General features: G+C 71.0%; 54 protein-coding genes. 23 read left to right on the top strand and 31 right to left on the bottom strand.

All coding sequences use genetic code 11. The features are described 5' to 3' along the window. The first annotated feature begins 97 nt into the window (after positions 1 to 97). The gene (locus tag N1031_RS13465) at positions 98 to 904 is read left to right on the top strand and encodes a DUF1206 domain-containing protein (protein WP_259480211.1); all 807 of its coding nucleotides are present in this window, start codon (positions 98 to 100) and stop codon (positions 902 to 904) included. Between the two features lie 58 nt (positions 905 to 962). Then, positions 963 to 2300 (top strand): HNH endonuclease signature motif containing protein, encoded by a 1338-nt coding sequence (locus N1031_RS13460; RefSeq protein WP_259480210.1) that lies wholly within the window; start codon positions 963 to 965, stop codon positions 2298 to 2300. 36 nt (positions 2301 to 2336) lie between these two features. Here the strand turns inward: N1031_RS13460 and N1031_RS13455 are convergent, their stop codons facing one another. After that, entirely contained in the window at positions 2337 to 3914 is a 1578-nt protein-coding gene (locus tag N1031_RS13455) for a transporter (protein ID WP_259480209.1), read from the bottom strand. Beyond that, the gene (locus tag N1031_RS13450) at positions 3896 to 4663 is read right to left on the bottom strand and encodes an ABC transporter ATP-binding protein (RefSeq protein WP_259480208.1); all 768 of its coding nucleotides are present in this window, start codon (positions 4661 to 4663) and stop codon (positions 3896 to 3898) included. The genes N1031_RS13455 and N1031_RS13450 overlap by 19 nt, the downstream gene beginning before the upstream one ends. A gap of 156 nt (positions 4664 to 4819) precedes the next feature. On the opposite strand from N1031_RS13450, the gene N1031_RS13445 reads away from it, so the two are divergent. Both N1031_RS13445 and N1031_RS13440 read left to right on the top strand, forming a co-directional pair. After that, positions 4820 to 5200 carry a hypothetical protein gene (locus tag N1031_RS13445; RefSeq protein WP_259480207.1) on the top strand — a complete coding sequence of 127 codons (381 nt, stop codon included), beginning with the start codon at positions 4820 to 4822 and terminating at the stop codon, positions 5198 to 5200. 155 nt (positions 5201 to 5355) lie between these two features. Further along, entirely contained in the window at positions 5356 to 6822 is a 1467-nt protein-coding gene (locus N1031_RS13440; protein ID WP_259480206.1) for an MFS transporter, read from the top strand. 51 nt (positions 6823 to 6873) lie between these two features. On the opposite strand, the gene N1031_RS13435 is transcribed toward N1031_RS13440, so the two are convergent. Together N1031_RS13435 and N1031_RS13430 are read right to left on the bottom strand one after the other, a co-directional pair. Continuing rightward, a complete protein-coding gene (locus tag N1031_RS13435) occupies positions 6874 to 7917 on the bottom strand; it encodes a hemolysin family protein (protein WP_259480205.1) in 1044 nt (347 codons plus the stop codon). After that, positions 7914 to 9284, bottom strand: coding sequence for a hemolysin family protein (locus N1031_RS13430; protein WP_259480204.1), 1371 nt, complete (start codon positions 9282 to 9284; stop codon positions 7914 to 7916). The genes N1031_RS13435 and N1031_RS13430 overlap by 4 nt, the downstream gene beginning before the upstream one ends. 248 nt (positions 9285 to 9532) lie before the next feature. Here N1031_RS13430 and N1031_RS13425 point away from each other — a divergent pair, with 248 nt between their 5' ends. Then, complete coding sequence (locus N1031_RS13425) at positions 9533 to 10264, top strand: SAM-dependent methyltransferase (protein ID WP_259480203.1); 732 nt, start codon at positions 9533 to 9535, stop codon at positions 10262 to 10264. 21 nt (positions 10265 to 10285) lie between these two features. Here the strand turns inward: N1031_RS13425 and N1031_RS13420 are convergent, their stop codons facing one another. Beyond that, positions 10286 to 10537 carry a hypothetical protein gene (locus N1031_RS13420; RefSeq protein ID WP_259480202.1) on the bottom strand — a complete coding sequence of 84 codons (252 nt, stop codon included), beginning with the start codon at positions 10535 to 10537 and terminating at the stop codon, positions 10286 to 10288. Between the two features lie 21 nt (positions 10538 to 10558). Here N1031_RS13420 and N1031_RS13415 point away from each other — a divergent pair, with 21 nt between their 5' ends. Continuing rightward, a complete protein-coding gene (locus N1031_RS13415; RefSeq protein ID WP_259480201.1) occupies positions 10559 to 11038 on the top strand; it encodes a MarR family winged helix-turn-helix transcriptional regulator in 480 nt (159 codons plus the stop codon). Here the strand turns inward: N1031_RS13415 and N1031_RS13410 are convergent. Beyond that, entirely contained in the window at positions 10998 to 13391 is a 2394-nt protein-coding gene (locus N1031_RS13410; RefSeq protein WP_259480200.1) for a S8 family serine peptidase, read from the bottom strand. The genes N1031_RS13415 and N1031_RS13410 overlap by 41 nt on opposite strands. Before the next feature lie 158 nt (positions 13392 to 13549). On the opposite strand from N1031_RS13410, the gene N1031_RS13405 reads away from it, so the two are divergent. Further along, complete coding sequence (locus tag N1031_RS13405) at positions 13550 to 14098, top strand: ECF transporter S component (protein ID WP_259480199.1); 549 nt, start codon at positions 13550 to 13552, stop codon at positions 14096 to 14098. Between the two features lie 4 nt (positions 14099 to 14102). Here N1031_RS13405 and N1031_RS13400 read toward each other — a convergent pair whose 3' ends face one another. The 3 genes from N1031_RS13400 to N1031_RS13390 form a co-directional block, all read right to left on the bottom strand. Further along, positions 14103 to 15041, bottom strand: a complete 939-nt coding sequence (locus N1031_RS13400; protein ID WP_259480198.1) for a 5'-3' exonuclease — start codon at positions 15039 to 15041, stop codon at positions 14103 to 14105. A 63-nt stretch (positions 15042 to 15104) separates the two neighbouring features. Then, entirely contained in the window at positions 15105 to 15362 is a 258-nt protein-coding gene (locus tag N1031_RS13395; protein WP_259480197.1) for a hypothetical protein, read from the bottom strand. A gap of 54 nt (positions 15363 to 15416) precedes the next feature. Beyond that, the gene (locus tag N1031_RS13390; RefSeq protein ID WP_259480196.1) at positions 15417 to 15542 is read right to left on the bottom strand and encodes a hypothetical protein; all 126 of its coding nucleotides are present in this window, start codon (positions 15540 to 15542) and stop codon (positions 15417 to 15419) included. 170 nt (positions 15543 to 15712) lie between these two features. Here N1031_RS13390 and N1031_RS13385 point away from each other — a divergent pair, with 170 nt between their 5' ends. Both N1031_RS13385 and N1031_RS13380 read left to right on the top strand, forming a co-directional pair. Next, positions 15713 to 16246, top strand: a complete 534-nt coding sequence (locus N1031_RS13385) for a helix-turn-helix transcriptional regulator (protein WP_259480195.1) — start codon at positions 15713 to 15715, stop codon at positions 16244 to 16246. 10 nt (positions 16247 to 16256) lie between these two features. Continuing rightward, positions 16257 to 16661 carry a VOC family protein gene (locus tag N1031_RS13380; RefSeq protein WP_259480194.1) on the top strand — a complete coding sequence of 135 codons (405 nt, stop codon included), beginning with the start codon at positions 16257 to 16259 and terminating at the stop codon, positions 16659 to 16661. A 22-nt stretch (positions 16662 to 16683) separates the two neighbouring features. On the opposite strand, the gene N1031_RS13375 is transcribed toward N1031_RS13380, so the two are convergent. From N1031_RS13375 to N1031_RS13365, 3 genes are all read right to left on the bottom strand, one after another. Further along, positions 16684 to 17160 (bottom strand): type II toxin-antitoxin system VapC family toxin, encoded by a 477-nt coding sequence (locus N1031_RS13375; protein ID WP_259480193.1) that lies wholly within the window; start codon positions 17158 to 17160, stop codon positions 16684 to 16686. Positions 17161 to 17212: 52 nt separating this feature from the next. Continuing rightward, the gene (locus N1031_RS13370; protein ID WP_259480192.1) at positions 17213 to 17449 is read right to left on the bottom strand and encodes a type II toxin-antitoxin system Phd/YefM family antitoxin; all 237 of its coding nucleotides are present in this window, start codon (positions 17447 to 17449) and stop codon (positions 17213 to 17215) included. Positions 17450 to 17590: 141 nt separating this feature from the next. Then, positions 17591 to 18364, bottom strand: a complete 774-nt coding sequence (locus N1031_RS13365; protein WP_310795699.1) for a hypothetical protein — start codon at positions 18362 to 18364, stop codon at positions 17591 to 17593. A 132-nt stretch (positions 18365 to 18496) separates the two neighbouring features. Between N1031_RS13365 and N1031_RS13360 the strand changes: the two genes are divergently transcribed. Beyond that, positions 18497 to 20590: a DUF262 domain-containing protein gene (locus N1031_RS13360; RefSeq protein WP_259480190.1), complete on the top strand. Its 2094-nt coding sequence runs from the start codon at positions 18497 to 18499 to the stop codon at positions 20588 to 20590. Further along, a complete protein-coding gene (locus tag N1031_RS13355; RefSeq protein ID WP_259480189.1) occupies positions 20587 to 21435 on the top strand; it encodes a dienelactone hydrolase family protein in 849 nt (282 codons plus the stop codon). The genes N1031_RS13360 and N1031_RS13355 overlap by 4 nt, the downstream gene beginning before the upstream one ends. Positions 21436 to 21713: 278 nt before the next feature. On the opposite strand, the gene N1031_RS13350 is transcribed toward N1031_RS13355, so the two are convergent. Next, entirely contained in the window at positions 21714 to 22520 is an 807-nt protein-coding gene (locus N1031_RS13350) for an alpha/beta fold hydrolase (RefSeq protein WP_310795695.1), read from the bottom strand. A gap of 40 nt (positions 22521 to 22560) precedes the next feature. Then, a complete protein-coding gene (locus N1031_RS20455) occupies positions 22561 to 24246 on the bottom strand; it encodes an HD domain-containing protein (RefSeq protein ID WP_310795694.1) in 1686 nt (561 codons plus the stop codon). Positions 24247 to 24298: 52 nt separating this feature from the next. Here N1031_RS20455 and N1031_RS13340 point away from each other — a divergent pair, with 52 nt between their 5' ends. Continuing rightward, on the top strand, positions 24299 to 24790 hold the full coding sequence (locus tag N1031_RS13340) for a nucleoside deaminase (RefSeq protein WP_259480188.1): 492 nt from the start codon (positions 24299 to 24301) through the stop codon (positions 24788 to 24790). Positions 24791 to 24809: 19 nt separating this feature from the next. Here the strand turns inward: N1031_RS13340 and manD are convergent, their stop codons facing one another. Both manD and N1031_RS13330 read right to left on the bottom strand, forming a co-directional pair. Further along, on the bottom strand, positions 24810 to 26060 hold the full coding sequence (gene manD / locus N1031_RS13335) for a D-mannonate dehydratase ManD (protein WP_259480187.1): 1251 nt from the start codon (positions 26058 to 26060) through the stop codon (positions 24810 to 24812). Positions 26061 to 26093: 33 nt separating this feature from the next. Then, positions 26094 to 29285 (bottom strand): glycoside hydrolase family 2 TIM barrel-domain containing protein, encoded by a 3192-nt coding sequence (locus N1031_RS13330; RefSeq protein WP_259480186.1) that lies wholly within the window; start codon positions 29283 to 29285, stop codon positions 26094 to 26096. Positions 29286 to 29428: 143 nt separating this feature from the next. Here N1031_RS13330 and arfA point away from each other — a divergent pair, with 143 nt between their 5' ends. Then, positions 29429 to 30937, top strand: coding sequence for an arabinosylfuranosidase ArfA (gene arfA / locus N1031_RS13325; protein WP_259480185.1), 1509 nt, complete (start codon positions 29429 to 29431; stop codon positions 30935 to 30937). Between the two features lie 135 nt (positions 30938 to 31072). Here the strand turns inward: arfA and N1031_RS13320 are convergent, their stop codons facing one another. The 3 genes from N1031_RS13320 to N1031_RS13310 all read right to left on the bottom strand — a co-directional run bounded on the left by N1031_RS13320 (position 31073) and on the right by N1031_RS13310 (position 34120). Beyond that, complete coding sequence (locus N1031_RS13320) at positions 31073 to 32383, bottom strand: ABC transporter substrate-binding protein (protein WP_259480184.1); 1311 nt, start codon at positions 32381 to 32383, stop codon at positions 31073 to 31075. A 68-nt stretch (positions 32384 to 32451) separates the two neighbouring features. Next, positions 32452 to 33249: a carbohydrate ABC transporter permease gene (locus N1031_RS13315; protein WP_259480183.1), complete on the bottom strand. Its 798-nt coding sequence runs from the start codon at positions 33247 to 33249 to the stop codon at positions 32452 to 32454. A gap of 1 nt (position 33250) precedes the next feature. Next, positions 33251 to 34120, bottom strand: a complete 870-nt coding sequence (locus N1031_RS13310) for a carbohydrate ABC transporter permease (protein WP_259480182.1) — start codon at positions 34118 to 34120, stop codon at positions 33251 to 33253. Positions 34121 to 34237: 117 nt separating this feature from the next. Between N1031_RS13310 and N1031_RS13305 the strand changes: the two genes are divergently transcribed. Beyond that, positions 34238 to 35230 carry a LacI family DNA-binding transcriptional regulator gene (locus N1031_RS13305; RefSeq protein WP_259480181.1) on the top strand — a complete coding sequence of 331 codons (993 nt, stop codon included), beginning with the start codon at positions 34238 to 34240 and terminating at the stop codon, positions 35228 to 35230. Between the two features lie 39 nt (positions 35231 to 35269). Here N1031_RS13305 and N1031_RS13300 read toward each other — a convergent pair whose 3' ends face one another. Beyond that, complete coding sequence (locus N1031_RS13300; protein ID WP_259480180.1) at positions 35270 to 35530, bottom strand: hypothetical protein; 261 nt, start codon at positions 35528 to 35530, stop codon at positions 35270 to 35272. A 42-nt stretch (positions 35531 to 35572) separates the two neighbouring features. After that, complete coding sequence (locus tag N1031_RS13295; RefSeq protein ID WP_259480179.1) at positions 35573 to 36448, bottom strand: LysR family transcriptional regulator; 876 nt, start codon at positions 36446 to 36448, stop codon at positions 35573 to 35575. 81 nt (positions 36449 to 36529) lie between these two features. Between N1031_RS13295 and N1031_RS13290 the strand changes: the two genes are divergently transcribed. Both N1031_RS13290 and N1031_RS13285 read left to right on the top strand, forming a co-directional pair. Next, positions 36530 to 37849 (top strand): MFS transporter, encoded by a 1320-nt coding sequence (locus N1031_RS13290; protein ID WP_259480178.1) that lies wholly within the window; start codon positions 36530 to 36532, stop codon positions 37847 to 37849. Between the two features lie 67 nt (positions 37850 to 37916). Then, positions 37917 to 38930 carry an aldo/keto reductase gene (locus tag N1031_RS13285; protein WP_259480177.1) on the top strand — a complete coding sequence of 338 codons (1014 nt, stop codon included), beginning with the start codon at positions 37917 to 37919 and terminating at the stop codon, positions 38928 to 38930. Between the two features lie 117 nt (positions 38931 to 39047). Here N1031_RS13285 and N1031_RS13280 read toward each other — a convergent pair whose 3' ends face one another. Continuing rightward, complete coding sequence (locus N1031_RS13280; RefSeq protein ID WP_259480176.1) at positions 39048 to 40340, bottom strand: MFS transporter; 1293 nt, start codon at positions 40338 to 40340, stop codon at positions 39048 to 39050. 95 nt (positions 40341 to 40435) lie between these two features. Here N1031_RS13280 and N1031_RS13275 point away from each other — a divergent pair, with 95 nt between their 5' ends. Together N1031_RS13275 and N1031_RS13270 are read left to right on the top strand one after the other, a co-directional pair. Further along, positions 40436 to 42142: a cellulase family glycosylhydrolase gene (locus N1031_RS13275; protein ID WP_259480175.1), complete on the top strand. Its 1707-nt coding sequence runs from the start codon at positions 40436 to 40438 to the stop codon at positions 42140 to 42142. A 65-nt stretch (positions 42143 to 42207) separates the two neighbouring features. Next, a complete protein-coding gene (locus N1031_RS13270) occupies positions 42208 to 42996 on the top strand; it encodes a siderophore-interacting protein (RefSeq protein ID WP_259480174.1) in 789 nt (262 codons plus the stop codon). 10 nt (positions 42997 to 43006) lie between these two features. On the opposite strand, the gene N1031_RS13265 is transcribed toward N1031_RS13270, so the two are convergent. The 5 genes from N1031_RS13265 to N1031_RS13245 form a co-directional block, all read right to left on the bottom strand. Then, a complete protein-coding gene (locus N1031_RS13265; protein ID WP_259480173.1) occupies positions 43007 to 43240 on the bottom strand; it encodes a hypothetical protein in 234 nt (77 codons plus the stop codon). Between the two features lie 5 nt (positions 43241 to 43245). Continuing rightward, positions 43246 to 43578, bottom strand: a complete 333-nt coding sequence (locus tag N1031_RS13260) for a DUF7882 family protein (protein WP_259480172.1) — start codon at positions 43576 to 43578, stop codon at positions 43246 to 43248. A 79-nt stretch (positions 43579 to 43657) separates the two neighbouring features. Further along, positions 43658 to 44575 (bottom strand): hypothetical protein, encoded by a 918-nt coding sequence (locus N1031_RS13255; protein ID WP_259480171.1) that lies wholly within the window; start codon positions 44573 to 44575, stop codon positions 43658 to 43660. Then, positions 44572 to 45573, bottom strand: coding sequence for a TerC family protein (locus N1031_RS13250; protein ID WP_259480170.1), 1002 nt, complete (start codon positions 45571 to 45573; stop codon positions 44572 to 44574). The genes N1031_RS13255 and N1031_RS13250 overlap by 4 nt, the downstream gene beginning before the upstream one ends. A 144-nt stretch (positions 45574 to 45717) precedes the next feature. Continuing rightward, a complete protein-coding gene (locus N1031_RS13245; RefSeq protein WP_259480169.1) occupies positions 45718 to 46293 on the bottom strand; it encodes a TetR/AcrR family transcriptional regulator in 576 nt (191 codons plus the stop codon). Between the two features lie 56 nt (positions 46294 to 46349). Between N1031_RS13245 and N1031_RS13240 the strand changes: the two genes are divergently transcribed. Further along, positions 46350 to 47453 carry an SDR family NAD(P)-dependent oxidoreductase gene (locus tag N1031_RS13240; RefSeq protein ID WP_259480168.1) on the top strand — a complete coding sequence of 368 codons (1104 nt, stop codon included), beginning with the start codon at positions 46350 to 46352 and terminating at the stop codon, positions 47451 to 47453. A gap of 15 nt (positions 47454 to 47468) precedes the next feature. Here N1031_RS13240 and N1031_RS13235 read toward each other — a convergent pair whose 3' ends face one another. Next, complete coding sequence (locus N1031_RS13235; RefSeq protein WP_259480167.1) at positions 47469 to 47822, bottom strand: protein-L-isoaspartate carboxylmethyltransferase; 354 nt, start codon at positions 47820 to 47822, stop codon at positions 47469 to 47471. Between the two features lie 153 nt (positions 47823 to 47975). Between N1031_RS13235 and N1031_RS13230 the strand changes: the two genes are divergently transcribed. After that, positions 47976 to 48659, top strand: a complete 684-nt coding sequence (locus N1031_RS13230) for a 3'-5' exonuclease (protein ID WP_259480166.1) — start codon at positions 47976 to 47978, stop codon at positions 48657 to 48659. Here N1031_RS13230 and N1031_RS13225 read toward each other — a convergent pair. Beyond that, positions 48623 to 50149 carry a cation:dicarboxylate symporter family transporter gene (locus N1031_RS13225; protein WP_259480165.1) on the bottom strand — a complete coding sequence of 509 codons (1527 nt, stop codon included), beginning with the start codon at positions 50147 to 50149 and terminating at the stop codon, positions 48623 to 48625. The genes N1031_RS13230 and N1031_RS13225 overlap by 37 nt on opposite strands. A 172-nt stretch (positions 50150 to 50321) precedes the next feature. Between N1031_RS13225 and N1031_RS13220 the strand changes: the two genes are divergently transcribed. Continuing rightward, entirely contained in the window at positions 50322 to 51980 is a 1659-nt protein-coding gene (locus N1031_RS13220; RefSeq protein WP_259480164.1) for a sensor histidine kinase, read from the top strand. Then, entirely contained in the window at positions 51977 to 52672 is a 696-nt protein-coding gene (locus N1031_RS13215) for a response regulator (protein ID WP_259480163.1), read from the top strand. The genes N1031_RS13220 and N1031_RS13215 overlap by 4 nt, the downstream gene beginning before the upstream one ends. A gap of 41 nt (positions 52673 to 52713) precedes the next feature. Here N1031_RS13215 and N1031_RS13210 read toward each other — a convergent pair whose 3' ends face one another. After that, positions 52714 to 54222 carry an MDR family MFS transporter gene (locus N1031_RS13210; protein ID WP_259480162.1) on the bottom strand — a complete coding sequence of 503 codons (1509 nt, stop codon included), beginning with the start codon at positions 54220 to 54222 and terminating at the stop codon, positions 52714 to 52716. 149 nt (positions 54223 to 54371) lie between these two features. After that, on the bottom strand, positions 54372 to 55583 hold the full coding sequence (locus N1031_RS13205) for an MFS transporter (protein WP_259480161.1): 1212 nt from the start codon (positions 55581 to 55583) through the stop codon (positions 54372 to 54374). An 81-nt stretch (positions 55584 to 55664) separates the two neighbouring features. Here N1031_RS13205 and N1031_RS13200 point away from each other — a divergent pair, with 81 nt between their 5' ends. After that, on the top strand, positions 55665 to 56087 hold the full coding sequence (locus N1031_RS13200; RefSeq protein ID WP_259480160.1) for a MarR family winged helix-turn-helix transcriptional regulator: 423 nt from the start codon (positions 55665 to 55667) through the stop codon (positions 56085 to 56087). The last annotated feature ends 131 nt before the right edge of the window (positions 56088 to 56218 follow it).

Below are 56218 nucleotides of genomic sequence, written 5' to 3'. Positions count from 1 at the left end.
CGCCAATTCTATGGGGGCGTCGGTTCCTGGGCGGGCTGAGTAGCGGCTACTTGTGGAGGGGAATGCGGGTTGTGCACAGCAGTGGCACGCTGAAGGAATGCCCGATCCGAAAAGTGCAGCGCGAGACGTGAGCGACAGCCGCGTCTTCCACGCGCTCGCACGCAGCGGATTCGCCGTGAACGGTCTCCTCCACATCCTCATCGGCGGCATCGCGATCGGCATCGCCGTGGCCGGTGGTCGCGGCGGCGAGGCCGATCAGTCGGGCGCACTGAAGCAGATCGCGGCGACCCCCGGTGGGCTGGTGGTCATCTGGGCCGCCGTCGTCGGGCTCGTCGCGCTGGGCCTCTGGCAGGTGGTGACGGCCGTGCTCGTGAGCGATCCGGATGCAAAGAAGAAGTGGGGCAGGCGCGCTGCAGAACTGGGCCGCGCGATCGTGTACTTCGCGCTGGGCGGCACCGCGCTGGTGTTCGCGCTCGGCGGCTCCACGAGTTCGTCGGACTCGAGTCGCACCCTCAGCGCCCGCCTCCTCGAGACGCCTGGAGGAGTGTTCCTGCTCGTCGCGATTGGGCTCGGTGTCACGGGCGCCGGTGTCGGCTTCGTGGTGATCGGGGTGCGGCGGGGATTCCGCAAGCGCATCCGGGTACCGTCAGGCGCCGCCGGACGAGCGGTCGTCGCACTCGGCGTGGTCGGGTACGCAGCCAAGGGTGTCGCCCTCGTGGCGGTGGGCATCCTCTTCGTGGTGGCGGCGGTCACCTACGACGCCGAGCAAGCTGCGGGTCTCGACGGCGCCCTCAAGGCGCTCGCCGCGCTGCCGTTCGGCATCGTCGTGCTCTGCGGTGTGGGCGTAGGCCTCATCGCCTACGGCCTCTTCCTGGGCGCGCGGGCGAGGCTCGAGAAGCTCTGAAACCGGCTTCCGCCCCGTCATTCCGCGAATGTCGGTGGCATGGTGTTGAGTTGTGCTCATGAATGCAGTCGCCCTCGACGAACCAGCGCGCAGGTTGGATGCGATCCTCGACGAGCTCGTCGAGGTCGCCTCGGTCATCGCCGCCGCGACGGCGAGGCGCGCCCGACTGCTGGCCGAGGCGACGGCTCTGCGTCTCCAGCAGGCAGGCACAGGCGCATCCGGCGTCGCCATGCGCTCGCTGGTCGCCGAGATCGGATGCGCGACGAAGACCTCCGAAGGCACGGTGCTGAGGCTCGTGAACGATGCTGAGACCCTCGTGTCCCATCTCCCGGCAACGCTCGCCGCGTTGTCGTCGGGAACCATCGACTACCGGCACGCGCAGTCGATGGTGGAGCATGCCGTCTCCCTGCCTCAGGATGCGCGCGCGACGTTCGAGAGTCGGGTGCTACCGGTCGCCGAGAGCACCACTCCGGCCAAGTTCGACAAGCACGCGCGGCGAGAACGAGAGGCCCTGCATCCGGAGTCCATCGAGATCCGTGCCGCGCAGGCGGCCGAAGGCCGATCGGTGTGCCTCGAGTCGGCAGTCGACGGGATGGCCTGGCTGGTCTGCCATCTGCCCGCCGTCGAGGCGGTCGCCATCGATGATCGGCTCGATCGCATCGCGCGTTCCCGTCGGTCGGCCGGAGAGTCGCGCACCCACGCCCAGCTGAGAGCGGACGCCCTCGCCGCGCTCCTGCTGCGCAGATCACCTTCGGCGGTGAACAGAGCACCACAGCCTGCCGGCGATGTGGGTGGTCTGGGCGATCCAGGCGATCCGGGCGAGAGCGAACTCCTCGAGGCGGCTGATTCGGTCGTTCCGACCGTCGTGCTCACCGTGCCGGTGTTGAGTATGCTCGGCCACGACGGGGGCCCGGCAGAACTCGCTGGTCATGGCCCCATCGATCTCCCCACCGCCCGCAGGCTCGCGGCACGTGCGCCGAGCTTCGTGCGCATCCTCACCGATCCCGACACGGGCGAGACGTTGTCGGTGGGTCGCACGCGCTATCGCCCCACCACCGACATGAGACTCGCACTGCGCCTGGCCGACGAGACCTGCCGATTCCCGAATTGCACACGAGCGGCGGCACGGTGTGAACTCGACCACACCACCGATTGGGCGCACGGGGGCGGAACCGATCGGGGGAATCTACATCACCTGTGCTCCAAACACCACCACCTCAAGCACGACGGTTCCGGATGGTCGGTGCGCTCTCGCACGGCACGTTCGCTCGAGTGGTCGTCACCCACGGGCCGGCGCTACACGACGGCTCCGCCAGGTCGGCGCCAGGAAGCCACTCGGCGTCCGGTCTTCAGAGCAGAGAGCGACGAGCCTGTTCCAGGCGACCCTGTCCCATAGGCTCGAGCAGGCGTCACCGAGGGCGAGGCCCGCAGGTCACGCTCCCTTGAACGCCTTGAGCTGCGAGAGGATCGCGGGCCCGCGCTGATCGAGCAAGCGCCCGCCGATGCGGATTCCGAGGACGAACACCACCGCACCGAGCACGAATCCGACCGCGAGGGTGATCCACCCGAGTAGGGCGGAGTCGAACACCAGACTGAGGACTCCCAGCACCACGGCCGGGACGAGCAGCGCGAGCGCCACTCCCCACACCGCGAAGCCGAGGAGCGCCGTGGTGAACCCTGCACCCGGCGCGGACTTGAACGGGTTGTCCCCCGCCTGCGGCACCGGCATCACCACGAGCGCCGACGACACGCTCGACACGCCGAACCCCGTCAGCAGGCACGCGGCCACGAGCCCGACCAGCATCGGGAGCCAGCTCCACGAGCCCGTGATCGCCACGGGAACCACGACCGCGAGCAGCGACAACGGCAGGGCGATCACGGCGAGCGCCGCCACCCGGCCGAGTCTGTCGTCTCGTCCGCGCACGCCGTCGGCGAGGTGCGTCGCGAAGGCGGTTCCGTCGTACGACAGGTCGGCGTAGACCGCCAGCGACAGGAAGAACGCGATGACCGCCCCGCTGAAGTTCACCAGCTCGGCGAACCCGGTGTTGTTCGAATAGAACCACAGCAGCACCGGCACCACCGGCACGATGATGATCTGCCGCGCGTAGCGGGGGTCACGCCTCCAATAGGTGAGGCAGCGCGCGGCGACCGCGCCGGCGGGGTTGGCGGGGAAGACACCGAAGAGTCCTGTCTTGCCACGCGCCACCCGTCTCGCCGCCGAGGCCGGAGGGGTCACCAGCGCCACCGCGAGAGCACGCCGCCAGATGACCACCAGGATGACGAGCGTCGCCAGCGTGATGCCCAGCTTGGCCGCCGCGGGTCCGTAGTCCCCGATCGCCAGATCGGCCGGCACCGCCCACGGCGCACCGAGTGGCGACCACCCGAGGGCGCGGGCGAACGACGGGAGCGCATCCGCCGACCCCGCCACACCCTGCGCGAGCCACGCGATGATCGGGCCCAGCAGGATGAGCGGGATGAACACGAGCACCCCTCCCAGCTCGCGGAAGCGCCGGTTGGACTGGAGGCTCGTCGACAGCGCGGCGACCGTGCGGGAACCGATCACACAGATCAGCACTCCGAGGAGCGCGGTCACCACGGCCGCGACTGCGGCGAGCGGACTCCGGAGCCACGCGAGCCCCGTGGCGAGGGCGGCGATGGTGGTGACGATCCCGGGGATTCCCAAGACCCCCGCCACCGTGATGCCCACGAGCAACTGCCGCAGAGACAGCGGGAACACCACGAGCCGCGCCGGCTCGAGGGTCTGCTCCACGCCGAACGCCACGAGCGGCACGACGATCCACCCGAGAATCACGGCCGAACCCGCCAGCACCACCACCGTCGCCACGATCTCCTGATCGGCGAACCCCAGCGCGAACAGCCCCACCACCGCACCGAACAGGATGCCGAGCCCGTACAGTCCGCCCACGATCACGGCGATCAGCTGCCACACGCTCCTCTTCAGCGTGTTCCGCAGGACGAGGAAGCGCAGCCTTACGAGCGTCGCAACCATTCCGGCCCCTCCGTGTGGGTGCGCCCGCCGACGAGCTCGACGAAGCGGTCCTCGAGCGTCGATCCGCCACGCACCTCGTCGACCGTCCCCGCCACGAGCACCTTCCCGTGCGCGACGACGGCCACGTGGTCGCACATCCGCTGCACCAGGTCCATTACGTGACTCGACACGATCACCGTGCCCCCGTTCTGCACGTACCCGGTGAGGATGTCCCGGATGTTCGCCGCCGACACCGGGTCGACCGACTCGAACGGCTCGTCGAGCACGAGCAGCCGAGGCGCGTGCACGAGCGCACAGGCCAGCGCGATCTTCTTCGTCATGCCGGCCGAATAGTCGACGACGAGCGTGCCGGCCGCGGACTCGAGATCGAGCAGTTTCAGCAGATCTCCCACGCGCTCGGCCACTTCGGCCCGGTCGAGGCCGAAGAGCAATCCGTTGTAGGTGACCAGCTGTTCGCCGGTGAGCCGGTCGAACAACTTCACGCCGTCGGAGAGGTTGCCGACGAGAGCCTTGGCCGCGAGCGGTTCCCGCCACATGTCGACGCCGTGGATGAGCGACTGCCCGGCATCGGGCCGCAGCAGCCCCGTGGCCATGGAGAGCGTGGTGGTCTTGCCCGCCCCGTTCGGGCCCACCAGGCCGTAGAACGAACCGGTGGGCACGGTGAGACTCACGTCGTCGACCGCTACCTTCCCCCCGAACGTCTTGCGCAGCCCGGTGAGCTGCATCGCCGGAACGGCAGGATCTGACATGCGTGTCCCCTCCACGTGGTGTCGTGTCTCACGTACCACTCTGGCAACATCCGTGCCGAGCGACAAGTCGGCACGAGGCGAGTCGGTGCGAGTCGGTAAGCTGGTGGTCGCAACCGCGTGCCCTCCGGCACGCACCCCGATGAAGGAGCGTTCGACGTGACGACTGTGCTGTGGCCCGAGGCGCCCGTGAGAGAACTGCCGAAGAAGCTCGCCGGCGCGCTGTTCGTGCTGTTCTGGGCCGCAGCTCTCGCGCTGTGGATCATCGCTCCGAACATCGTCGACCCCCGGCTCGGCGCCTTCCTCATCGACACGGGGATCGTGCTCGCGTCGGTCGGTTTCGCGGGCACCCAGATGAGCTCGCTCAAGGCCTTCCGCAACGCCCTCATCGCCTCCGTCGTCGCGATCGCCCTTTTCGCGCTCGGCGACTTCGGCGAGATCCTCGCCCTCAGCTACTTCCTGCGGGTGTTCGTGCCCTTCATCGCCCTGCTCTCCTCGATCTACGCGGTCGTCGGCAGGGTGAAGGTCTGGTACAACTAGCACCCCGCGGCTCGACCCCGATCGGGTAGTCTGGTCTCCTGACCAACCCCCGGTTGGTGTGGTCGACCGGATGCGCTCCTTGCGCGGCGCGCGGTCGTTCCGAGGCTGAAAACCTCCGGCATCCCGCACACGCACCGAAGCCCGGAGGCATCACCATGTCCGGATCCACTCCCGCCGCATCCGCTCCCACGACGACTCAGTCCAGCCGCTGGTGGGCCCTCGTAGTACTGGCCCTCACCCAGCTCGTGGTCGTGCTCGACGGCACCATCGTCAACATCGCCCTCCCCCAGGCGCAGGAGCAGCTCGGCCTCACCGACGGTCAGCGCCAGTGGGTGGTGACCGCCTACGCCCTCGCGTTCGGAGCCCTGCTGCTGCTCGGCGGCCGCATCGCCGACTACTGGGGCCGCAAGCGCAGCTACCTCGTGGGCATGCTCGGCTTCGGCGCGGCGTCGGCGTTCGGGGGGCTCGCACAGAGCGGCGTCGAGCTCATCATCGCCCGCGGCCTGCAGGGTGCCTTCGCCGCGCTCCTGGCCCCCGCCGCCCTGGCGCTGCTCACCGTCACCTTCCCGTCGGGCCGCGAGCGCAACACCGCCTTCGCCGTGTTCGGCACGGTCGCCGGAGCGGGTGCCGCCGTGGGCCTCGTGCTCGGCGGCGTGCTCACCGAGTTCGCCGACTGGCGCTGGTGCCTGCTGGTCAACCTGTTCTTCGTCGCGATCGGCATCGTCGGGGGTCTGATCCTCGTCGCCGAGTCGAAGGCGGATGGCCGCAACCGCTACGACCTGGTCGGTGCCGTCACGGTCACGCTCGGCCTGGGCTCGCTGGTGTACGGTTTCAGCCTGGCGGAGGGCGGCTGGGCGCGCCTTGACACCATCGGCTTCCTCGCTCTCGGGGTCGCCCTGCTCGTGGTGTTCGTGCTCGTGGAGCGCCGGGTCGCCCAGCCGCTGCTGCCACTGCGCATCGTCACCAACCGCGTGCGTGCGGGAGCCTTCCTCGTGCAGGCCGTCATCGGCAGCGTCATGATCGGCGCGATGCTCTACCTCTCGTTCCACCTGCAGATCGTGCTCGGCCTCGATCCGCTCCCCGCCGGACTCGCCAGCCTTCCCATGACCGTGGTGATCATGATCGTGGCGCCGATCGCCACGAAGCTGCTGCCTCGGGTCGGCCCGCGCCCGTTCATGATCGTCGGCCCGCTCATCGCCGCGGCCGGTCTCGTGTACCTGAGCCGTATCACTGCCGACGGCGAGTACGTCGTGCAGGTGCTGCCCGCGCTCATCGTGCTCGGCGTCGGGCTGGCCTTCGTGTTCGTGCCGCTGCAGAACCTCGCGCTCACCGGTGTGGCACCGCACGACGCCGGTGCCGCGTCGGCCACCGCCAACTCCGCGATGCAGATCGGCGGATCGATCGGCCTGTCTGTGTTCACCGCCATCTACGCGGCGGCCGTCTCAGGGCAGACCTCGTCGGGCGCAGGTCAGCTCGAGTCCTTCACGGCAGGCTACTCGGCGGCGTTCCTCGCAGCCGCGATCGGCCTCGTCGTCGCGTCGATCATCTCGGCGGTGCTCATCCGCGGCAAGGCGTCAGACCTGCTCCCCCAGGGCGACACTCCGGCCGTCGTGCACGCGTAGCCGAAGCGCCCGGGGGCTGGCCGAGGAACGCCCGGCCAGTCCCCGCCGCGCTCACACCACGCTCGTGGCGTCGTCCACCTCGCCCACCAGCTCCTCGATGATGTCCTCGAGGAACAGCACGCCCGTCACCGCACCCTCCGCGGTCATCGCCCGCGCCACGTGCGAGCCCGAACGGCGCATCGCCGCGAGCGCGTCCTCGAGCTCCGCATCCTGAGCCACCGAACCCAGACGACGGATGCGCTTGGACGGCACGGGGAGGTCGAACGCCTCGGGCGAGGTGAGGTCGAGCACGTCCTTGAGGTGCAGGTACCCGGTGGGCTCACCCTCTCCATCGGTGAGGATGTACCGCGAGTACCCGTGTGACGCCACGGCGGCCTGGATGTCGCGCGGCGACGACCCCGCGGGTAGCAGCACCATCTCGTCGATCGGCACCTCGACGTCGCTCACCCTCTTCGTCGTGAACTCGAACGCCGCCGAGAGCGTGCCCGACGCATCCGTCAGCACCCCCTCGCGGGTGGACTGCCGCGCGATGGTCGCCACCTCGTCGAGCGTGTAGCTGCTCGTCGCCTCGTCTTTCGGCTCCACACGGAACAGCCTCAGGATGAGGTTGGCGAGCCCGTTGAGGCTCCAGATGACGGGGCGCACGATCTTCGACACCATCACGAGCGGCGGCGCCAGCAGCAGCGCGGCCCGGTCGGGCACCGAGAAGGAGAGGTTCTTCGGCACCATCTCACCGAACACCACGTGCAGGAAGGTCACGAGGAGCAGGGCGATGACAAAGGCCACCACCCCCACCATCTCGGGCGTGAGCGGCGTCAGCGCCAGCGGGTACTCCAGCAAGTGATGGATGGCCGGCTCGGAGACATTCAGGATGACCAGCGAGCACACGGTGATACCGAGCTGACTGGTGGCCAGCATGAGAGTGGCGTGCTCCATCGCCCAGAGCGTGGTCTTGGCGGCCTTGCTGCCGGCCTCGGCGCGCGGTTCGATCTGCGAGCGCCTCGCGGAGATCACGGCGAACTCGGCCCCCACGAAGAAGGCGTTCACGACCAGCAGCACCACCAGCCAGACGATGCCGGGCACGATGTCGCTCATCGGGTGTACTCCTCGTTCGCGGTTCGGCGGTCGGTGTGCGTCGGAGCCTCGGCTTCGCCCGGGACCCGAGGCACGAAGCGCAGCCGGTCCAGGCGCACTCCGTCGACCCGCTCCACCCGGAGCGTGCCGCCGTCGACCGTCACCTCGTCGCCGAGTTCGGGCAGCCGGTCGAGCTCGTCGATCACCCAGCCGGCCACCGTCTCGTGCTCGCCGTCGTCGGGGATGCGGATCCCGGTGCGCTCGAGCAGCTCGTCGTGCCGGAGACCCGCGTCGAAGGTGACCGACCGCCCCGCCATCACCACGCCGGTGTGCGCGCGGTCGTGCTCGTCCTCCAGCTCGCCCACGAGTTCTTCGACCAGGTCTTCGAGCGTCACGATCCCCGCCGTGCCGCCGTACTCGTCGGCCAGCACCGCGATCTGGAAGCCGGTGCCCCGCAGCAGCCCCAGCAGCGTGTCGATCTGCATCGACTCCGGGATGCGCAGGGGCGCGACCATGAGGTCGGCCGCGGTGGTCTCCCCCTGACCGTCGAGCGGCACCGCGAAGGCGTGCTTCACGTGCACCACTCCGACGATGTCGTCGACGCTGTCACCCGTCACCGGAAAGCGCGAGAAGCCGGTGCGCAGCGCCAGCGCGACGATGTCGGCCGCGGTCGACGCCGGCGTGACCGACACCATCCGCACCCGCGGGGTCATCACCTCGGCGGCCTCGCGGGCGGCGAAACGGAGGGTGCGGTCGAGCAGCGTCGCGTGATCGGAGTCGAGCATGCCCTCGGTGGCCGAGCGGCGCACCAGCGAGCTCAGCTCCTCGGCCGTGCGTGCCCCCGAGAGCTCTTCCTTGGGCTCGATGCCCAGCGATCGGATGACGGCGTTGGCCGTGTTGTTGAACAGCATGATCACGGGCTTGAACACGGTGGTGAACGCGGTCTGGAACGGCACGACCACCTTCGCGGTGGCCAGCGGCAGCGCGAGCGCGAAGTTCTTCGGCACGAGCTCGCCGATCACCATCGAGAAGAGCGTTGCCAGCACGATGCCCGTCACCGCGCCCACACCGGGCACCACCGACTCGGGCAGGCCGAGCGAGAGCAGCGGCTCCCGCAGCATCGACGAGATCGCGGGTTCGAAGGTGTAACCGGTGAGCAGAGTGGTGAGCGTGATGCCGAGCTGCGCACCGGAGAGATGGGTCGACGTGATGCGCAACGCCTTGATGGTGGGCGCGAGACGCTTCTCGCCGCGCGCCTGGCGCTGCTCGAGCTCGGCACGGTCGAGGTTGACCAGCGAGAACTCGCTCGCCACGAAGAAGCCGGTGCCGACGGTGAGCACGAGACCGATGCCCACCAGGAACCACTCGGATGCGAGGACGTCAGCCACGGACACCTCCCGCAGTGTGGGCCGTCAGGCTGCGAGCCCCGTCGAAGGGCAGCCCCTTGACGCTCGCACGATCGTGATTCAGAACACGATACGGATCGACAAGGGGCGTGGGACTGTGATGGGGAGGGTCATCCATGGTCACGACAGCCTAGGGAGTGCGGCTGGGAGAACGCCTGGGCGCGTCTCACTTCCGTGCTGATTCGGCACGGCGATTCGCGACGTCCACCGACTGCCAGCAGAGTTGAGTCATGACCGATTCCCGCACCGCAGCCGAGCATCCGCCCACCGCGTTCTGGGAGGAGCTCTACGGTGCGCGCGACCGCATCTGGAGCGGGCGCGCCAACGCCGCTCTGATCGACGAGGCGGGCGCACTCGTCCCGGGACGGGCGCTCGACCTCGGCAGTGGCGAGGGCGGCGACTCGATCTGGCTCGCCGAGCGGGGCTGGACCGTCACCGGGATGGAACTCTCCCCCACCGCCCTCGCCCGCGCGAGTACCGAGGCGGCCTCCCGAGGACTCGCCGATCGTATCCGCTGGGTGCAGCAGGACCTCGCGGTCTGGCAGCCCCCGGCCGGGGAGGAGTACGAGCTCGTGTCGGCGTGCTTCCTGCACGCTCCCGCTGAGCTCGAGTTCCCTCGCGAGGAGGTGCTGCGCCGCGCGGCCGGCACCGTGGCACCGGGAGGGCACCTCCTGGTGGTGGGTCACGCGGAGTTCCCGAGGTGGACGGAACGCCGTGACGAGCACGACCACGAGCAGGAGCACGACCACGAGCAGAACGCGAGCGACGACACCCGCCACGCCCACCACGACGACGTCGAGCTCCCCACGGCGGAGCAGGTGGCCGAGTTCCTGGCGCTGCCCGCATCCGAGTGGACCACCGTCGTCAGCGAAGCCCGCACCCGTCACGCCGTCGGGCCCGACGGTCAGGAGGCCGACCTCGTCGACGCCGTGCTGCTCCTGCGTCGGTCTCCCGTCCTCTAGACCATCGACTGACGGGAGGCCTCAGCTGCCGGCCGTCGGGCAGTGCAGTTGCGTCCGCTCGCCCGAGCGGTCGATGTCGTGTCGCGCCATCGACTCGCCGCACAGCGGACACCGTGGGTCGGCCGGGGGCACGTAGGGCGCCTCCGCCCGGCCGATGCCCACCTGGGCAGGCCCGGCGTAGCGGTACACCACGCGGTTGATGCGGTTCACCAGGCCCGGCCTGCCGTCGAACGGGTTCATCGGGTCGGGCACCCTCGGTTTCTTTCGTGCCATAACCATTAGTATACTAACTAAATGACCACGGATGCCCCACTCGGCGACGAGCCCGACCTCGACGAGCCCGACCTCCTGGCTCTCGAACGCCAGCTCTGCTTCGCCCTCGCCGTGGCGTCGCGCTCGGTGATCGCGGCCTACCGTCCGGTGCTGGAGCCGATGGGCCTCACGCATCCGCAGTACCTCGTGATGCTCGCACTGTGGGAACGCGAGCCGCGCTCGCTCTCCGAGATCGCGTCGCTGTTGCGACTCGAGCCCGCGACCGTGTCCCCTCTGGTCAAGCGTCTGGAGGCCGCGGGACTGGTGACGCGCCAGCGATCGGCTCACGACGAGAGACAGCTCGCGCTCGCCCTCACCGACGAGGGCCGGGCCCTCCGCGACCGCGCCGAGCTCGTGCCGGCCGCGGTCGTCGAGGCGCTCGGCGTCGACCTGGCCGAGCTCGTCGACCTGCAGGCCCGGCTCAGCTCGCTCGTCGCCCGGATCGCACCCCTGCCCGCCTGACCCGGCGAGCCGCCGTCACCAGCGCGAGGCCACCCAGCGCGCTCACGGCGACGGCCGCCAGCGCGATCGGCGCTGCCGACCCCGACTCGAAGCCGGTCGCGGCCAACTGCCCGCCCGAGGCCGTGTCGGCGCCGGCGGTCGGAGTGGGAGTCGGTGCGGGATCGGGACCCGGCGAAGGCGCCGGAGTCGGCGTCGGCGTGGGCCCCGGCTCCGCCAGAGCCTCCACGAATGCCGCCGCATCGATGAGCCCCGCGCCCACCTTCTCCGAGTCCACCACGTGCACCGAACCACTCGAAGCGGTCCTCCCCGTGCCCGTGAGCGCATCCCGCAGATCTTCCACGGTGGCCGTCGGCGCGATCTGCCTGCCGAGCGCCACCACCGCCGCGGCCGACGGCGCCGCCGCCGAGGTGCCCCAGAACGAGTGCACCCCCGGCCGGTCGGGCACCGGGCGGCTCGGGCTGAAGAAGTCGGTGAGGATGCGGTCGACCCCGGCCACGTCGGGTTTCGACACGACAAGCTGCTCGGGCAACGGCTCCACCCCTTCCGCCTCGCCGGCGGTCACCGCGAACAGCTGCCGAGCCGGACCGATCGAACTGAAGTCCTCCGCCACGGGCACGCCACCGGCGTTCGAGGTGGTCTCCCAGTCGGAGGGGATCGCCGCCACCGAGATGGCCTCCTCGAGCCCGCCGTGCCCGGTGATGGTCGCCCCCACGCGGTCGTGCCCGTGCACGCCGTAGTACTCGGCCGCCGCGATCTCGCCGCGGAAGCTCCACACCCAGGTGAACGCGGGCTCGATCGCCGCCTCGGGACCGCCCTCGCCCGATGCGCCCGCGAGATCGCGCACGATGGTGAAGTCGTACGACCCGGTGCTGAACGGCCGCAGCGTTCCGCCGATGCCCGGGAACCCCTTCTGGTCGGGGTCGAACACGCTCGTGTCCCCCTCCGGGTCGGTAAGCGCTAGCAAGAACCTCGCCTTCGCCTTCCCCCAGGGCTCGGCCCATTGCAGGGCATAGCTGCGGTCGACCTCCAGCGCGGGCAGCAACAGTGACGCGGTCGCATCCGGACTCCCGCTCGGGGCGAAGACACCGGGCTGCGAGAAGTCCATGCAGTCGTAATCGCCGGGCGCGAGCTTCCCGAGCACGGCTTCGGGGCAGGCCGTCGGGCGGTAGCGGTCAGTCTGCCAGCCGTTCACCGAGTAGCCGGCGCTCGCCGGGCCGTCGACGCCGACGTTGGTGTAGTTGCCGGCGCTGGTGAGGTACGGGATGCCCTCGGCCACCACCTGCTGCACCGCGAGCCCCACGAGACTCGGCTCGAAGAACGACTGGTCGAAGAGGTACACGTCGTCGACGATCACGTCGGCCCCGGCCGCGGCGAGCGCGAGCACCGAGTCGCGGAAGGTGAGGTCGTCGATGCCCACCGCCGAGAACATCAGCCGCGCTCCCGGGGCGATGCTGTGCACGACCTGCGCCATCCCGCGCCCCTCGTCGATGGTGGAGCCGGTGTCGTCGTCGCGCAGCACGGTGACCGGCTGCTCGTGTCCGCACGGGTTGCCCGGCCCGGGCAGCAGGCCCGCCGCCACGTCCTGCGCCGGGGTGCTCGCCGCCGTGCTGCTGCCGCCGAACGAGTCGGAGATGATGCCGACCGTCACGCCGGTGCCGTCGACACCGTGGAGGGCGGCGGCCACGTCGGCCCGGAGGGCAGGCAGTGCCACCGCCTCGATGGTGCGGCACGCGGATGCGGCAGAGAGCGCCGAGACGGCGGCTTCGTCGTCGTCGGCCGCGACCTCGGCCGTGACCTCGGCCGCGACCTCCGCGGGTGTTCCGGTCGCGGGCCGAAGGGCCTCCGTCACCGAGGCCACCCGGGGAAGGGCCGCGACCTCGTCGAGCCGGTCGCGGGGCACCCACGCGCTGGCGCGCGCGTCGTCCACCGACGTCGCCACCACCTCGGCGAGCGCCGCCAAGGCGTCGAAGTCGGCCGGGTCCGGCGTGGCCGAGTACCGGATCGACACCGCCACCGAGTCATCCTTCAGCTGCAGCCCGCCCTCGCCCTCGATGGCGACACCGAGCTCCGCGCCGAGCTGGTCGGCGCGCTCCGGGCTCAGAGCCGAGAGGTCGTCGCCGGGCGGCAGCTGCGCCAGCGTCTCGAGCCTGCCCGAGAGCCCCACCGTGTCGGTGAACCCACCGGCTGCCCCGTCGCCCCGGAGCACGCCGTCGTCCGCGGCGACCGCGATCGCCGGGGCACCCATGAGCGCCCCCACCACGACAGCTGTCACCGCGAGCGCCCCGAGACGCCGCCTCGTTCGCGGTGTGCTCCAGCGGGTGGGCGTGGCCGGGTGCGGGTGGTGGTCGGTCATCGATGTCCCCTCGAACCGGTGGCCAGGCTGTCCTCCGACTCTATCGGCCGTCGTCGTCCCGGCCGCACAGCCCGGCACGCACCACGGCGCTCGCCGCTCGCCGCACGCCGCTCGCCTCCACGCCGCTCGCCCTCGGGCCTCCCGCTAGGCTCGTGGCGATGAGACGAGTGTCCACCTCCTACCTGCTCACCTGCGCCGCGCTGGGCGTGGCCGGCGGGCTGCTGCTCGCGCCGGCGAACTGGCTGTCGACCGTGCTCTACGCCACCGTGCCGTTCGTGGGGATCGCCCTGGCCGGGCTCTGGCTGCTGCCCGCGGTGGTGGGGCTGCGGCTGCTGCAGCGGCCCGGTGCGGGGCTGCTGGTGGGGCTCATCTCGGGTCTGGTACTCATCCCGTTCTCGGGGTACGGCTTCTCGACGGTGGCCACCAACGTGTTCTGGGCGTTCTTCGCCGAAGTCGGGTTCCTGGTGGTGCTCTACCGGTTCTGGACGGTCTGGCAGCACTACGCCGGAGCGGCCGCCGCTGGCATCGGGTACCCGCTGCTCGCCTGGGCCGCCTACGACCTGGGGTCGATGACGGTGCCCGTGCAGATCCTGTTCTTCGCCGTCAACCTCGCCAGCTGCCTGGCGGGCACGGCGCTCGGCATCGGCATCGCCGCTGCCCTGCGCCGCACCGGGGTGGCCCGGTCGGCACGTCGCCGGCCTGCCTGAGCGCTCACTCCGTGCGATCGAGCGCCTCGAGCAGCCGCCCCACCGACCCGCCGAGGTTCCACTCGCCCACGAGCGCCTCGAGCTCCGCTCTCGCCTCGCCCGCGACGGGCGCGAGCCGCGCACCGATCTCGTCGATCGACGGCACCGGCAGGTCGCGCACGACCTTCACCACCGTGGGGGCCACGTCGAGGTAGTCGGCTGCCGCCTCGATCTTCAGCCGTACCGAGCCGCTCAGCCCGCTCGCCGCATCCGCCGCCGCCGCGCGCAGCGCGTCGAGCGTGCCGTACTGCCCGAGCAGCGTCGCCGCGGTCTTCTCGCCCACGCCCGCCACCCCGGGGAGGCCGTCGGAGGCGTCGCCGCGCAGGGTCGCGAAATCGGCGTACTGCTCGGGGAGCACCCTGTACTTCGACACCACCACCGCATCCGTCACCAGCTCGAGGTTCTTCATGCCGCGAGCGGTATAGATCACGCGCACGCCGTCGGAGTCGGAGACCAGCTGGAACAGGTCGCGATCGCCGGTGACCACGTCGACCGGCATCGGCGCGCCCGTCGCATAGCTCCCGATCACGTCGTCGGCCTCGTGCTGCGCCGCTCCGACGACGGCGACGCCCGCGAGACCGAGGGTGCGCAGGATCATCGGGATCTGCGCCTCGAGCGGGTCGGGCACCACCTCCACGTCGGGCCCGGCCTCCACCACCTCGGCCACCCGGTGGGCCTTGTAGCTCGGCAGCAGGTCGACCCGCCACTGCGGGCGCCAGTCGTCGTCCCAGCACGCCACGAGGTGGGTGGCCCCGAACTCGGTGACGAGTCGCGCGATCATGTCGAGCAGCCCCCGCACGGCGTTCACGGGGGTGCCGTCGGCCCGCCGCAGGGTGTCGGGCACGCCGTAGAAGGCACGGAAGTAGAGCGAGGCCGTGTCGAGCAGCATCAGGCAATCGGGCATGGTCGATCCTGACACGGATGCATGGAGCGGCGCACCTGGTGCGAGCCGGCCCTGCACCCGGCGTCAGTGCAGCGACCGGGCCCGACGATACGACTCGGCGCGCTCGAGCGCTGCGGTCGCCGCTCCACGGTCGGGGAACGTGCCGAGATCGCGCCCGTGCGACGTCGTCACCTGATATCCCTCCGCCCAGCGCTCGGTCATCACTCCTGCGGGGCGCCCATCGGCCCTGACGGCCACCCACAACCCGGGCTGGGGGGATCGCCAGCGCAGACTGTCGGTGGGGATGAGTGTGTCGGGGAGCGGATGCGGTTCGTGGAGCATGCATTCACCGCACCACCACACCCCGCGCGGCGCGCGGGGCTTGACATCGAGCGATCAGTCGGCGCTGCCGCCCGATGCGGTGTCGGCGCCCTCTTCGGGGTCGCTGCCGTCGGAGCCCGATCCGTCGGGCAACTCGTCGGGATCGGGTGCTGCGGAATCGGGGGTCTTGTCGTCGGTCATCGCACTCCTCCTCTGGTCATCGTCGTGCTTCGCCCCACCGTAGGCCGACCGGCATCGCCTCGCCACCCGCGCATCCGCCGCCACCCACCACTCACTGCCCCCCCCTACCCCGCGCCCCGCGCATCCGCAGCCACGGCCTGGTCGGTGTGGCGGCCGCGATAATGGTCTCCATGACGGCCATCGATCGCGCAGCCGCGGCCGACCTCGACGAACTCAGGCTGCTGCGCCGTGCCCGCGACCGCATGGACCGCGAGTACGCCCAGCCCCTCGACGTGGCCGCACTCGCCCGCACGGCGCTCATGTCCACCGCCCACTTCAGCCGCCGCTTCCGCGAGGCCTACGGTGAGACCCCCTACTCGCACCTCATGACGCGCCGCATCGAACGCGCGAAGGCACTGCTGCGGCAGGGCGAGCTCAGTGTGAGCGAGGTCTGCGTGCTGGTCGGCTGCACCAGCCTCGGCTCGTTCAGTGCGCGCTTCACCGAGATCGTGGGCGAGACACCGAGCGCCTACCGTGCCCGCGACCACGACGACGTCGCGGTGGTTCCCGGATGCGCGGCGATGGTGCTGGGCCGGCCCCGCCGCGAGAAGGGGGCGCAGGCGAGCACCCCGCAACCGCAACCGCAACCGCAACCGCAACCGCAACCGCAACCGCAACCGCAACCGAGCAGGATCGGAGAAGCGGCCGCCACCACCACGCGCTAGCGTCGGTGCCATGACAGTCTCACTCAGCCACGTGCACGTGCTCGTCGACGACCCCGACGCAGCCCTCTCCTTCTACCGCGACGTCCTCGGCCTCGAGGTGCGCAACGAGGTGGCCAACGACGGCTACCGCTGGATCACCCTCGTCACCCCCTCGCAGCCCGAGATCGAGATCGTGCTCTCGCAGCCGCAGGCGGGCCGCTCCCCCGAAGACGGCGCCGCGCTGGCCGCCATGCTCGCCAAGGGCGAGCTGCCCGGCGTGCTCTTCCGCGCCGACGACCTCGACTCCACCTTCGAGCGCGTGCGCGCGTCGGGTGCCGCCGAGATCCTCCAGGAGCCCACCGACCAGTTCTGGGGCGTGCGCGACGCCGCGTTCCGCGACCCCGCCGGCAACATGCTCCGCGTCAGCCAGGCCTGACGCCGCCAGACCCGCCCCGCGGTCAGTCCTCCAGTTCCACCTCGATCACCGAGAGCCCGCGGATGCCACGGAAGTCCCGCGGATTCGCCGTCACCACTGGCAGCCCGTTGGCCATCGCCACCGACGCGATCAGCGCGTCGTAGGCCCTGGCCCCGGGCTTCCGCCCCGACGCCCGCAGCCCGGCGGCCACCACCCCGAACATGCGCGCGGCCGCCGCGTCGAACGGGAGCGGCTCGAAGTCGGCCTCGGCCTGCTGCAGATGCGCCTGCCGCGCGGCCCGGCTCACGTCGTCGCGCGCGACGTGGGGCCCGACACTGAGTTCGGCCAGGGTGATCGTGCTCACCAGCAGCTCGTCGGGAAGGTGCTCCGGATGCGCGACGCGGCCGAGCAGGATGACCGTGGAGGTGTCGAGCAGACCCGCCTCGCTCACGAGGATCGTCGTCGTCTCGTGCTCATCGGCGTCAGCGTCGGCATCCGGCGTCCGCCGAGGAGCGCTCACAGGTCGGTGCTCACAGTTCGGTGCTCACGATTCGGTGCTCACGATTCGGTGCTCACAATTCGGGGTCGATGAGCGCGTCGATGTCGGCCCGCAACTCGGCGGGATCGACCGCGGGGAGCGCCCGCCGCCGCGCCACGAGCTCGGCCGTCGAGGGCGATCGCCGCGTGAGCGGGCGCAGCTCGGCGACCCGGGTGCCGTCGCTGGTCACCACCAGGGTCTCCCCCCGGCCCACGCGCGCCAGCACCTCACCGCCTCGATTGCGCAGATCACGCACGCTCACCACCGACATACCCCCAACGTATCACCCGTGATACACCCCGTCGAGCGCCGCGATGCACGAAGGGCCGACGCACGAGGGCCCCGGCGCGCGGGATGCGCATCCGGGGCCCTCGCGACCGTCGCCTCAGGAGGCTGACTCGCTGAGAGAGGATCAGGCCTCGCTCATCGCCACCTTCTCGGCCTGACCGCGCGCCGCGAGGGCGGCGGCACGGGCCGCGATGCGGCGGGCCTGCTCGGCCTGGCCCGCATCCAGGGTCTCCTGGTCGACCACGACGCTCTCCACCTTGTTCACGCCGTTGTACTTGGCGATGTAGGCGTCGAGCTCGGGGCCCGATTCCCACGAGGTGATGAGGCAGTACCGCGGCTCGGTGCCGAGGTGGGTGGCGGCGTGCCACAGGCGCTGCGTGTCGATGACCAGCTGGGCGCCGGCGGGGAGGGCGATGCGCGTCTCCTCGCTCGGGTCGGTGCGGTTCTCCCGCAGCACGAAGTAGCTGTCCTTGTCGTCGGTGAGGTTGAAGAACGATCGCACGACCCAGCCGGTGCCGTCGGGGTTCAGGCGGTTGTTGTCGTCCTGGTGGAGGTTGTAGAGGCAGTCGGCGTAGGTGTTCGGCTGCAGCTCGATCACGCGGCAGCGGCCCACGTTCGACCCCGGCTCCTGCGCGCGCGCAGTGAGGGTGGGGGCGATGGCGGTCTGGGAGTCGATCCAGACGCCGTCCTTGTCGGTGCGCGGCGGCTTGTGGTTCCAGAAGCCGTTGCACTCGATGTCGCCCTTGGCGCTGGCGAGGGGCGCGAACCGGGTGTCGCCGGAGGACTTCCAGTCGACGTACTCGATGTCGAGCCATTCCTTGGGGTCGATCTCGCTGCCGTAGCTGTCGAGGACGACGTAGCCGGTCTCTTCGAGAGCGGCGGAGGTGATGTATGCCATGACGGTCGTCATGTCCTTTCGTCGGAGGACCAGCACGTTTTAACAGGTCCAACTAAGGCGAGCCTAACAGCGAGGTTTCGCCGCATCCACAGACCCCGCTCAGCGTGTTGGTCTCCACTAAGCTCGATGCATATGGTCACCGCTCCACGCGCCGCGACGAACGTCGAGGCGACCGCCGTCAACACCATCGCCTGGCTCTCCGAGCCGAGCACCACCATCGTCGTGCCGGTCTACCAGCGGCAGTACCGGTGGGACATCGGCGGATGCGAGCAACTGCTCGCCGACATCCGCGCGGTGGGCGATTCGGCCGAGAACGACCGGCACTTCATCGGCTCGATCCTGTCCTCGGCGGCAGACGGTGCGGCGGCAGGCCGTTCGGCGCCCGACAGCCCGGCGGCCGACGACTCCGAACTCGTGCTCATCGACGGCCAGCAGCGCATCACCACCCTCATGCTGCTCATCGCAGCCCTCCACCACACGGTGCTGCAGGATGCGCGGGGCGGCGCGACCGGCAGCGACACCGAAGCCCCAGCCCCCCTCGCGGCCGAGCTGGAGCGCGTACTGGTGCGCGCATCCGGCCGCACCAAGCTGCGCCCCCACCGCGCCTGGGCCGACGTCTTCGAGAGCGTGGTGCTCGACCGGCGCGACCACGCCGGCGGCGAGCTGCGCGACTCCCGCTTCGACGACAACTACGCCTTCTTCCGCAGCCAGGTGCGGCCGGCCGAGGTGCCCCGCATCTGGCGCGGGCTGCAGCGGCTCGAGCACGTCGCCATCACCCTCGGCGCCGACGCGAACGCGCAGCAGATCTTCGAGAGCCTCAACTCCACCGGCGAGCCCCTGCGCGACCACGAGCTCATCCACAACTACGTGCTGATGGGCCTCTCGCACGAGGAGCAGCGTGAGGTCGAAGAGGAGTTCTGGCTCCCGATCGAGCAGAACACCGGCGAGCAGATCGCCGGGTTCTGGCGGCACTACCTCGTCATGACGACCGGGCGCGAGGTGGTCACCGGCGGCCGCGCGGTCTACGACGTGTTCCGGCAGGTCTTCCCCCGGCTCGACCTCGCCACCCTGCGGGCACACGCCGCCGAGTGGCGCGCGTACTCCGAGGCCTACCGCGTGCTGCTGGCACCCGAGGAGGCACCGGCGGCCGAGGTGGCCCAGCAGCTCGGCTACGTGAACACCTTCGGACGCGGCTCCTACCCCCTCGTCATGCGCGCCTACGCCGACTGGGCGGCGGGCGGCTCGACCACCGACGAGCTGGTCGCCACGCTCGAGCTGCTGCAGTCGCTGCTGCTGCGCCGCTCTGTGTCGGGCCTCCCGCTCGACCGGCTCATCGCCCGGCTCTGCCGAGCGCGCCACGAGGGCCCCGAGCAGCTCGTGCAGGCCATCGCGCGCATCACCCCCAGCGACGAGCGCGTGCGCGTGGCGCTGAAGTACTCCGAGCTGCCGCACGCCTTCTACGTGCTGGGCCGGCTCTCGGGCGTGGAGTCGATCGAGCAGCTCGACGGGCTCGATCTCGAGCACGTGGTGCCGCTCGCCCCGGGCGAGGACTGGTCGGGCGACGGCGAGCGCCGCTGGGCCGACTACAGCGACGACGAGCAGAACAGCCACCGCGCCCTCGCCGCCACCCTCGGCAACCTCGCCCTGCTCGAGCAGCCGCTCGCCGAGGGGGCCTTCGACCGGTCGTTCCCCGAGAAGCGCTCGTTCTACGCCGACAGCGCGCTCGAACCGACGGCGGCCCTGGCCGAGCACAGCACCTGGGGCACGGCCGCGATCGCCCAGCGCACGGTCCGGCTCACCGAGGAGTTCGTGCGGGTGTGGCCGCGGCCCGCGCTCCGCGGCATCGACGACGACGGTCTCACGCCCATCCTCGACGCCGTGAAGCGCCGCGGCTGGCCGCGCGGCTGGGAGCGCGAGTTCGACTACGTGGAGTACCGCGGCGAGCACTGGGAGGTCTACGACGTCAAGTACCTCTTCAACCGCATCTTCAAGCGGCTGTGGGCGGATGCGCGCCCGAGCGTCATCGCCTTCAGCGCCGACCGCGGGGGGCCCATCTACGACTCCCGCGCCTGGAACGGCCACTGGGACACCCTCGACACCGACACCTTCCTCTACATGGGGTGGGACTCGCGGTACATGCTCACCGCCCTGCAGGGCGTGCTCGAGGAGGCGGGCATCGCCTCGGAGGTGTTCGTGAAGTACTCCTACATCGGTGCGGTGATGTGACCGGCGAGCCCCCCGCTTCCGCCGCGAGTGGGAGCTCTCCACCCGTCGGCACGCTCGACGGGTGGACCCGTTCGCGCTTCACCGGACGCGGCCTTCCTGCCGAGCTGCAGCACGACTGCTTCGAGAAGGGCTCCGGGCCCGGAGTTGTACTCATCCCCGAGCTTCCGGGCATCACACCCGAGGTTCTGGGGCTGGCCGAGCACCTCGTGGAGTCGGGGTTCACCGTCGTGGTCCCGTCGCCGTTCGGTCAGCCGGGGCGGCCCGTCTCGGGTGGCTACCTGCTCGGGACGGTGGCGCGCATCTGTGTGAGCGCCGAGTTCCGCGCCTTCGCGGTGAACGCCTCCCGGCCGCTCACGCTCTTCCTCCGTGCCGTCGCGGCCGACCTGGCAGCACGCACCCCCGGCCGCGGCGTCGGCGTGATCGGCATGTGCTTCACCGGCGGCTTCGCGCTCGCCGCCGCCGTCGACGACAGCGTGCTGGCGGCCGTGGTGAGCCAGCCCGCCGCGCCCTTCCCGCTCGGTCGCGCTCGCCAGGCCGATCCGAGCATGTCGGAGGCGGAGCTCTCCCGCGTCGCGGAGCGCGCCTCCGCCGGCGAGGTGTGCGCGCTGGGCCTGCGCTTCTCCGCCGACCGCAACTCCCCGCGCGCCCGCTTCGACACCCTCCGTCGCCACCTCGGCGACGCCTTCGAGATCATCGAACTCGACTCCTCCCCCGGCAACCCGGCCGGCTTCGGCGCCCGCGCCCACTCCGTCCTCACCACCGAGGTGCGCGACCTCCCCGGCCACCCCGCCCTCGCCGCCCGCACCCGCACCGTCGCCTTCCTCCACACCCACCTCACCCCCTGACCCATCCCGCCACCCACCACCACCGGCCCCGCGCAGGCACCATCCCTACCGCCGCCCGCCCCGGCACCCATCACCCCTCGCACGCCCACGCACACCCGCCGCCCACCGCCCGGCGGCCCCGTTCGCAAAGACACGAATCGCGGCATACGCCGCCGCATTCGCGCCGTGGGCGCTCAATCCTGTCTTTCTGAACCCACACCCGGCCGCACCGCGGCGAGAAAGACGGGATGCGCGGGGCGATGGGCGCGGAAGCAGGGCGCGGACGACGGGGACGCGGCTCAGGCGGCGAAGAACGTTGCGGCGCGCGCCGCCCAGGTGCGCACGTCGGCGGCGGTGTGCGACACGTGCAGCTCGGCCTCGGGCAGCAGCTCCACGAGCCGTTCCGCGGTGGAGAGCGGATGCCCGGCGTCGGTCGCCCAGGCGAGCACCAGCGCGGGCGTGGGCACACCGCGCAGCGACTCCGGTGCCGGCAGATCGGACGCCCCGGCCCCCCGGAACACCGACGGCAGCACCTCCTCCCGCGGCGTCGGCCCGGCACCCGGCGACCTCTCCGCGAAGATCGGCGGGGCCGGCGACCGCGCCATCAGATCAGCGAACGCCACCGCCCCCGTCGACTCCACCATGGTCGCGAACTTCTCGTACAGCGCCCCCTGCGAGGCTCGCGTCTCCCAGGCCGTCGGCGGTGCACCGAGCACCACCCGCTCGAACCGCGAGGGCTCCCGCACGAGCGCCGTGAGGATCGTCGCCGTGCCCATCGAGATGCCGAACGCCCGCACGGGCACCCCCGGCGACACCAGCTCGGCCACCGCCAGCAGATCGTCGGCGAGCGCGTCCCATCGGTACGTCTCCGGCTGTGCCTCGCCACCCGACGCACCGTGCCCCCGCGCGTCGTACGAGATCACGCGGTAGCCCGCATCCGTCAGCCCCGCCCAGTCGACGAGGGGGTTCTCCCGGTCGACCGCCGACCCCTGTCCGAGCCCGTGCAGGTTGAGCACGACCGGCCCGTCGCCCGGCCCCTCGTCGAGGTACGCCAGCCGCACCCCACCGATCACGAACTCCCCGCTCGTCCCGCCCGTTCCGCTCACCACATCCCCTTCGTCGCACCCGCGCCCACGCCCGCACCGCTCACAGACTCTGCCCGATGTCCCACAGCCGGTCGGTGCTCCCCTTGAGCGCCTCCCCCACCGCGATGGCCTGCCCGTCGGAGAGCGACGCCACGTAGTCGATCACCCCGCGTCCCCGCCCGAGCCGTTGCAGCGCGGCGGGCGAGCGGTCGTCGAGGCGCTCCGGATGCTCGGCCGCCAGCCGCCGGTACCCCGCGTCGGCGAGGGCCACCATCTCGAGCAGCCGCCGCGGCACGCGCTTGCGGTCGTGGTCGTCGTCGAGCCACTCGGTGAACGCCCCCACGAGCGACACCAGCACCTGGCTGAGCCCGCGCTGGTACATCGCGATGTCGGGCCGGTTGAGGATGAAGTGCTTGTGCACGAACTTCAGCACCTTCACCTCGTGCCAGGCGCGGGTGTCGAGCGTGATGAGCCCCGTGCGCGGCGTGTCGGCGGGAGCGTCGACGATCGAGCGCTCGAGGTACGCGATCCACCGGCTGGTGAAGGCCGAGAGCCGTCGCTCGGCGGCGATCGAGCCGTCGAACACGGTCGACAGCAGCCCCTCCACGAGATCGTCGGTCACCACGGCGACCGCGTCGGCGAAGGCGTCGTCGTCGGCGATCCACGGGTCGTCGCGGTGCATGCGCCGCCGCAGCGCCTCGAGCCCCTCGCCGGCGCGGTTGCGCGTACCCTCGATCTCGAGTTCGGGGGCGTCGAGCATCCGGAGCCCCGCCGAGTTCGCGAGCCACCCGCGGAACTCCCGGGCCACCGCCACCTGGCTGAGGATGCCGGCGCGGTAGAAGTCGTCGACGTCGTGCACCGAGTAGGCGATGTCGTCGGCGATGTCCATCACCGAGCACTCCAGCGTCTGCTGCCCGGGCGCGAGCCCCGGGGCGCAGAGGCGGGCGTCGACGAGGTCGTCCTCGTCGAGCAGGTAGGCCGAGTACTTGCGCACCACGACCTCGCCGTCGACGAGCTTGAGCCCGGGCGGGAGGGCGGAGGCGGATTGCACGACGGCCGACCCCGACCGGGCACCGGATGCGGGGCCTGGCTCGGACCCAGGCCCCAGCCCCGCCCCCGGCCCCGGCCGCGGCCCCGACCCCGGCCCCGGCCCCGGCGACCCCACCCTCGGCGACCACGGGTACTTCGCCACGGCGCTCCGCACGGCCGCGGTGAGGTTGAGCCCCGCGTCGGCCGCCTCGCACACGTCGAGGGTGGTGAGGATGCGGTAGGTCTGAGCGTTCCCCTCGAACCCGTCGGCGAGCCCGAGCGTGCCCCGCGCGATGCGGTTGAGCACGTTCTCACCCAGGTGCCCGAACGGCGGATGCCCGAGGTCGTGCGCACTCGCTGCGGCCTGCACGACCACGGCGTCGCACGCGGTGGCCCCCGCGCTCGTGGTGGTGACGCCGTCTCCGCGCGGCTCCGACCGCGCATCCAGCCCCACCGCGATCGTGCGGGCCACGGCGGTGACCTTGAGGGAGTGGGTGAGCCGGTTGTGGATGAGGGCGCTGGCCCCGGCCTGCGAGATGACCTGCGTCACCGCCGACAGCCGGGAGAAGTACGGCGAGAAGCGCACCCGCTCGAGGTCGACCCTGAATTCGGGGAGCCGCTCGGCCCGCTGCAGCTCGTCGAGCACCTCGGGCTCGCGGCGGGCGGTGCGGGCGGTGCTGCCACGGGACGTGCTTCCGAGGACGGGGGCGGAATCCATCCCCCCAGTCTGCCCTCCTGTCCGCCCCGGCGGGGCATGGCAGGCTGGAGCCATGCCCGAGACTCTCGATGCCCACGACCTCGCACTCCTGCGCCGCAGCCTCCGCGTCGCCGAAGCATCACGCGGGGCCGGGCGGCACCCCTTCGGATCTCTCGTCGTCGCGGCCGACGGCACGGTGCTCGCCGAAGCCGGCAACGACTCGCTCCCGCCCGACGGCGACCCCACGCGGCACGCCGAGCTGGTCGCCGTCGCCACCGCCTTCCGCGCCGCCGGCGGGCCCGACGGCATGGTGGGCTCGACCCTCTACACGAGCGCCGAGCCCTGCGCCATGTGCTCGGGCGCCGCCTACTGGACCGGCATCGACCGCGTGGTCTACGCCCTCTCGGAGCACCGGCTCCTCGAGCTCACCGGCGACCACCCCGAGAACCCCACCTTCTCGCTGCCCTGCCGCGAAGTCTTCGCGCGTGGTCAGCGCCGCATCCTGGTGTCGGGGCCGCACCTCGAAGACGAGGCGGCCGCCGCGCACGAAGGCTTCTGGGTCTGAGCCCGGCGCATCCGCTCGCTCACCAGTCGTGCATCGACCCGTCGAGCAGCCGGTTCACGGGCAGGTACGCCGCCTCGTACGGATGCGCGGCGGCCACGACGTCGTCGTATGACACCCCGAGCCCCGGCGTCTCGCTCGGCATGAGCTTGCCCTCGGCGAACGCGTAGCCGGGCCGGAACAGCTCGTTCGTCGCCGGGCTGTGCTGCATGTACTCCTGGATGCCGAAGTTCGGGATCGCGATCCCCAGGTGCACCGCAGCGGCCAGCCCGACCGGTGACACGTCGGTGGGCCCGTGCACGCCCGACTTGATCTGATACACCGCCGCGTAGTCGAAGATGCGCCGGAGGCCCGTGATGCCGCCGGCGTGCGTGACAGGGCTCCGCACGTAGTCGATGAGCTGCTCCTCGAACAGTTCGCGGTAGTCCCAGATGGTGTTGAACACCTCGCCGATCGCGAGCGGTGTGGTGGTGTGCTCGCGCACCCGCCGCAGGGCGGCCTGGTTCTCGGCGGGTGTGACGTCTTCGAGCCAGAACAGGTCGTAGGGCTCGAGCGACTTGCCGAGCTTCGCGGCCTGAATGGGCGTGAGCCGGTGGTGGGCGTCGTGCAGCAGCGGCAGCTCGGGCCCGAACTCGTTGCGCACGGCCTCGAACACGCCGGGCGCGTGGCGCAGGTACGCCCGCGTGTCCCACCGCTCCTCCACCGGCACGGCGCTGCGGCGTGCCGGCTCGTAGTCGTAACGCGCATCGGTGCCCTCCGCGGTGCCCGCCGAGGCGTTGCGGCTCGACGCGACCCCATACACCGAGGGCAGCCCAGGGATGCCCGTCTGCACCCGGATCGCGCGGTACCCCTCCTCGAGGTGCTCGCGGATGGAGTCATACAGCTCCGGCAGTTCGGCCCCCGAGGCGTGGCCGTACACGAGCAGCCCGTCGCGGCTGCGGCCCCCGAGCAGCTGGTAGAGCGGAAGACCGGCGACCTTGGCCTTGATGTCCCAGAGCGCCGTGTCGACGGCCGCGATCGACGCCATCGTCACCGGCCCGCGCCGCCAGTAGGCGCCGCGGTAGAGGTACTGCCAGGTGTCCTCGATGGCGTGGGCGTCGCGGCCGATGAGCAGCGGCACCAGGTGCTCGGCGAGGTAGGCGGCCACCGCGAGCTCGCGGCCGTTGAGGGTGGCGTCGCCGAGCCCGGTCACGCCGTCCTCGGTGGTGATGCGCAGAGTGACGAAGTTGCGGCCGGGGCTCGCGACGAGCACCTCGGCGGAGGCGATTCTCATGGGCGTCCTTTCAACGGTGAAGGTGGAGCGGGGTCAGAGGGCCGACAGTCTCAGCCTCAGGCGAGCGGGAGCGGCGTGCAACTGAGCGTTGGGCAGAACGCCGGGGCCGCAGGCCGCGCTGCCGAGCCCGTGCGCGGCCACGTCGAGGTGCAGCCAGAGCCTGCCGTCGGGCTCGAGGTCGAGCGGATGCGCGGCCCGCTCGAGCTGCGCATCCGACCATGGGCGTGCCGACAGCTCGATGCCGAGCCGCTCCCGCCCGCCGAGCGACACCTCGGAGGCGTCGAGCTGCAGCCCGGTGCCGTCGGCGAACACGATCCGCGCGTGGGTCACGCCGCGCCGGGCGCCGTTCTCCTGCGGGTGCGTGTAGCGGGTCTGCAGCTCGGCGACGCTGTGGCGGTAGGCCCCGCCGGTCGCGGCGAGCTTCGAGTCCTCGTACGACTCGTCGGGCCCGAGCCCGTGCCAGTCGACCACGGCGGCCTCGGCGTCGGGCACGTCGAGCGCGAGCAGCAGCCCGATGCGCGCCACGCTCTGCGGCCAGCGGCCCTCGGGCTCGATCTCGACGAGCAGGTCGACGGCACCGGCGCCGGCCGAGCCGTCGCCCTCGCCGCCCTCGACAGGCTGCCACCGGTACCGCGTGCGGAACCCGCAGTCCGTGGCGGGCCCTGCCGTGCGCGCGTCGACGACGAGCGCTCCGTCCGCGGCCACCGCGACGCCCGCCTTGCGCTCGACCAGGTTGTCGAGCCCCGCCTCCCGGAACACGGTCTCGTCGGACGGGCCCGTCCACATGCCCGACCGCCGGTCGTTGTCGGTCGGCGCACGCCACCCGTCCACCCGGAAGTCGCTCACCGCACGACCGAACAGCGAGGTCAGCCCTCCCCGCCGGCCGAACGACGCACCCCCGGCGCGGTATCCCTCGACCGCCCCGGATGCGCCCCGCAGCTCCTCGGCCCGGCCCGCGGCCGGTGCGAGTGCGGCCGGCGCCTCGAGCAGCACCTGCCCGGTCGACACCGTGTACTCCCCCGGCGCCCAGAGCGCGTCGAGCGCAGCGTCCCCCGCGGTCCTGGTGGCTCCGGTGGCCTCGTCAGGCCCACCGATCGCGCTCCCCTCAGCGCTTCCCTCGGCGCGCAGCACGGCCCGCAGGGTCCACCACACAGGCGCCGCCGCATCCGCACCAGACCCGCCTCGCGCCGCCTCGAGCAGCGCCAGCGCCTCGACGGGCGGCCGCACCACGGCCGACTCCCCGGCGGCGAGCACGGCGAGCGCGAGCTCCCCACGGCCCAGACTCTCCGCACCCCGGTGCACCTCCCACTCGAAGGCGAGGTGCCCGGTGTCCCTGAAGGCGTAGCGGTTGCGCACGAGCAGCGACCCCGCATCCGGCCCCTCGTCGAGGCGCACGGGCGCGAACACGGCCTTCACCTCGCCGAGCGACGGCGACGGCGTGCGGTCGGGCAGCACGAGCCCGTCGGCGATGAAGGTGCCGTCGTGGAAGCTCTCGCCGAAGTCGCCGCCGTAGCCGAAGAACTCGCGCCCACTGTCGTCGGTGCGCAGGATGCCGTGGTCGATCCACTCCCAGATGAACCCGCCCATGAGCCGCGGGTAGCGGTCGAAGATCGCGTCGTAGTCGGCCAGGCCGCCCGGGCCGTTCCCCATCGCGTGGGCGTATTCGCACTGCACGAACGGCATCGCGCGCCGCCGCGCATCCAGGTCGCCCCGCGCCAGCGATGCCTCGACACCGCGCCCGATCAGCTCGGTCTCCTCGCTCGTGGCGTACATGCGCGAGTACACGTCGACCTCGTCGCTGGAGTAGTCGCCCTCGTAGTGCACGGGCCGCGTGGGGTCGAGCGCCTTGACGGTCTCGACCATCGTGCGGATGTTCCGCCCCCGCCCCGCCTCGTTGCCGAGCGACCACAGGATGATGCTCGGGTGGTTGCGGTCGCGCGCCACCATACGGGTGACGCGGTCGACGAGCACCTCGGTCCAGGCGGGGTCGTCGAGGGGGTTGCCGGTCCAGCCGACGTTCTCGAAGCCGTGGGTCTCGAGGTCGCTCTCGTCGATCACCCAGAGCCCGTAGCGGTCGCAGAGCTCGAGAAAGTGCGGATGCGGCGGGTAGTGGCTGGTGCGCACCGCGTTCACGTTGTGGCGCTTCATGAGCAGCACGTCCTCGAGCATGCGCTCGGCGGTCACGGCTCGGCCGCGCAGCGGGTCGAACTCGTGCCGGTTGACGCCGCGCAGCTTCACGGGGCGGCCGTTCACGAGAAAGACTCCGTCCTCGATCGAGACCGTGCGGAACCCGATCGGCAGCGTGACCGTCTCGGCGGGGGTGGACACCACGAGCTCGTAGAGCCGCGGCACCTCGGCGCTCCAGGGCTCCACGGCGAACGTCACGGTCTCCCCGGCGACGGTCTCGACGCCGAGCTCGGGCACGGTCACACGCACGGCGGGAGTCGCGACCGCGCCGGCCGTGCCGCCCTCGGCCGCATCCGCATCCGCATCCGCCCCCGTCACCGCCACGTCCACCCGCAGCGACCCCAGCCCGGTCGCGGCGTCGTACTCCGCGGTCACCCGCACGTCGTCGAGCCCTCCCGCGGGCCGGTGCTCGAGCGTCACGCTCCGGAAGATGCCCGAGAGCCACCACTGGTCCTGGTCCTCCACGTACGACATCGCCGACCACTTGGTCACCCGCACGGCGAGCAGGTTCTCACCGTCGACGAACCGCCCCGTGAGGTCGATCTCGGTGGGCAGTCGCGAGCCGTGCGACACCGCGATCACCTCGCCGTTGAGCGCCACCTCGAACCACGAGTCGACGCCCTCGAAGCGCAGCACGGTGCGCCCGCCGGCCGGCCATCCGGCCGGCACGGTGAACGGCAGCCGGTACTCACCGGTGGGGTTGTCGTCGGGCACGTGCGGCGGCTCGACCGGGAAGGGGAAGAGCTTGTTCGTGTAGGCCGGGGTGCCGTAGGGCCAGGCGGCGGGCGCGCCCGCGAGCTGCCAGTGCCCCGGCACGGCCAGCCTGTCCCATCCGTCACCCCGCTCGTCCCGCGCCACACCGGTGTCGGGATGCGCGAACAGCGCGAATCGCCACTCCCCGTCGAGCGGATGCACGGCCGCGTCGGAGGCACCGGCCGGCACCCGGGATCGGGCGGCCCTCACTCCCGTGGGCGGCTGAACGGTCTCGTGCGAGATCGTCGCGGCGATCGTCGCGGCGATCGTCTCGGTGGTCGTCATCGGTCCTCCTGCGCGGGCGGGAACGGTCATGGTTCAACGTTGTACTATAGTCGATGCAAACAGTACAACGATGAATTGAGCCGAGCGCGCGCCCGCTGGGGCCCGCGCGTTCGAACGATCAGTCAGAGAGGACCAGCGGACACGTGCATTCCGCCCGCATCGCCATCGACCCCTCGTTCACCGTCGGGCCCGTGCGCCGCGAGACCTTCGGCAGCTTCGTCGAGCATCTCGGCCGCTGCGTGTACACCGGCATCTACGAGCCGGGCCACCCGAGCGCCGACGCCCAAGGCTTCCGCGGCGACGTGCTCGACCTCGTGAAGGAGCTCGGTGTGAGCACCGTGCGCTACCCCGGCGGCAACTTCGTCTCGGGCTACAAGTGGGAGGACGGTGTCGGCCCCGCAGCCGACCGCCCCGTGCGCTACGACCTCGCCTGGCACTCCACCGAGACCAACGCCTTCGGCCTCAACGAGTTCATGGCCTGGACGAAGGCCTCCGGCACCGAGGCGATGATGGCCGTGAACCTCGGCACCCGCGGCATCCAGGAGGCGCTCGAGCTGCTCGAGTACAGCAACGCGCCCGGCGGCACCGCACTGTCGGAGCTTCGCCGCAGCCACGGCGTCGACGAGCCGCACGGCATCACCTTCTGGTGCCTCGGCAACGAGATGGACGGCCCGTGGCAGCTCGGCCACAAGACCGCCACCGAATACGGCCGGCTCGCCGCCGAGACGGCACGCGGCATGCGGCAGATGTTCCCCGAGCTCACGCTCGTGGCGTGCGGCTCCTCGTCGTCGAACATGCCCACCTTCGGCGAGTGGGAACGCATCGTGCTCACCGAGGCCTACGACGAGGTCGACCTCATCTCGGCCCACGCCTACTACCGCGAGGAGAACGACCTCCCGTCGTTCCTGGCCGCGGCCGACGATCTCGACTACTTCGTCGCCTCGGTCGCCGCCACCGCCGACGCGGTGGGCGCCGCCCGCAAGTCGCCGAAGAAGATCGGCATCTCGTTCGACGAGTGGAACGTGTGGTACCACGAGGAGGAGAACCCGGGAATCATCACCGGTGGCGAGTGGCCAGTGGCCCCGCGCATGGAGGAGGACCGCTACACGGTTGCCGACGCCGTCGTGGTGGGCAACCTGCTCATCTCGCTGCTGCGCAACACCGACCGCGTGCACTCCGCCAGCCAGGCGCAGCTCGTGAACGCCATCGCGCCCATCATGACCGAGCCGGGTGGTGCGGCCTGGCGGCAGACGATCTTCCACCCCTTCGCGCTCACCTCGCGCTTCGCCGCGGGCCGGGTGCTGCGGGTGGCCATCGACTCGCCTAGCTACGAGAACGCGCGGTTCGGCTCCTCCGAGCTCGTCGACGCCGTCGCCACGCACGACGCGGATGCGGGCACGATGGCTCTCTTCGTGGTGAACCGCGCACTCGACGCCGCCACGAGCATCCGTCTCGACGCCACCGCCTTCGGCGACGTCTCCCTCGTGGAGGCGCTGACGTTCTCGAACGACGACGTGCACTGGCGCGCCAGCGAGCAGGACTCCACCTCGGTGCTGCCCACCCCCAACCCCACGGCCGCCCTGGCCGATGGAGCGCTCACCATCGAGCTCCCGCCCGTCTCGTGGAGCATGGTGCGCCTCACCGTCGCCTGACCCGCATCCCTCATCCCGCTCAGACGAACGTGGCGGTGGATGGCCCCCTCTGGTGCTCATCCACCGCCACGTTCGTCTTTGCGCGATACGACGAAGGGCCCGGCGCGCGAACGCCGGGCCCTTGCGGGAGAACCGCTACTGGTTGAGCGTCGCCAGCTCGCTCGCCGGGTCGGCCCCGTTCGCGATGTTCTGCAGCACGATGCCGAGGTCGCTCTCGAGTCCCTCGTTGGGCGAGGTGAGCTTGCGCGGGTACTCGGCGTTCTGCAGCGCCTCGGTCACCGCGGCCACGCTCTCCAGCGCGGTCTCGGTGTTGTCGGAGCCGATCTCGGCCGAGATGCCGCTGGCGGCGGGGAAGCCCTGCATGGTGTTCACCCAGATCTGCTGCCCCTCGCCCACGGCCAGGAACTCGGCGAACTTCGCCGCCGCCTCGAGCTTCGCGCCCGAGAGCTCCGAGCTCAGCGCGAGCGCGTAGTCGACGCCCGTGGTGGAGGAGGCCTCGTTGTCGCCGATGGTCGGGAACGGCGCCATGCCCAGCACGTCGTTCTCCACCGCGCTGCCCGGGGTCTCCGAGTTGCCGGCCAGGGTGGCGCTCACGTGCCACGACCCGGTGGGCATGGCGAGCGACTTGCGTGCCATGAAGTAGTCGTCACGCGCCGACGGGTAGGTCGTGGTGGAGGTCGCGCCCTGCTGGAACACGCCGTCGGTGAACAGCCCCTGCCAGGCCTCGGCCGCGGCGATGAGGTTCTCCGAGTCCCAGGCGAGGTCGCCGGCCGCGGCCTCGTAGATGTCGCCGCCGTCGCCGTACTGGTTGCTGAGCCACACGAAGAAGTCGGAGGCGTGCCAGGCGTCGGCCGCTCCCATGGCGAACGGCGTATACCCGGCCGCCGCGGCCTTCTCACTCACGTCGAGCAGGCTCGCGTAGTCGGTCGGCAGGCTGAGGCCGAGCTCGTCGAAGAGAGTCTCGTTGTAGAGGTAGAACTCGCTGCCCGCGGTGAGGATGGGCAGAGCCGCCACGACGCCGTCGGAGTTGGTGGTCGACTCGAGCAGCTCGGGCTTGATGCCGTCGATCCAGTCGGAGGCGTAGTCGGCCGTGTCGAGCGCGTACTCCGAGTAGTCGTCGAACGCCGAGCCCACCTGGATGCCGTACATGTCGGGCACCTCGCCGGCGAGGATGAGGTTGTCGAGCTCGCCGAGGTAGTTGCTCGCGCCGTCGGCGCCCTGGAAGTCGATCGTGATGTCGGGGTTCTCGGCCTCGAACGCCTCGATGATGGGCGCCCACTGCTCGGCCGAGGGGATCCAGGTGTTGTAGGTGAGGGTGACGGTGCCGTCCTCGGCCACGCCGTCGTCACCTCCGCCCGAGCATCCGGTGACCACGAGGGCCGCCGAGAGCGCGATGGCTCCTACGGTGAGGGTGCGCCGCACGGTGCGGCGACGGGGTTCGAACATTGATCCTCCTTGATTGATGAACGGATGGTGCGGGTCGGGATGCGGAACGGGCCGGGATGCGGGGCGGGCTACTTCACCGCGCCGGCCGTGATGCCGGACTGCAGGTAGCGCTGACTGAAGAGGTACACGAGCACCGACGGGATGGTCATGAGCACGAGGCCGGCGTAGAGCTGGCCGATCTGCTCCTGGCTCATGCGCTCGAACTGCAGCAGCGACACCGCCTGGGTGACGGGGTACATCTCGGGGCTCGAGATGAGCAGGTTCGGCAGCAGGTACTCGTTCCAGGAGTAGACGAAGCTGAGCACGCTGATGGTGGCGATCGCGGGGCCCGACAACGGCAGGAAGATGCGCCAGAAGATGCCGAAGGCGCTGGTGCCGTCGATCGTGGCGGCCTCCACCAGCTCCTGCGGGATGCCGTCGAAGTGGCTCTTCATGAGCATGAGCATCACCACCACGTTGAAGGCGACGAGCGGGATGATGACGCCGATGTAGGTGTCACGCAGCCCCAGCCCGTTGATGGTGGAGAACAGCGGCGTGACCACCGAGGCCACCGGGATCGCCAGGCAGATGAGCAGCGCACGGTAGAAGAACTTCTGGCCGAAGAACTTCATGCGCGAAAAGGCATACGCGGCCAGGCACGAGATCACGACGATGACGATCGTGGTGCCGCCGGCGAGCAGGAAGCTGTTGCCGATCGCCGCCCAGTAGTTGAACTGGTCGTGGTTCAGCACCGAGGCGTAGTTGCCCCAGCCGCCCACGGCGAACGACTTCACGATGGCCACGCCGATGGGGTAGAGCCACAGCACGGCGAGGAACCCCAGCACCGTGTACATGATGACGGTGGCGGCCAGACGCTTCTTTCTCATCTCACTTCTCCCTGTTCGACAGGCGCATCTGCACGAGGGCCAGCACGAAGGCGGTCACCAGGATGACGATGCCGATGGCCGAGGAGTACCCGGCCTCGCGGCCCTGACGCTCCTGGTAGAGGAAGGTGCTGAGCAGGTTGGTCGACACTCCGGGTCCGCCCATGGTGGTGAGCCACACGATGTCGAAGGTCTTGAGAGAGCCCACGATGCCGAGGGTGATGAGCACGCTCGTGGTGCCCCGCAGCGACGGGATCGTGATGCTGAAGAGTCGTCTCCACCATCCGGCGCCGTCGAGCTCGGCGGCTTCGTAGAGTTCGTCGGGAATCGACATGAGCCCGGCGAAGTACACCATCATCGAGAAGCCCATCCAGCTGAAGATGCCGATGACGACGATCGACCAGATGCCGAGGTCGGCGCCGAGCCACTGGATGTTGTCGTTGGCCCCGAGGAGGCCGAGCGCGCGGAGGGTCTCGTTGAGCGAGCCGTAATTGGCCTCGAACATGTACTTGAAGACCGTGGCGATGATGGCGGGGGCCATCGCGATGGGCAGGAAGAAGATGGCCTTGAAGATGTTCGACCCGGGGAGCCGCTCCTTGGCGATGACGGCCACGAGGAGGCCGAGGATCGCCTGCAGCAGCACGGTGAACACCATGAAGATGACGGTGTTGCGCAGGGCGATGTAGAACGTGCGGTCCTGGAACATGCGCACGTAGTTGTCGAGCCCGATGAAGTCCATCTTCGTCAGGCCGTTCCAGTCGGTCATGCTCGCATACACGGCGAAGCCGATCGAGTAGTAGAGCAGTCCGCCGGCGATGATGACGATCGGCGCGATGTAGAGGTAGGGGGTCCACCGTCCGGTGAATGACCTCATGCTGCGTGCCTCCTCAGTGCAACGTTGAACTATTCGTCTTAGTTCGACGTTGAACTAAGCACGTGGGAAACCATAGCACAGCTACTATGGTGAAACTCTTCGACGAAGGTGAGGCGCATGGCGCGGGTGCGGATGGCGGATGTGGCCGCCCAGGTGGGGGTCAGCACCAAGACCGTCTCGAACGTCATCAACGGCACCGGCTGGGTCGGCGACACCGTGCGCGCCCAGGTGCTCGCGGCCATCGACGAGCTGGGCTATCGTCCCAACCTGGCGGCCCGGCAGCTGCGCGGCGGATCGAGCGGCTTCCTGGGCTTGTGCGTGCCGAACCTGCGCGAGCCCTACTTCGCCGAGTTCGCCTCCGAGTTCGTCGACGCCGCCCAGGCCCGCGGTCTCACGGTGCTCGTCACGCAGAGCAAGGGCGTGCGCTCGGTGGAGAGCGCCATGCTCGAGGGCGAAGACCTGCCCGCCCTCGACGGTCTCGTGCTGAGCGCTCTGGCGCTCACCCCCGACGACATCGCGGCCCGGCGCAGCACCGTACCGCTCGTGCTCATCGGCGAGCAGGGCGAGTCCCTCGCCTCGGAGACGGTGGCCCACGTCGGGCCCGACAACGCCGCTGCCGCAGAGGCCGCCACCCGATTCCTCCTCGCCGACGGCCGCCGCCGCATCGCCGCCATCGGCCTCCAGCACAGCGCCTTCGACGGCACCGCCCGGGTGCGCTCGGAGGGCTACCGGCGGGCTCTCGCGGCCGCCGGCATCCCGCTCGACCCCGCTCTGCTGGTGGAGGTCGACCGCTACAACCGCGCCGAGGGCTCGAGCGCGGTCGAAGGACTGATCGCCGCCGGCATCGAGTTCGACGGGGTGTTCTGCTTCAACGACACGCTCGCCTTCGGTGCGCTGCACACGCTCGGGATGCACGGCATCTCGGTGCCGGGCCAGGTGCGCGTGGTGGGCTATGACAACATCGAGGAGAGCAAGTACACGATCCCGCCGCTCACCACGGTCGACCCGGGGGTGGCCTCCGCGAGCCCGCTCATCCTCGACCTGCTGGCGGGGCCGGCGAGCCGCCGCCGAGGGCACATCACGGTGCCGTTCGCGCTCATCGAGCGCTGAGCCCGCGCCGGGCGCTGAACCCCCGCCGGGCCCACCTGCTCACGCTTCGGTGTTCTCCCCGCCGAGCTCCCGTGCGAGTTCCTCGGCGCTCAGGCGAGAACCCGCCTCGGGCCGCCGGAACGGCGTGCCGGCGTTGTGCTCCCGGGCACGCTCGGCCGCCTTCTCGGCGTCGGAGTCGGAGACCGCACGCTCGTCGTCGACGTCGGTGTCGTGATCGAGATCGTGGTCGCGCGGGTCGGGCCCGTCGCCCGGCAGCGGCACCGGATCGGGGAACGGCAGAAACGGATCGGAGGTCGACATGCGCGGATTCTCCCACTCGACGGTGTCCAGCGGGTGAACGGCCTACCCGACGGCGACGGAGCGCAGTTCGTCGAGCAACGCGCGGATGTGCGCGCGACGATCGGCGCCGTGACGCGCGGCGAGCGACAGCACCCACGGCGGCATCGGCTCGGCCAGGGGCAGCCGCACGCACTCGCCCGGATCGACCGCATCCGGAACCACGGCCACGCCCAGTCCGGCCGCCACGCAGAGCGGCACGCTCGGCAGGTCGGCGAGTTCGGCGGCGATGTGCCGCACGATGCCGCGCTCGGCGAGCGCTCGATCGAGCTGCACCCGGTTGCCGAACCCCGGCAGCACGTCGACCCAGTCCTCCGCGGCGAGCGCCTCCAGCGACACCGCCGCCGCCCCCGCGAGCCGGTGCCCGGGCGCCAGCAGCACCACGAACTCGTACCGCGCCACCGGCCACGAGTCGAGTTCGGGCGGCGGGGGCACGGCGGTGAACGCGAGGTCGAGCCGCCCGTGCGCGAGGTCGTCGAGCAGTCCGGTCGACCCGGTCGGCGAGGCCATCAGCTGCACGTCGACGAGGGGGTTGCGAGACCGGAACCGGCCGAGCGCCCCCGGGAGGTCGAACACCTGCAGCGCCGAGAACACGCCCACCCGCACCCTGCCTCGAAGCCCGGTGGCCGACTCGGTGGCCACCCTGCGCATCCCGTCGAGGTCGTCGAGCAGCGCGCGGGCCAGCGGCAGCAGCGTCTCGCCGGCCGGGAGCAGCCGCACCGACTTCGAGGTCCGCTCGAAGAGCCGCACTCCCAGGTCGGTCTCGAGGCTGCGCAACCCCGCCGACACGGTCGACTGCGCCGCGAACAGGCGTTCGGATGCACGGGTGACGCTGCGCTCGTCGGCCACGGTCACGAAGTACTCCAGCAATCGGGTCTCCACTCTCGAATCATAGATCAGACCGATTGTTGAGTTCGTTATAATTCGTTGGACTCGATGCACAGGAGAGCGCACACTCGAGTCATGAGCTCATCCGCCACCCGCTCCATCCCGCTCACCTCGGCTTCGGAGACCCCCGCCGCCAACCTCGCGCGCCCCACGCCCATCACCCGCCCGGCCTCGCTGGTCGCCCCCGCCCGCCGCGGCCTGCCGCACCACGCGGGGTTCTGGGTCACCGCGGTCGCCTTCCTGCTCATGATGGCGTTCAACACCGTGCCGACCCCGCTCTACGCGCTCTATCAGGCCCGCGACGGCTTCCCCACCGTGGTCATCACCGTCGTGTTCGCGGCGTACTCCATCGGCGTGATGGTCTCGCTCTACCTCGCGGGCCACCTGAGCGACCGCATCGGCCGTCGCCCTGTCATCCTCGCCTCCGTCGCCATCGAACTCGTCGCGGCGGTGCTCTTCCTGCTCTGGCCCGAGGCCGTCGGCCTCGTGGTGGCCCGCTTCGTCGCCGGCCTCGGCATCGGCATGCTCACCGCCACCGCCACCGCTCACCTCGCCGACCTGCGCCGCATCTCCCACCCCCGTGGCACCCTCGGTTTCGCCGCGACCATCGCGGGCGTGGCGAACATGGGCGGCCTCGCCCTCGGCCCCCTGATCGGCGGGATCGTGGCCGAGTGGGTGCCCGCACCCTTGGTCGCGCCCTACCTCGCCTTCGCGGCGGCATTCGTGGCGATCGGCTTCGCCTACGCCTTCGTGCCCGAAACAGTGACCCGCCCCGTGGTGCGCGAGCCATACCGTCCGCAGCGGGTGCGGGTGCCCGCCGAGTCGCGTGGCCGCTACTGGGCCGCCGGCATCGCGGCTTTCGCGGCCTTCGCCGTCACCGGACTGTTCGGGTCTGTCGCTCCCGTCTTCCTCGCCCAGCTCCTGCACCAGACCGACCACCTGGTCGCCGGGCTCGTGTCGTTCGCCGTGTTCGGCGCCGCGGCAGCGTCGCAGCTCGTGTTCTCCCGGCTGTCGGCCCGCGCCCAGCTGCGGCTCGGTGTCGCGGCGATGGTCGCAGGGCTCGTGCTGCTCGGGGTCTCCGCCCTGGCCGCGACCCTCGCGACGCCCGCCGCCGCCACGCTGTTCGTGCTCGGCGGCGTCACCGCCGGAGCCGGGGTCGGCCTGGTGTTCCGCGGCTCGCTCGTCGCCGCCGGGTCGCTGGCCGCCGAGGGCAGCCGCAGCGAGGTCACCTCGGGCATCTTCCTCCTGGCGTTCGCGGGCATGACCGTCCCGCCGCTGCTCGTCGGGGTCTCCCTGCTCGTGCTCCCCCTGGTGCCGGTGTTCCTCGGCTTCGTCGTGCTGGTGCTCGGCCTCATCGCCTGGGCGGGGCGGCGGATGCTCGCCACCACCGACTGAGGCGGCTCCGGTTCCTGAGGCGGCTCCGGTTCCGGAACAGCGCACCCCGGAGTGGCAGACTCGCCCTGTGACACCGATCGATCCCTCCACGACGCACCCGGGAGCGGGCTCCGAGTCCGGAACCCTCGCCTCGCACCTCGGCCTCGGCCTCGCCGCCCTCGGGCGCCCCGCCTACATCACCACCGGCCGCGCATCCGACCTCGGTCCCGATGCCGACCGCTCGGTCGAGGCCCTGCGCCGCCACGCGCACGAGGTGCTCGACGCGGCCTGGTGGCTCGGCATCCGCTACGTCGATGCCGCCCGCAGCTACGGGCTGGCCGAGCAGTTCCTCGGGAGCTGGCTCGCCGCGCATCCCGGTCGCCGCGACGAGCTCACCATCGGATCGAAGTGGGGCTACGAGTACGTCGGTGACTGGAGCATGTCGGCCGAGGTGCACGAGCGCAAAGAGCACGACACCGCGCTCTTCGATCGCCAGTGGCCCGAGACGCTGGAGGCTCTGGGCGGCCGGCCCGACGTGTACCTCATCCACTCGCTCACGCCCGACAGCCCGGCCCTCACCGACTCCGCTCTGCTCGACCGCCTCCGCGGGCTCACGGCCGAGGGCGTGCGGATCGGTTTCTCCACGAGCGGCCCCTCGCAGGCGGCCGTCATCGACGCCGCTCTCGCGCTCCGCGACTCCCCGTTCTCGGCGGTGCAGAGCACCTGGAACCTACTCGAGCCCTCCGCCGGGTCGGCCCTCGCCCGGGCGAACGACGCCCGCTGGCTGGTCGTCGTGAAGGAGGCCCTCGCCAACGGCCGGCTGACCGAGGCGGGCGCCCTCACCGGCGACGGCCCGGCCGACCCGCACGCGCAGGCCGCCCGCGTGGCTGCCGAGCGCGACAGCCAGACGCTCGAGTCGTTCGCCCTGGGCGCCGCCGTCGCGCAGCCCTGGGCCGACGTGGTGCTCACCGGAGCCGTCACCCGCCGCCAGCTCCGCGAGAACCTCCGCGCCCAGCCACCCGCGCCCGGCGCCGATCTCACGCACCTCGCCGAGCCCGCCGCCGTCTACTGGGCCGCCCGCTCCGCCCGGCCCTGGACCTGAGCCACCGCCCGGCTGACCGGCCGCACCCACCCGAGGCCCTCCGCGCCTGCCGGGCACGTAGGTTCTGCAGAGGATTCCGGGGGTGCAAGCCCATAGTGTCGATGCACCCCCGGAATCCTATGCAGAACCTACGCCGCGAGCCGCCGGCTCCCCGGCCCGCGCCCGCCGGATCGACACACTCACCACCGCCGCCACCACGCACAGCCCCGCCGCCCCGAACCACGCCAGTGTGTACTCCCCCGTCGAGTCGCGCACCACCCCCGCCACGGTGGCCGCGATCGCCGCCCCCACCTGGTGCGCCGCGAACACCCACCCGAACACGACCGGCCCGTCGGGCCCGAACACCTCGCGGCACAGCGCCACCGTCGGCGGCACGGTCGCCACCCAGTCGAGCCCATAGATCACCACGAACACGATGATCGGCGGATGCACCGCCTCCGACAGCAGGAACGGCAGCACCAGCAGCCCCAGCCCGCGCCCCGCGTAGTAGACGGCCAGCAGGATGCGCGGGTTGACCCGATCGGTCAGCCACCCCGAGGCGATGGTCCCCACGATGTCGAACACCCCCACCACCGCGAGCAACCCCGCCGCGGTCGTCTCGGGCATCCCGTGGTCGTGGGCACTCGGGATGAAGTGGGTGCCGACGAGCCCGTTCGTGGTCGCCCCGCAGATGGCGAAGCCCGCCACGAGGGCCCAGAAGGTGCGCTTCTTCGCCGCCCGCGCGAGCGTGCCGAGCGCGATGCGGGCCGGGTTGCCCGTGCGCGGGGCCGGCGGGCTCCAGTCGGCGGGTGCGCCGTAGGGCGTGATGCCCAGCTCGGCCGGCCGGTTTCGCAGCCAGATGAGCACGAGCGGCACCACCGCGAAGGCCCCGAGCGCCACGAGCAGCGACGCGGCGCGCCAGCCGTCGCGCTCGACCAACAGTGCGATGAACGGCAAGAACGCGAGCTGCCCCGTGGCGCTGCCCGCCGTGAGCACGCCCACCACCAGCCCCCGGCTCCGCACGAACCACTGGTCGGCGACCGTCGCGGCGAACACCAGCGCCATCGACCCCGTGCCGAGGCCGATCATCACGCCCCAGGTGAGCACGAGCATCCACGGCGCCGTCGCGAACACGCTCACGGCCGCACCCGCCGCGACCAGCAGCAGCGCCGCCGTGGTGACCGCGCGCATCCCGAACCGCGCCATGAGAGCCGCGGCGAACGGCGCCGTGAGCCCGAACAGCAGCAGATTCACGGTGACGGCGAGGGAGAGCTCGGTGCGCGACCAGCCGAACTCCTCCTGGAGCGGCAGCATGAGCACGCTGGGCGCCGCGCGGAACCCGGCCGCGCCCACCAGCGCGAGGAAGGCGACGGCCGCGACGATCCAGGCGGGATGCAGGTGCCGGGTGCGCAGGGAGGGCGGGGTGGCCATCTGTCGAGTATCGCTTACGATGGGGGTACCGCCGCGCTCAGCACCTCGGCCGGCGGTGACGATCTTTTGGGGATGTCGTTCGGGTCGGAGGTCTCATGAACGTGTGGTCTGTCTGGCGCCGCCGCCTGGTCGCGGTGGGTGCCGCCACGGTACTCGCCGTGGGTGCCCTCGTCGTGCCCGCCGCGCCGGCCGCCGCCGCGACCCTCCCCGGCTGGCTCACCACGAGCGGCTCGAGCCTGAAGACCGCCTCCGGCAGCACCTACGTCATCAAAGCGGCGGCGTGGTTCGGCATGGAGACCAGCAACTGCGCGCCGCACGGGCTGTGGTCGATCTCGCTCGACCAGGGGCTCGCGAGCATCGCGTCGATGGGGTTCAATACCATCCGCCTGCCGTTCTCGAACGAGTGCCTCGAGCAGGCCAGGCCCAGCTCCATCAACGAGCAGGTCAATCCGGGCCTCGGCTCGCTCACCGTGCTGCAGCTGCTCGACAAGGTCATCACCTCGGCGAAGGGATACGGGCTCAACGTCATCCTCGACCGGCACCGCCCCGATTCCGGGGCCCAGTCCGAGCTCTGGTACACCTCGCGCTACAGCGAGGCGAAGTGGATCGCCGACTGGAAGATGCTCGCGAACCGCTACAAGAACCAGTCGTCGGTGATCGGGTTCGATCTGCACAACGAACCCCACGGCAACGCCTGCTGGGGCTGCGGCGACAGCGCACGCGACTGGCAGGCCGCAGCGACCAGGGCGGGCAACGCCGTGCTCGCCGTGAACCCGAAGCTGCTCATCGTGGTGGAGGGGGTGGAACGTCAGCCCGACGGCAGCTCTACCTGGTGGGGCGGCGGCCTCTCGGGTGTCGCGACGAAACCGGTGAAGCTCTCGGTCGCCAACCGCGTCGTGTATTCGCCACACGACTACCCCTCGACGGTCTACAACCAGAGCTGGTTCCAGGCCTCGAACTACCCCGCGAACCTGCCCGGCGTGTGGGAGAAGAACTGGGGATTCATCGCCACGAAGAAGATCGCACCCGTGCTGCTCGGCGAGTTCGGCACGAAGTACGAGACCGCCAGCGACAAGGCCTGGCTCGCGAAACTCGTGGAGTACCTCGGGTCGAAGAAGATCAGCTACGCCTACTGGTCGTTCAACCCCAACAGCGGCGACACCGGTGGGCTCGTCAAAGACGACTGGACGACGAAGCAGACGGCCAAGCTGACGGCCCTCAAGCCCATCCTGGGCTCCGGCAGCGTCGTGACGCCCACACCGACGGCTGCCCCCAAGCCGACGGCGACCCCCAAGCCGACCGCCACCGCCACCCCCAAACCCACCACCACCCCCAAACCCACCGCCACCGCGACACCCAAACCCACCACCACCGCGACACCCAAACCCACCACCACCCCCAAGCCGACTGCCACGGCCACCCCGAAACCCAGCACCACCCCGACCCCCACACCCAAACCCACGGCGACCCCCACACCCACCACCACCCCGAAACCCACCACCCCCGCCATCACCGCGAAGTGGATGCTCCAGAGCGCCTGGGGCGAGGGCTACGTGGCCGACGTCGAGATCACCCCGAGCTCCATCGTCTCGGGCTGGACAGTGAGCTGGAAGGACAGTTCCGTCACCGGCGTCGTCAACTCGTGGGGCGTGACCTGCACGGTGAAGGCGAAGACCTCCATCACCTGCACCGGCTCCGACTGGGCCGCAGCGCCCGCGCCGGGTCAGACGGTCCGCGTCGGCCTCCAGGTGGCCTCGACGAAGGCTCCCAGTTCCCCCACGGTCACGACCACCGCGAAGTGACTCCCGGCTCCGCACCGCCCGAGCCAGGGTAGGCTAACCTCATCGCGCCCGAGCGAGAGGACACTGTGCCCACCACCCACCTCACCGTCACCGAGACCCTCTGGCTGACCCCGGTCATCCGTCGTGTCCGCTTTCGCAGCGACGACCTCTCGGCCTTCGCCGAGAGCCGCTTCACCGACCGCTACGTGAAGCTCGTCTTCCCCAAACCGGGCGTGCAGCTGCCCGAGCCTCTCGACGTGCGCGCCCTGCGCGGGGTGCTCCCGCCCGAGCAGATGCCGGATGTGCGCACCTACACCGCGCTGCACCCCGACGTCGAGGCGGGAACGCTCGACATCGACTTCGTCATCCACGGCGACTCCGGCGTGGCAGGCCCCTGGGCCGCTGCGGCCGCGCCGGGTGACACCATCCTCGTCAACGGCCCGGGCGGCGCCTATCGCCCCGACCCCGACGCCGACTGGCACCTGCTCGCCGGCGACGAGTCGGCCGTGCCCGCCATCTCCGCCGCACTCGAGGCGCTCCCCCGCGATGCCGTCGCGCACGTGATCCTCCTCGTCGCCGAGCCCGGCGCGGAGCCTCCCCTCGACCTGCCGGCCGGCGCGACCGTTCAGCACCTCTACGGGCACGACTCGCTCGAGGCCGCCGTTCGGGCGCTCGACTGGCCCGTTGGCCGGGTGCACGCCTTCGTGCACGGGGAGGCGCAGGAAGTGATGCATGGCATCAGGCCCTACCTGCTCAAGGAGCGCGGTCTCGAACGCGGCCAGGTGTCGATCTCCGGGTACTGGCGCGAAGGCCGCACCGAAGAGGGCTTCCGAGCCTGGAAGTCCGAGCTGGCGAAGGCCGAATCAGCCGGCTGAGCCCGCCGTCTCAGGCGGGGTCGTGCGTGAACTCGGGCCCCTGCCGTTCCTCGTCCACGGCGATGAGCGCGATGCTCACGCCGGGCGCGAGCAGAAGCCGCGCGGGCTGGTATTGCCCTTCGCCCGCGTTCACGTGCAGCCACGCGGGGTGACCGGATGCGATCCCCGCGTCGATCTCCGACTGGATGTCGTCGACACCACGACCTCCGATCGAATAGTCGCTGCCGCCGTACTTGATGTTCACCCGCATCATTCGACTCCTCCGTGGGATCCGTTCTCGCCGGCCTGCCGGGGCTCGGGGATGATCTGGAGGCCGTGCGTGGAGTTCGCGGCCTGCATGAGCGACTCGACCCAAGCGCGGTTGATGGCGGGCTGGCGGCTGCCGTAGAACTTGAACGACAGCGGGATGGTCGGATGCAGCCACACCGAGGTACGCCCGTCACCGGCCGCGGGGTCGTCCTTCCAGGAGAAGAAGAACGCCTCCCCCCGCCGGAGCTTCGCGGCGATGACCAGCTGCAGGTGCGCGAGGACGCGGTCCTCGAACTCCACCGACATGGTCGAGTCGTACGTCAGCTTTCCCATCGGCCGCCTTTCTCGCTCGGTGACAGTCTTCCACGGTGCGGATCCGCCCGCCCGTGCAGTCACACCCGAGCCGTGCCGCTCAGCGGCCGAACAGGTCGTCGAGCCCGGGCAGACCGAAGCCCGAACCGAGCCCGCCTATCTGCTCACCGAGGCCCGAGACCTGCTCCCCCAGTCCCGACACGGTCTCGCCCGCTCCGGCGGCGAGCTCGTCGACCCCGGCCAGTCCTTCGAGCCCGATCCCGCTCGCGATCGACTCCACGTCGATGCCCGAGGCCAGCGCGTCGAAGTCGACCCCGAGTCCCACGGCCTGCTCGAGCAGCGGGCCCGCCACCGAACTCACGATCGCGCCGCCCGCAACCGCGGCCAGAGCGCCACCCGCGAGCAGCCCGGCCCCCGCGGCCGCACCCCCCACCGCGGCCGCCCGGCCGAAGCCTCCCGACCGTTCCCCACCGTCGCGCCCGCGTCCCACTCGCGCGAGCAGCCCGCGCAGCCGACCGGGCTCGGCGGCCTCGGTGCGCGCCGCCGCGCGGGCGAGGTCGCCGGGCGACGACGAGCGCGGCTGCTCCCGCTCGGGGAGCTCCTCGTACATGCGGTTCTCGATCTCCTGCCGCTGCTCGGGCGTGAGCCGCGCGAACGCCTCCCGGTGCACCTGCTCGATCTGCTGGGGATCCGCCGTCTGCAGCAGGTAGTCGTAGCGGGCGATCGCCGCACGGTCCGCCTGGCTCAGTGTCCCGGCACCGGCGCCGGCCCCCGCACTACGAGCACCGCCCGCATCCGGAGCCCGGCCCGCATCAGGCTCGGCACCTGCGTCCCGCGAGGCCCCGGACCCGCGCCCGGCACCCGCATCCCGCCCGTCGCCCGTGAGCGCATCCGCCGCGTTCCGCACCAGGTCGCGCCAGTCGCCCTGCCCCGACCCGCCGCGTGCGGCGCCCTGCTTCGACGCCGCGCCGTCGAGCGCCTTCTGCGCCAGGCCGAACAGCTTCGAGAATCCGCTCATCGTCCGTGTCCTTCCGTCGTGAGCGACTCCGATCTGCGGTCGCCCCTGGTCTTCAGCAGGCTCGCCGTGGTGGCGACCGCGATCGTGGCCCCGATGAACACGAGCGAGAACCAGATCGGGATCTCGGGCACCCACTCCACGTGCTCGCCCCCGTTGATGAAGGGAAGTTCGTTCACGTGCAGCGCGTGGAACACGAGCTTCACGCCGATGAACGCGAGGATGACCGCCAGCCCCTGCGAGAGGTACACCAGCCGCTCCAGCAGCCCCCCGATGAGGAAGAACAGCTGACGCAGCCCCATCAGCGCGAAGGCGTTGGCGGTGAACACGATGTAGGCCTCGTTGGTGAGCCCGTAGATCGCCGGGATGGAGTCGACCGCGAACACGAGGTCGATGAATCCGATCGCGATGATCGTGAGCAGCATCGGCGTGACGAAGCGCCGACTGTTCTTCTTCACGGTGAGCCGGTCTTCGTGGTACTCGTCGGTCACGGGGAGGTGCCGCCGCACGAAGCGCATGAACCGTCCGTCGGCCGGGTTCGTCTCGTGGTCGCCGAACGCCTGACGCCAGGCCAGGAACAGAAGCAGCGCGCCGAAGAGGTAGAACACCCACGACAGGTTCTCGATGAGCGTCGCCCCCACCGCGATGAACCCGCCGCGCAGGATGAGCGCGATGACGATGCCGATCATCAGCACCTTCTGCTGGTAAGCCTTGGGCACCGCGAAGCCCGTCATCACCAGCAGGAACACGAAGAGGTTGTCGATCGACAGCGCCTTCTCGGTGAGGTACCCGGCGAAGTACTCGCCCCCGTAGGTCCAGCCCGAGGTCATGCCGATGCCCACGCCGAACAGCAGCGCGAGGCCGATGTAGAAGGCCGACCACCGCGCCGACTCACCGATGGTGGGCTCGTGCGGCTTCCGCACATGGGCGAAGAACTCGTAGACGAAGAAGGCGATCGTCACCAGGATGGTGATGATCCACACCAGAGGCGTGATGTTCACGGGGGTACTCCAAGGGGTCGGCGGACATGTCGCCAAGGTCTCCTCCGCCCGATCGCGTGAGCGATGCGGACCGGCGACCCGAGATGCATCAGCGCATCTGTATTGACGGATCGACCGCAGGCGGGAGTACTCCCCTTGTGACCGCTACTCTACCATCCCCGCTCCATGCACGGTGACGGCGAAGGATGCGGGGAACAGCGCCCAAGCGCGTTCCGCCACCGAACGCCGGTCCTGCTCTGGTGTGCGAGACACGATCGCGGCCAGCATCGAGATGGCCAGCAGCACGTCGGCGGAGTCGACCTCGGCGCCGATGCGCCCACGGTCCCGCTCCACGGCGACGACCTCGTCGACGAGTGCAGCCACCCGTTCCCCCAGCACCCTCACTCGCTCGTCATCGGCCGAGTTCATCGTCAGCTCGATCAGCGCGGTCGACACGATCGCCTGCTCGATGACGAGCTCGATCAGGCCGCCGAGACTCGACCGCTTGGACCGCGCAAACGCCTCGAGCTCGCCGATGTTCTCGTCGAACACCGCGACAGCCAGCGACACCCGGTCGGGGAAGTGCCGGTAGAGACTGCCCTGCCCCACCCCGGCGCGCCGCGCAACCGCGTTGAGGGGCGCGTCGTAGCCCGACTCGGCGAACACGGTGCGGGCGGCGCTGATGAGCGCCCGCCGGTTCGCAGGACCGGCGACCGGTCCTCTGTTGGTCTTCGCAGGCATGGGAGGTAGCCTACTAGCGGACACAGTTGTCCGGTTGCCCCCTGAAAGGAACCATCATGGCCTCAGCACCCGCGCCACTCTCCGGCGACTCCTCCATCAAGACCTGGCTCGAGCATCCCGTGGGCGGCCCGGTGCTGCGTGAGCTGCTCGCCCAGGGAGGCCAGAGCCCCGACGTGCTGCGGCCGGTGCAGCGCTTGGCCCTGAAGCGCCTGGTCAAGCTCAGCAAGGGCGCTTTCAGCCAGGAGACGATCGACGAACTGGTCGCGAAGGTCGCCGCTGGAGGTGTGGCCGACGCGGCGACGGCACCGGATGCGCGGGGCGGCGACTCCACGCCGGCCGAGGCTGCGGCCGGCGCCTCCGACGACGCGGTCTCCCCCACGTCCGCCCCGGCACCCGTCGAGTGGACCGAGCGGCTCGACCGCGGCCGCTTCGACGGAAAGACCGTCATCGTCACGGGCGCCGGATCGGGCATCGGTCGCGCCACCGCCTCGCGCGTGGTGCGCGAGGGCGGCCGGGTGGTCGCCGTCGACATCTCGCAGGAGCGGCTCGACGAGTTCGCCGAGGCGCTGCCGGGCTCCGACATCGTCGTCGTCGCCGCCGACATCACCGACGACGCGGCGATCGCCCGGATCGTCGAGGCCGCCGGCGGCCGGATCGACGCCCTGGCGAACGTGGCGGGCATCATGGACGACATGACGCCGATCGGCGAGGTGACGGATGCGGTGTGGAACCGGGTCTTCGCCATCAACGTGGGCGGCACCATGAAGCTCACCCGCGCCGTGGTGCCCGTCATGCTCGCGCAGGGCGGCGGCTCGATCGTCAACGTGGCCTCCGAGGCGGCGCTCCGGGGCTCGGCTGCGGGCGTGGCCTACACCGCGTCGAAGCACGCGGTGGCCGGGCTCACGAAGTCGAGCGCGTTCATGTACGGCCCGAGCGGCATCCGCGTGAACGCGGTCGCCCCGGGACCGACCATCACGAACATCGAGGCCACCTTCGCCTCGGAGCTGGGTGCGGAGCGCGTGCGGGCGGCTCTCACGATCCTGCCCGATGCGGCCGAGGCCGACGCGCTGGCCGCCTCCATCACCTTCCTGCTGAGCGACGACGGAGTCAACGTCAACGGCGTGATCCTGCCCTCCGACGGCGGCTGGTCGGCCACCTGACGCCGGGGTGACGGCTCAGCCGCGCTCCGCGGCGGCCTGCGCGTCGAGGTGCTGCTGCGAGCGCCCCTCGAGGTAGGTGCAGAGCGCCGCCGTGGCGACGAGCTCGGCGGCGAGGTCGAGCACTCCCTGCGGGTCGAGCGAGAGCTCGTCGGCGCGCGCGCCGAACACGACCTCCCAGTGCGGGTCGCCCGGGGCTACCGGCTGCATGTAGACCTCGGTGGTGGCCTTCTCGAGCCGTACCACCACGAGACCGGTGTCCGCCCCGTCCGACCCGTCCTGCCGCAGCACCTCGAACGCGGCGGCGTCGGTGTGGTCGGCCGCGTAGTCGGCGATCCAGCGCTCCAGGGTCTCCTTGCTGCGGAACGGCATCGTCATCTCCTCCGGTCGGTTCGCTGCTCGCGTGTCGTGCACGTCGAGCTTGGCACATCCGCACGGGTTCGCGCATCACGAGTCGCTGTCGGTGGCCCGGCCTAGTGTCGGCGACGACAGCCTCCGCTCCGTCCCGCTCCCGAATCGAGTCCCATGTCACCCCTCGGCTTCGCCACCATCGACTTCGAGACCACGGGGCTGTCCTCCTCCGACCGGGTGGTCGAGCTCGCCGTGGTGCACTCCGATCCCGACGGCACCGTCACCGGCCGATGGGACACCCTGGTCGACCCCCAGCGCCCGCCCGGCCCCACCCACATCCACCGCATCACCTCGTCCGCGCTCCGGGGTGCGCCGCTCTTCGGCGACGTCGCGCCCGGTCTCCTGGCCCGCCTGTCGGGTCGAGTGGTGGTGGCCCACAACGCCGGCTTCGACCTCCGGTTCCTCCATCAGGAGCTCGCCCGCATCGGGTACCCGCCCGCATCCGGGATCGTGTCGTTGTGCACCGCGCGGCTCTCCCGCCAGTTCCTCCCCACCGGCCGCCGCTCGCTCGCCGCGCTCTGCGAGGTGTTCGCCATCGAGCTCACCGACGCTCATCGCGCCCTCTCCGACGCGGTGGCCACAGCCGAGCTGCTCGCGGCCTTCATCGCCCACTCCCCCAGCCGGGCGGGGTGGGCACAGCTTCTGCAGCGCGCCGCCTCACGGCGTCTCGCCCCAGCGCCGGGCACGGCGGGCGGCGAGACGCCGTGGCGACCTCGGCCTGACGGCCGGGGCGGTCAGAGCGGCCCGGGCGTTCAGGGCGTTCAGCCGTCCCGCCCGCTCAGACCCGCCTTCGCCTGATCACGGTCACGGTCCCCGCCCCCGGCACCGGCGCCGGCGCCGGCACGCTCCCCCTCGCGGTGGTCCCACTCCCCCACGATCGCCGCGATCGCGGCGGTCGACGGCCGGCTCTCCCGTTCCACCTCCGCCGTCTCGTCGGCTCCGAGGTGGTCGTCCACGCTCATCGTCGACTCGTCGAAGGGCCGCTCGCCGGCGAGCACCGCCTTGAGCTGCTCACGGTCGAGCTCACGGGTCCAGGTGCCCACGAGCAGGGTGGCCACCGCGTTCCCGGTGAAGTTGGTCAGCGCCCGCGCCTCCGACATGAACCGGTCGATGCCCACGATCACGCCCACGCCGTCGACGAGGTCGGGCCGGTGCGCCTGCAGTCCGCCGGCCAGGGTCGCGAGACCGGCACCGGTCACCCCGGCCGCCCCCTTCGAGGCGATCATCATGAACAGCAGCAGCGAGATCTGTTCGCCGAGCGCGAGCGGCGTGCCCATCGCGCTGGCGATGAACAGCGAGGCCATGGTGAGGTAGATCGCGGTGCCGTCGAGGTTGAACGAGTAGCCGGTGGGGATCGTGATTCCGGCCACCGGCTTCGACACCCCGGCGTGCTCCATCTTCGCGATGAGCCGCGGCAGCACCACCTCGCTCGACGAGGTGGACACGATGAGCAGGTACTCGCGGGCGAGGTACTTCGTCAGGCGGAAGATGTTCACCCGGGTCACGAACCAGAGCAGTCCTCCCAGCACCACCGCGATGAACAGGGCACAGGTGATGTAGAAGGCGAGCATGAGCGTGCCGAGCCCGATGATGGCCGCGAAGCCCGTGTTGCCCACCACGGCGGCGATGGCGCCGAACGCGCCGATCGGCGCCACCCACATGATCATGGCCAGGATGCGGAACACGAGTGCCTGGATCTGCCGGATGGCCCCCAGGATCGGGGTGCCCTTCGCCCCCATCCGCTGCAGCGCGAAGCCCACGAGCAGGGCCACGAAGAGCACCTGCAGGATGTTCCCGGCCGTGAGCGACGACAGCAGCGTGGTGGGGATGATGCCGACGAGGAACTCGGTCGTGGTCGCCGCCTCGCCGCTCCCGCTCGGTTCGTAGCCCGTCGATCCGATGTCGAGCCCCGCACCGGGATGGATGAGGTTGCCCACCACGAGACCGATGCCGAGCGCGAAGGTCGACATGACGATGAAGTAGAGCAGGGCGAGCCCGCCCACCTTGCCCACGGTCGCGGCCTTCGCGATCGAACCGACGCCGAGCACGATGGTGCAGAAGATGATCGGCGCGATCATCATCTTGATCAGCGCGACGAACGCGTCGCCGAGCGGTTTGAGCGTCACCGCGAACTCGGGTGCGGCGAGGCCGAGAACCGCGCCCGCGAGCACCGCGACGATCACCGAGATGTACAGGTAGTGCGATCGATCGAGCCGGCGGCGCCGTGCGCCGCCGTTCGGGCGGCTCGCGCCGCCCGTCTTCTCACCTGTGACTGTCCGGAGCGCCATTGCTTCCTCCTCCTCGAGTGGTGTCACGTCCCGCGATCGGGTCGTGCCCGACAGCCTCCCTTCTCGCCATCGCGAGCGCGCGTTGTGGTCGTAGTGGTCGCGGCCGGGCTGGCGCCGATCGCCCCGCGCGCGCCTACAGTGGGAGCACGTCCGACGCAGCGAGGAGCCGGGAATGATCCGCCGATGGAGCATCGCGAGCACGCTCTTCGTGCTGCAGCTCGGTCTGGTGCTGGCCCTCACCGCCGCGGCGGTGGGGCTGAGCTGGGCGGATGCGCGGGCCGACGTCGAGCGCGACGCCGCCGACCGCTCGCTCGCGGTGGCCGAGACCCTCGCCCACGACCCGTTCGTGATCGACGGCGTCTCCGCATCCGACCCCAGCGCGCTGCTTCAGCCCTATGCCGTCGCGGTGATGGACTCGACGGGGATCGACTTCATTACCATCATGTCGCCCGACCGGGTGCGGTTCACGCACCGCGACCCGAGCCAGATCGGCGCCCTGTTCCTCGGCACCATCGACCGCGCGCTCGCGGGCGAGTCGTTCACGGAGACCTACACCGGCACGCTCGGGCCCTCGGTGCGCGCGGTCGTGCCCGTGATCGGCGACTCGAGCGAGGTGACCGGCCTCGTGTCGGCGGGCATCACGGTGTCGGCCACGCAGGTGGCGCTGGCGCCGCGCATCGGCACCCTGCTCGCGGCCGCCGGCCTCGCGGTGCTGGTGGGGGCGGTGGCCTCGTGGGCGCTCAGCCTGCGCCTGCGCCGCGTCACCCGTGGGCGCGGGGCCGAGGAGATGAGCCGCATGTTCGACTACTACGAGGGCGTGCTCCACGCGATCGGCGAGGGTCTGGTGCTCCAGGACTCCCAGCGCAGGATCGTGCTGAGCAACGACCGCGCAGACGAGCTGCTCGCCCTGGGCAGCCCGGCGGCACGCGTCCCCCGGGGCCGCCATGACCCCCTCCCGCTGGCCGAGCTCGGGCTCGACCCCGCGCTCGAGGCGCTCCTCGCCAACGACTCGGTGCTGGTCGACGAGATCATCATCACCCCCGCGCACGTGCTCGTCGTCGACCGTGATCGCGTGGTGACCCCGCGGTCCGGTCAGGGCAGCGGCCCCGTCGGCACGGTCACCACCCTGCGCGACCACACCCGACTCCAGGAGCTCACCGGCGAGATCGCGGCGCTCGGCACCCTCTCGGATGCGCTGCGCTCGCAGGCGCACGAGTACGCGAACCGGCTGCACACCATCATCGCGCTGGTCGAGCTCGGCCGCACCGAGGAGGCGACCCGGCTGGCGACTTCGCAGCTCGACCTCAGCCAGCGGCTCGCCGACCGCATCCTCACGGCCGTCGACGAACCGGTTCTGCTCGCGCTCCTCCTCGGCAAGTCGGCCCAGGCCGCCGAGCGCGGGGTGGCGCTGCACCTCGACATCGTGGATCGCGTGGAGATCGGTGCGCTCCCGGCTCAGGAGCTCATCACGATCCTCGGCAACCTCCTCGACAACGCCCTCGACGCCGTCGCCGGGCGCTCCGACGCCGCCGCGCGGGTGGCCCTCCGTCAGGAGCGCTCCGAGCACCACCTCGACGAGTTCGTGCTCACCGTGAGCGACAACGGCACCGGGCCACGAGCCGAGCTCACCGGGGCGATGTTCGCGCTCGGCACGAGCACCAAGACGACGCCCGGGCACGGCATCGGGCTGGCGCTCGTGCGCCAGGCGGTGGCGCGCCTGCACGGGAGCATCGCCGTGAACGGTTCAGCCTTCACGGTGCGACTGCCCCGGAGGGCTGACGTCGACGGCGCGGGAGCGCAGCCGGAAGCCCAGCCCGAGGCGGCATCGTGACAGTGCCGATCAGGGTTCTCGTCGTCGAGGACGACCCCCTCACGGCAGAGGCGCACTGCGCGTATCTCGAGCGCATGCCCGGATTTCAGGTCGCGGGAGTCGCGGGCACCGGATCGACGGCGCTCCGCATCCTGCGCGACGCCACCCGCATCGATCTCGTGCTGCTCGACGTCACCCTGCCCGACACCACCGGCATCGAGCTGGTGCGGGCGCTCCGCTCGGCCGGCATCGAGACCGACGTCATCGCGGTGACGGCCGTGCGCGAGGCCGGGGTGGTGCGATCTGCCGTGTCGCTCGGCATCGTGCAGTACCTCATCAAGCCGTTCACGTTCCGCGCCTTCGCCGAGCGGCTCGAGGCGTACCGCGACTTCCGGGCACGCCTGTCGGCCGCCGAGGTCACCGATCAGCACGAGGTCGACTCCACCCTCGCGCTGCTCCGGAGGGACCGGAACGCCGCACTCCCCAAGGGCCTCTCGGTCGACACCCTGGAGGCGTCGCGGCGGACTCTGCGCGAGGCCTCCCCCTCGGCGCTCTCTGCGAGCGAACTCGCCGAGCGTCTCGGGCTCTCCCGCGTCACCGCCCGGCGCTACCTCGAGCACCTCGCCGAGCAGGGCCTGGCCGAGCGCGGAGCACGGCACGGCTCCCCGGGCCGCCCCGAGATGGAGTACCGCGCCGCACGCTCAGCCCCCTAGCACGAGCGCCTGGGCGTCGAAACCGATCCCCCCGCTCGCGCTCAGTGCCCGATCGGCACGCCCTCCGCCGCGCTCCCGGCCTCGTCGTCGAGCATCCGCTCGTCGCCCTCCGAGAGAGCGGGCTTGCGGATGAAGAACGCGGCCAGCACGCCGAACAGCGAGATGATCGCTCCGCACAGGAAGGCGGCCTGGATGCCGCCCGCGGCCGCGGACAGCGGTGCCACGCCGGCGGCGGCGTTCGACGCGGTGACGCTCGCCATGACGGCGATGAACAGTGCGGTGCCCGAGGCGCCCGCCAGCTGCTGAACCGTGCCGATGATGGCGGAGCCGTGCGAGTACAGCTGCGGCCGGAGCGACCCGAGCGCCGAGGTGAACAGCGGCGTGAACATGAACGCGAGCCCGGCGCTCAGCGCCACGTGCGCGGCGAGCACCCACCACACCGAGGTGTTCTCGTTCACCAGGGTGAGCCCCCAGAGTACGCCGCTCACCACGATCGCCCCCGGGATGAGGAGCGGGCGGGCGCCGACGCGGTCGTACAGCCGGCCCACCACGGGCGCGAGAGCACCCATCACGAGCCCGCCCGGCAGCAGCAGCAGGCCGGTGGAGAGCGCATCGAGCTGCAGCACGTCCTGCAGGAAGAACGGAAGCACGATGACCGTGCCGAACAGCGCCATCATGCTGATCGCCATCATCACGATGGCCACCGCGAACACCGGTGAACGGAAGGTGCGCAGGTCGAGCAGCGCCTTGTCCGAGCGCTGCAGCGAGAGCTGCCGCCACACGAAGGCGGCCAGCGCCACCAGCCCGACGCCGAGGGGCAGCCAACTCGACAGCGGATCGGCCCCGCCCGCACCGAGGTTGCTCAACCCGTACACCAAACCACCGAACCCGAACGCGGAGAGCACGATCGAGAACACGTCGATCGGGGCCGGGCGCGGCTCGGTCACGTTCTGCACCTTGAGGAACCCGAGCACGAGTGCCCCGATGGCGATGGGCAGCACCAGGATGAACATCCACCGCCACGAGAGCGTGCTGAGGATGAGTCCCGAAATGGTGGGCCCGAGGGCGGGGGCGACCGAGATGACGATGGAGATGTTGCCCATGGTGCGGCCACGGGTCGCGGGCGGCACCAGCGTCATCACCGTGGTCATGAGCAGCGGCATCATGATGGCGGTGCCGCTGGCCTGCACCACGCGCCCCACGAGCAGCACCTCGAAGCCCGGCGCAGCCGCGGCGATGAGCGTGCCCAGGCTGAACAGCGACATCGCGGCGATGAAGATGGGCCGGGTGTGGAAGCGCTGCAGGAGGAACCCCGTGATGGGGATCACCACGGCCATCGTCAGCATGAACGCCGTCGAGAGCCACTGGGCCGCGACCTCGGTGATGCCGAGGTCGGTCACCAGGTGCGGGATCGCGACGCCCATGATCGTCTCGTTGAGGATCACGACGAACGCCGACACGAGCAGCAGATTGATGACGAGCTTGTTGCGGCGGTCGAGCGTGGAGGCGGAGGTGTCCGAGGCGGTGGCTTCGGCTGTACGTTCGGTCACAGAGTGGTCCCGTCGAAGTCGTGGAGGTGGAGGTGGGAGTCTTCAGAGGTGAAGCCTCCGGCGACCGGGGATATTCCGGATGCGCGGAGCGCCGTCCCGAATCCGGCGCGATCGGAATGTGAACAGCGTACACATTCTAGCGCCATCCCTCACTCCGACGCAGCCCGCCCCCTCAGCCCGGTGACCACCACCAGGGCGGCGACCGCGCACATCCCGCCGATCGCTCCTAGCACCCACCACCAGCCGGCGTGGTCGTACACGACCCCGATCACCCAGCCGAAGAACGCCGTGCCGCCCAGCCAGGCGAGCTGGTAGAGCGCCGTCGACTGCGCCCGGCCCACTCGCGCCCAGCGCCCGCTGAGCCCACTGGCCACCGGATGCGCAGTGAAGCATCCGACGGTGAACACCACGAGCCCCACCACGGCGACCGCGAGCTGGTCGACCGCGAGAAGACCCAGACCGAGCACCATGATCGCGAGGCCCGCGAGCATCACCGGCACCACCCCGAACCTCCGTGTCAGCGCACCGGACCCCCGGCTCGCAACGGTACCCGCGAGGTAGGAGACGAACAACAGGCTCACGAGCGTTTCGGGCACGCCGAAGGGCGGCTCGGTGACGTGGAACCCGAGGTAGTTGTAGACCGCGCCGAACGATCCCATCACGAGGAAGCCGACGACGTAGAGGCTCACCATCGAGGGGTCCCGCAGGTTCGACCACACCCGCACCGCGAACGTGGGAGCGCCGACACCGTCCCCACCGACGCGGGCGCCGAAGCCGCGCGATCGGGGAACCACCAGGAGGAACACCGCCGCCGACAACGCCGAGAGCGCTGCGACGACGAGCATCCCCTCACGCCAGCCGGCCAGCTCAGCCATGGGCCCCGCGGTCACCCGCCCCACGATGCCGCCCAGGGTGTTGCCCGCCACGTAGGTGCCGGCGGCCACACCGACCCAGTCGACGTGAAGCTCTTCTGCCAGGTAGGCCACCGCGACCGCCGGCACCGCGCCGAGCGCCAACCCCACGAGCCCGCGAACCGTCAGCACACCGCCGAACCCCGGAGCCAGCGGCGCGAGGAGCGAGAGCACCGTCGCGGCGACCAACGACACTTTCATGGCGCGTACCCGCCCCAGCCGATCGGCCACCCACGACCACGGCAGCACCGACACCGCGAGACCAACCGTCGTCACTGACACCAGGAGCGCCGCGGTCGACGCTGGAGCCCCCAGATCGTCGCGCACGACCGGAAGCACCGCTTGGGCTCCGAAGATCTGCGCGAAGGTCGCGAAGCCCGCCGCGAAGAGCGCGACCACGATCCTGCGGTAGCCCCGGTCACCACGAACGAACCCAGGCCACGACTCCACCTCCCGATTCTCCCACCGCGTCGCGGCCCGATCGTTCAGGGGTGTGTAAGACTCGACCTCAACCATCTGGAGGAACACACCATGCCCCTCGAATCCGATCGCGCCGAACTCGCGGCACGCCTCGCCTTCGCGCTGGGACGGTTCAACCGGCGCATCCGCGCAGCCAGCGAGCTCACCCCCGGGCAGATCTCCGCACTCTCGACCATCGTCACCGGCGGCCCGATCAGACCGGGCGATCTCGCGCGCGCCGAACGCGTGGCCGCACCGACCGTCACACGCCTCCTGGCCGACCTCGAGAGCCGCGCCCTGGTGGCTCGCCAGCCCGATCCCGACGACGGGCGCTCGTTCTTCATCCTGTCCACCCCGGCGGGTGTCGACGCCATCCTGCGGGCACGGGCCGAGCGGGCCGCACGTGTGCTCGCCATCTTCGACGAGCTCGAGCCGGCCCAGGTCGAGCAGATCGCCGCCGCCATGGATGCCCTCGAGAGCGCAGCCGACGGGTGACCAGACGGCTCGCAGCTTGAACTCGCGGGTTAAACAAGAAAAGCCAGCCCGAAGGCTGGCTTTTCTCGAAAGAAGTCCGGCGGTGTCCTACTCTCCCACAAGGTCCCCCTTGCAGTACCATCGGCGCTGAG

It is taken from the genome of Herbiconiux moechotypicola (genome assembly GCF_024979255.1).
Classification (GTDB): domain Bacteria; phylum Actinomycetota; class Actinomycetes; order Actinomycetales; family Microbacteriaceae; genus Herbiconiux; species Herbiconiux moechotypicola.
Note: the sequence above shows the minus strand (reverse complement) of the source record. Positions and strands in the feature narration are given on the sequence as shown.

Excerpts from the sequence above, each read along its gene's own strand:
- N1031_RS13465 (WP_259480211.1), top strand. The coding sequence starts at position 98 with ATGCCCGATCCGAAAAGTGCAGCGCGAGACGTGAGCGACAGCCGCGTC.
- N1031_RS13460 (WP_259480210.1), top strand. The coding sequence starts at position 963 with ATGAATGCAGTCGCCCTCGACGAACCAGCGCGCAGGTTGGATGCGATC.
- N1031_RS13455 (WP_259480209.1), bottom strand. The coding sequence starts at position 3,914 with ATGGTTGCGACGCTCGTAAGGCTGCGCTTCCTCGTCCTGCGGAACACG.
- N1031_RS13450 (WP_259480208.1), bottom strand. The coding sequence starts at position 4,663 with ATGTCAGATCCTGCCGTTCCGGCGATGCAGCTCACCGGGCTGCGCAAG.
- N1031_RS13440 (WP_259480206.1), top strand. The coding sequence starts at position 5,356 with ATGTCCGGATCCACTCCCGCCGCATCCGCTCCCACGACGACTCAGTCC.
- N1031_RS13435 (WP_259480205.1), bottom strand. The coding sequence starts at position 7,917 with ATGAGCGACATCGTGCCCGGCATCGTCTGGCTGGTGGTGCTGCTGGTC.
- N1031_RS13425 (WP_259480203.1), top strand. The coding sequence starts at position 9,533 with ATGACCGATTCCCGCACCGCAGCCGAGCATCCGCCCACCGCGTTCTGG.
- N1031_RS13420 (WP_259480202.1), bottom strand. The coding sequence starts at position 10,537 with ATGGCACGAAAGAAACCGAGGGTGCCCGACCCGATGAACCCGTTCGAC.
- N1031_RS13415 (WP_259480201.1), top strand. The coding sequence starts at position 10,559 with ATGACCACGGATGCCCCACTCGGCGACGAGCCCGACCTCGACGAGCCC.
- N1031_RS13410 (WP_259480200.1), bottom strand. The coding sequence starts at position 13,391 with ATGACCGACCACCACCCGCACCCGGCCACGCCCACCCGCTGGAGCACA.
- N1031_RS13405 (WP_259480199.1), top strand. The coding sequence starts at position 13,550 with ATGAGACGAGTGTCCACCTCCTACCTGCTCACCTGCGCCGCGCTGGGC.
- N1031_RS13400 (WP_259480198.1), bottom strand. The coding sequence starts at position 15,041 with ATGCCCGATTGCCTGATGCTGCTCGACACGGCCTCGCTCTACTTCCGT.
- N1031_RS13395 (WP_259480197.1), bottom strand. The coding sequence starts at position 15,362 with ATGCTCCACGAACCGCATCCGCTCCCCGACACACTCATCCCCACCGAC.
- N1031_RS13390 (WP_259480196.1), bottom strand. The coding sequence starts at position 15,542 with ATGACCGACGACAAGACCCCCGATTCCGCAGCACCCGATCCCGACGAG.
- N1031_RS13385 (WP_259480195.1), top strand. The coding sequence starts at position 15,713 with ATGACGGCCATCGATCGCGCAGCCGCGGCCGACCTCGACGAACTCAGG.
- N1031_RS13380 (WP_259480194.1), top strand. The coding sequence starts at position 16,257 with ATGACAGTCTCACTCAGCCACGTGCACGTGCTCGTCGACGACCCCGAC.
- N1031_RS13370 (WP_259480192.1), bottom strand. The coding sequence starts at position 17,449 with ATGTCGGTGGTGAGCGTGCGTGATCTGCGCAATCGAGGCGGTGAGGTG.
- N1031_RS13365 (WP_310795699.1), bottom strand. The coding sequence starts at position 18,364 with ATGGCATACATCACCTCCGCCGCTCTCGAAGAGACCGGCTACGTCGTC.
- N1031_RS13360 (WP_259480190.1), top strand. The coding sequence starts at position 18,497 with ATGGTCACCGCTCCACGCGCCGCGACGAACGTCGAGGCGACCGCCGTC.
- N1031_RS20455 (WP_310795694.1), bottom strand. The coding sequence starts at position 24,246 with ATGGATTCCGCCCCCGTCCTCGGAAGCACGTCCCGTGGCAGCACCGCC.
- N1031_RS13340 (WP_259480188.1), top strand. The coding sequence starts at position 24,299 with ATGCCCGAGACTCTCGATGCCCACGACCTCGCACTCCTGCGCCGCAGC.
- manD (WP_259480187.1), bottom strand. The coding sequence starts at position 26,060 with ATGAGAATCGCCTCCGCCGAGGTGCTCGTCGCGAGCCCCGGCCGCAAC.
- N1031_RS13330 (WP_259480186.1), bottom strand. The coding sequence starts at position 29,285 with ATGACGACCACCGAGACGATCGCCGCGACGATCGCCGCGACGATCTCG.
- N1031_RS13320 (WP_259480184.1), bottom strand. The coding sequence starts at position 32,383 with ATGTTCGAACCCCGTCGCCGCACCGTGCGGCGCACCCTCACCGTAGGA.
- N1031_RS13315 (WP_259480183.1), bottom strand. The coding sequence starts at position 33,249 with ATGAGAAAGAAGCGTCTGGCCGCCACCGTCATCATGTACACGGTGCTG.
- N1031_RS13310 (WP_259480182.1), bottom strand. The coding sequence starts at position 34,120 with ATGAGGTCATTCACCGGACGGTGGACCCCCTACCTCTACATCGCGCCG.
- N1031_RS13305 (WP_259480181.1), top strand. The coding sequence starts at position 34,238 with ATGGCGCGGGTGCGGATGGCGGATGTGGCCGCCCAGGTGGGGGTCAGC.
- N1031_RS13300 (WP_259480180.1), bottom strand. The coding sequence starts at position 35,530 with ATGTCGACCTCCGATCCGTTTCTGCCGTTCCCCGATCCGGTGCCGCTG.
- N1031_RS13290 (WP_259480178.1), top strand. The coding sequence starts at position 36,530 with ATGAGCTCATCCGCCACCCGCTCCATCCCGCTCACCTCGGCTTCGGAG.
- N1031_RS13280 (WP_259480176.1), bottom strand. The coding sequence starts at position 40,340 with ATGGCCACCCCGCCCTCCCTGCGCACCCGGCACCTGCATCCCGCCTGG.
- N1031_RS13275 (WP_259480175.1), top strand. The coding sequence starts at position 40,436 with ATGAACGTGTGGTCTGTCTGGCGCCGCCGCCTGGTCGCGGTGGGTGCC.
- N1031_RS13260 (WP_259480172.1), bottom strand. The coding sequence starts at position 43,578 with ATGGGAAAGCTGACGTACGACTCGACCATGTCGGTGGAGTTCGAGGAC.
- N1031_RS13255 (WP_259480171.1), bottom strand. The coding sequence starts at position 44,575 with ATGAGCGGATTCTCGAAGCTGTTCGGCCTGGCGCAGAAGGCGCTCGAC.
- N1031_RS13245 (WP_259480169.1), bottom strand. The coding sequence starts at position 46,293 with ATGCCTGCGAAGACCAACAGAGGACCGGTCGCCGGTCCTGCGAACCGG.
- N1031_RS13240 (WP_259480168.1), top strand. The coding sequence starts at position 46,350 with ATGGCCTCAGCACCCGCGCCACTCTCCGGCGACTCCTCCATCAAGACC.
- N1031_RS13235 (WP_259480167.1), bottom strand. The coding sequence starts at position 47,822 with ATGCCGTTCCGCAGCAAGGAGACCCTGGAGCGCTGGATCGCCGACTAC.
- N1031_RS13230 (WP_259480166.1), top strand. The coding sequence starts at position 47,976 with ATGTCACCCCTCGGCTTCGCCACCATCGACTTCGAGACCACGGGGCTG.
- N1031_RS13225 (WP_259480165.1), bottom strand. The coding sequence starts at position 50,149 with ATGGCGCTCCGGACAGTCACAGGTGAGAAGACGGGCGGCGCGAGCCGC.
- N1031_RS13220 (WP_259480164.1), top strand. The coding sequence starts at position 50,322 with ATGATCCGCCGATGGAGCATCGCGAGCACGCTCTTCGTGCTGCAGCTC.
- N1031_RS13200 (WP_259480160.1), top strand. The coding sequence starts at position 55,665 with ATGCCCCTCGAATCCGATCGCGCCGAACTCGCGGCACGCCTCGCCTTC.